This window comes from Streptomyces sp. NPDC088747, from assembly GCF_044751025.1.
Lineage (GTDB): Bacteria > Actinomycetota > Actinomycetes > Streptomycetales > Streptomycetaceae > Streptomyces.
The window spans coordinates 1-55,457 of record NZ_JBIVKZ010000016.1; the positions used below are offsets into that span (position 1 = coordinate 1).

52 protein-coding genes and 4 pseudogenes (1 of these 56 running past the window's edge) are annotated in these 55,457 nt (G+C 70.2%); 24 read left to right on the forward strand and 32 right to left on the reverse strand.

Features of this window, described 5'->3' with window-relative positions; translation table 11 throughout:
* Positions 1-299: TetR family transcriptional regulator (locus ACIP79_RS31100; RefSeq protein ID WP_401228475.1), on the reverse strand; the 299-nt coding region annotated here is incomplete at its 3' end.
* Positions 300-525: 226 nt separating this feature from the next.
* Here ACIP79_RS31100 and ACIP79_RS31105 point away from each other — a divergent pair.
* A complete protein-coding gene (locus tag ACIP79_RS31105) occupies positions 526-1,410 on the forward strand; it encodes an NAD(P)H-binding protein (protein WP_401228476.1) in 885 nt (294 codons plus the stop codon).
* 93 nt (positions 1,411-1,503) lie between these two features.
* Positions 1,504-2,124: an aldo/keto reductase gene (locus ACIP79_RS31110; protein ID WP_401228478.1), complete on the forward strand. Its 621-nt coding sequence runs from the start codon at positions 1,504-1,506 to the stop codon at positions 2,122-2,124.
* Positions 2,125-2,271: 147 nt separating this feature from the next.
* Here ACIP79_RS31110 and ACIP79_RS31115 read toward each other — a convergent pair whose 3' ends face one another.
* Positions 2,272-3,201, reverse strand: coding sequence for an NADP-dependent oxidoreductase (locus tag ACIP79_RS31115; protein ID WP_401228831.1), 930 nt, complete (start codon positions 3,199-3,201; stop codon positions 2,272-2,274).
* A gap of 139 nt (positions 3,202-3,340) precedes the next feature.
* The gene (locus ACIP79_RS31120; RefSeq protein WP_401228480.1) at positions 3,341-4,735 is read right to left on the reverse strand and encodes a DHA2 family efflux MFS transporter permease subunit; all 1,395 of its coding nucleotides are present in this window, start codon (positions 4,733-4,735) and stop codon (positions 3,341-3,343) included.
* Between the two features lie 148 nt (positions 4,736-4,883).
* On the opposite strand from ACIP79_RS31120, the gene ACIP79_RS31125 reads away from it, so the two are divergent.
* A complete protein-coding gene (locus tag ACIP79_RS31125) occupies positions 4,884-5,630 on the forward strand; it encodes a TetR/AcrR family transcriptional regulator (RefSeq protein WP_401228482.1) in 747 nt (248 codons plus the stop codon).
* 113 nt (positions 5,631-5,743) lie between these two features.
* Here ACIP79_RS31125 and ACIP79_RS31130 read toward each other — a convergent pair whose 3' ends face one another.
* Positions 5,744-6,514 carry a response regulator gene (locus ACIP79_RS31130; RefSeq protein WP_401228484.1) on the reverse strand — a complete coding sequence of 257 codons (771 nt, stop codon included), beginning with the start codon at positions 6,512-6,514 and terminating at the stop codon, positions 5,744-5,746.
* Between the two features lie 108 nt (positions 6,515-6,622).
* On the opposite strand from ACIP79_RS31130, the gene ACIP79_RS31135 reads away from it, so the two are divergent.
* The 3 genes from ACIP79_RS31135 to ACIP79_RS31145 all read left to right on the forward strand — a co-directional run bounded on the left by ACIP79_RS31135 (position 6,623) and on the right by ACIP79_RS31145 (position 10,695).
* The gene (locus ACIP79_RS31135; RefSeq protein WP_401228486.1) at positions 6,623-8,230 is read left to right on the forward strand and encodes an ATP-binding protein; all 1,608 of its coding nucleotides are present in this window, start codon (positions 6,623-6,625) and stop codon (positions 8,228-8,230) included.
* The gene (locus tag ACIP79_RS31140) at positions 8,227-9,432 is read left to right on the forward strand and encodes a PP2C family protein-serine/threonine phosphatase (protein ID WP_401228488.1); all 1,206 of its coding nucleotides are present in this window, start codon (positions 8,227-8,229) and stop codon (positions 9,430-9,432) included. Before ACIP79_RS31135 ends, ACIP79_RS31140 begins: the two co-directional genes overlap by 4 nt.
* Positions 9,433-9,648: 216 nt before the next feature.
* Positions 9,649-10,695, forward strand: coding sequence for a YncE family protein (locus ACIP79_RS31145; protein ID WP_401228490.1), 1,047 nt, complete (start codon positions 9,649-9,651; stop codon positions 10,693-10,695).
* Between the two features lie 29 nt (positions 10,696-10,724).
* Here ACIP79_RS31145 and ACIP79_RS31150 read toward each other — a convergent pair whose 3' ends face one another.
* Both ACIP79_RS31150 and ACIP79_RS31155 read right to left on the reverse strand, forming a co-directional pair.
* A complete protein-coding gene (locus ACIP79_RS31150) occupies positions 10,725-11,879 on the reverse strand; it encodes an RNA polymerase sigma factor (protein ID WP_401228492.1) in 1,155 nt (384 codons plus the stop codon).
* A gap of 8 nt (positions 11,880-11,887) precedes the next feature.
* Entirely contained in the window at positions 11,888-12,295 is a 408-nt protein-coding gene (locus ACIP79_RS31155; RefSeq protein WP_401228494.1) for a YciI family protein, read from the reverse strand.
* 235 nt (positions 12,296-12,530) lie between these two features.
* Here ACIP79_RS31155 and ACIP79_RS31160 point away from each other — a divergent pair, with 235 nt between their 5' ends.
* Positions 12,531-13,247, forward strand: a complete 717-nt coding sequence (locus ACIP79_RS31160; protein ID WP_401228495.1) for a hypothetical protein — start codon at positions 12,531-12,533, stop codon at positions 13,245-13,247.
* Between the two features lie 108 nt (positions 13,248-13,355).
* Complete coding sequence (locus tag ACIP79_RS31165) at positions 13,356-14,975, forward strand: serine/threonine-protein kinase (protein WP_401228497.1); 1,620 nt, start codon at positions 13,356-13,358, stop codon at positions 14,973-14,975.
* A 24-nt stretch (positions 14,976-14,999) separates the two neighbouring features.
* On the opposite strand, the gene ACIP79_RS31170 is transcribed toward ACIP79_RS31165, so the two are convergent.
* The 4 genes from ACIP79_RS31170 to ACIP79_RS31185 all read right to left on the reverse strand — a co-directional run bounded on the left by ACIP79_RS31170 (position 15,000) and on the right by ACIP79_RS31185 (position 23,346).
* Positions 15,000-19,325, reverse strand: a complete 4,326-nt coding sequence (locus tag ACIP79_RS31170; RefSeq protein ID WP_401228499.1) for a trypsin-like peptidase domain-containing protein — start codon at positions 19,323-19,325, stop codon at positions 15,000-15,002.
* A complete protein-coding gene (locus ACIP79_RS31175) occupies positions 19,309-19,620 on the reverse strand; it encodes a trypco2 family protein (protein ID WP_401228501.1) in 312 nt (103 codons plus the stop codon). The genes ACIP79_RS31170 and ACIP79_RS31175 overlap by 17 nt, the downstream gene beginning before the upstream one ends.
* A gap of 199 nt (positions 19,621-19,819) precedes the next feature.
* A complete protein-coding gene (locus ACIP79_RS31180; RefSeq protein WP_401228503.1) occupies positions 19,820-21,442 on the reverse strand; it encodes an alpha/beta hydrolase in 1,623 nt (540 codons plus the stop codon).
* A 203-nt stretch (positions 21,443-21,645) separates the two neighbouring features.
* A complete protein-coding gene (locus ACIP79_RS31185; RefSeq protein WP_401228833.1) occupies positions 21,646-23,346 on the reverse strand; it encodes an FAD-binding protein in 1,701 nt (566 codons plus the stop codon).
* Between the two features lie 474 nt (positions 23,347-23,820).
* Between ACIP79_RS31185 and ACIP79_RS31190 the strand changes: the two genes are divergently transcribed.
* A complete protein-coding gene (locus tag ACIP79_RS31190) occupies positions 23,821-24,660 on the forward strand; it encodes an alpha/beta fold hydrolase (protein ID WP_401228505.1) in 840 nt (279 codons plus the stop codon).
* A gap of 109 nt (positions 24,661-24,769) precedes the next feature.
* Here ACIP79_RS31190 and ACIP79_RS31195 read toward each other — a convergent pair whose 3' ends face one another.
* Both ACIP79_RS31195 and ACIP79_RS31200 read right to left on the reverse strand, forming a co-directional pair.
* Positions 24,770-25,666: an RNA polymerase sigma-70 factor gene (locus ACIP79_RS31195; protein WP_401228507.1), complete on the reverse strand. Its 897-nt coding sequence runs from the start codon at positions 25,664-25,666 to the stop codon at positions 24,770-24,772.
* 122 nt (positions 25,667-25,788) lie between these two features.
* Positions 25,789-26,553, reverse strand: a complete 765-nt coding sequence (locus ACIP79_RS31200; protein ID WP_401228509.1) for a class I SAM-dependent methyltransferase — start codon at positions 26,551-26,553, stop codon at positions 25,789-25,791.
* Between the two features lie 186 nt (positions 26,554-26,739).
* Between ACIP79_RS31200 and ACIP79_RS31205 the strand changes: the two genes are divergently transcribed.
* Complete coding sequence (locus ACIP79_RS31205) at positions 26,740-27,213, forward strand: carboxymuconolactone decarboxylase family protein (RefSeq protein ID WP_387179649.1); 474 nt, start codon at positions 26,740-26,742, stop codon at positions 27,211-27,213.
* Here ACIP79_RS31205 and ACIP79_RS31210 read toward each other — a convergent pair.
* From ACIP79_RS31210 to ACIP79_RS31240, 7 genes and pseudogenes are all read right to left on the reverse strand, one after another.
* Complete coding sequence (locus tag ACIP79_RS31210; protein WP_401228511.1) at positions 27,124-27,717, reverse strand: hypothetical protein; 594 nt, start codon at positions 27,715-27,717, stop codon at positions 27,124-27,126. The two genes, ACIP79_RS31205 and ACIP79_RS31210, sit on opposite strands and share 90 nt — an antisense overlap.
* A 113-nt stretch (positions 27,718-27,830) precedes the next feature.
* Positions 27,831-28,052, reverse strand: a pseudogene (locus ACIP79_RS31215) (helix-turn-helix domain-containing protein); the annotation flags it as partial.
* A 79-nt stretch (positions 28,053-28,131) separates the two neighbouring features.
* Complete coding sequence (locus ACIP79_RS31220; protein ID WP_401228513.1) at positions 28,132-29,064, reverse strand: hypothetical protein; 933 nt, start codon at positions 29,062-29,064, stop codon at positions 28,132-28,134.
* A complete protein-coding gene (locus ACIP79_RS31225) occupies positions 29,061-29,543 on the reverse strand; it encodes a hypothetical protein (RefSeq protein WP_401228515.1) in 483 nt (160 codons plus the stop codon). Before ACIP79_RS31225 ends, ACIP79_RS31220 begins: the two co-directional genes overlap by 4 nt.
* A 3-nt stretch (positions 29,544-29,546) precedes the next feature.
* Positions 29,547-30,770, reverse strand: coding sequence for a macrolide family glycosyltransferase (locus ACIP79_RS31230; protein ID WP_401228517.1), 1,224 nt, complete (start codon positions 30,768-30,770; stop codon positions 29,547-29,549).
* The gene (locus ACIP79_RS31235) at positions 30,767-31,825 is read right to left on the reverse strand and encodes a patatin-like phospholipase family protein (RefSeq protein WP_401228519.1); all 1,059 of its coding nucleotides are present in this window, start codon (positions 31,823-31,825) and stop codon (positions 30,767-30,769) included. Before ACIP79_RS31235 ends, ACIP79_RS31230 begins: the two co-directional genes overlap by 4 nt.
* Positions 31,826-32,108: 283 nt before the next feature.
* Positions 32,109-32,768, reverse strand: a pseudogene (locus tag ACIP79_RS31240) (nitroreductase); the annotation flags it as partial.
* 145 nt (positions 32,769-32,913) lie between these two features.
* On the opposite strand from ACIP79_RS31240, the gene ACIP79_RS31245 reads away from it, so the two are divergent.
* Positions 32,914-33,564, forward strand: coding sequence for an FMN-dependent NADH-azoreductase (locus tag ACIP79_RS31245; protein WP_401228521.1), 651 nt, complete (start codon positions 32,914-32,916; stop codon positions 33,562-33,564).
* Between the two features lie 105 nt (positions 33,565-33,669).
* On the opposite strand, the gene ACIP79_RS31250 is transcribed toward ACIP79_RS31245, so the two are convergent.
* Complete coding sequence (locus ACIP79_RS31250; protein ID WP_401228523.1) at positions 33,670-34,155, reverse strand: MarR family winged helix-turn-helix transcriptional regulator; 486 nt, start codon at positions 34,153-34,155, stop codon at positions 33,670-33,672.
* A gap of 239 nt (positions 34,156-34,394) precedes the next feature.
* Here ACIP79_RS31250 and ACIP79_RS31255 point away from each other — a divergent pair, with 239 nt between their 5' ends.
* Positions 34,395-35,114, forward strand: coding sequence for an alpha/beta fold hydrolase (locus ACIP79_RS31255; protein WP_401228525.1), 720 nt, complete (start codon positions 34,395-34,397; stop codon positions 35,112-35,114).
* A 129-nt stretch (positions 35,115-35,243) separates the two neighbouring features.
* Here the strand turns inward: ACIP79_RS31255 and ACIP79_RS31260 are convergent, their stop codons facing one another.
* The 3 genes from ACIP79_RS31260 to ACIP79_RS31270 form a co-directional block, all read right to left on the reverse strand.
* Positions 35,244-35,975 (reverse strand): SDR family oxidoreductase, encoded by a 732-nt coding sequence (locus ACIP79_RS31260; RefSeq protein WP_401228526.1) that lies wholly within the window; start codon positions 35,973-35,975, stop codon positions 35,244-35,246.
* A 222-nt stretch (positions 35,976-36,197) separates the two neighbouring features.
* Positions 36,198-37,376: a GDSL-type esterase/lipase family protein gene (locus tag ACIP79_RS31265; RefSeq protein ID WP_401228528.1), complete on the reverse strand. Its 1,179-nt coding sequence runs from the start codon at positions 37,374-37,376 to the stop codon at positions 36,198-36,200.
* A gap of 144 nt (positions 37,377-37,520) precedes the next feature.
* The gene (locus ACIP79_RS31270) at positions 37,521-38,093 is read right to left on the reverse strand and encodes a TetR/AcrR family transcriptional regulator (RefSeq protein WP_401228530.1); all 573 of its coding nucleotides are present in this window, start codon (positions 38,091-38,093) and stop codon (positions 37,521-37,523) included.
* A gap of 71 nt (positions 38,094-38,164) precedes the next feature.
* On the opposite strand from ACIP79_RS31270, the gene ACIP79_RS31275 reads away from it, so the two are divergent.
* A complete protein-coding gene (locus ACIP79_RS31275; RefSeq protein WP_401228532.1) occupies positions 38,165-38,656 on the forward strand; it encodes an FBP domain-containing protein in 492 nt (163 codons plus the stop codon).
* 33 nt (positions 38,657-38,689) lie between these two features.
* On the opposite strand, the pseudogene ACIP79_RS31280 reads toward ACIP79_RS31275, so the two are convergent.
* Positions 38,690-39,208 (reverse strand): annotated as a pseudogene (locus ACIP79_RS31280) (DNA glycosylase AlkZ-like family protein); the annotation flags it as partial.
* A gap of 1 nt (position 39,209) precedes the next feature.
* Here ACIP79_RS31280 and ACIP79_RS31285 point away from each other — a divergent pair.
* The 4 genes and pseudogenes from ACIP79_RS31285 to ACIP79_RS31300 all read left to right on the forward strand — a co-directional run.
* Positions 39,210-39,683 (forward strand): annotated as a pseudogene (locus ACIP79_RS31285) (helix-turn-helix transcriptional regulator); the annotation flags it as partial.
* 30 nt (positions 39,684-39,713) lie between these two features.
* Entirely contained in the window at positions 39,714-40,670 is a 957-nt protein-coding gene (locus ACIP79_RS31290; protein WP_401228534.1) for a GlxA family transcriptional regulator, read from the forward strand.
* Between the two features lie 222 nt (positions 40,671-40,892).
* Positions 40,893-41,891, forward strand: a complete 999-nt coding sequence (gene gap / locus ACIP79_RS31295; RefSeq protein WP_401228536.1) for a type I glyceraldehyde-3-phosphate dehydrogenase — start codon at positions 40,893-40,895, stop codon at positions 41,889-41,891.
* Positions 41,892-42,126: 235 nt separating this feature from the next.
* Complete coding sequence (locus tag ACIP79_RS31300) at positions 42,127-42,792, forward strand: GntR family transcriptional regulator (RefSeq protein WP_401228538.1); 666 nt, start codon at positions 42,127-42,129, stop codon at positions 42,790-42,792.
* A gap of 5 nt (positions 42,793-42,797) precedes the next feature.
* Here the strand turns inward: ACIP79_RS31300 and ACIP79_RS31305 are convergent, their stop codons facing one another.
* Positions 42,798-43,214, reverse strand: a complete 417-nt coding sequence (locus ACIP79_RS31305) for a winged helix-turn-helix transcriptional regulator (protein WP_401228539.1) — start codon at positions 43,212-43,214, stop codon at positions 42,798-42,800.
* A 68-nt stretch (positions 43,215-43,282) separates the two neighbouring features.
* Here ACIP79_RS31305 and ACIP79_RS31310 point away from each other — a divergent pair, with 68 nt between their 5' ends.
* Positions 43,283-43,936, forward strand: coding sequence for an NADPH-dependent F420 reductase (locus ACIP79_RS31310; RefSeq protein ID WP_401228541.1), 654 nt, complete (start codon positions 43,283-43,285; stop codon positions 43,934-43,936).
* 297 nt (positions 43,937-44,233) lie between these two features.
* A complete protein-coding gene (locus ACIP79_RS31315; RefSeq protein WP_401228543.1) occupies positions 44,234-45,169 on the forward strand; it encodes a phytoene/squalene synthase family protein in 936 nt (311 codons plus the stop codon).
* A 31-nt stretch (positions 45,170-45,200) separates the two neighbouring features.
* On the opposite strand, the gene ACIP79_RS31320 is transcribed toward ACIP79_RS31315, so the two are convergent.
* From ACIP79_RS31320 to ACIP79_RS31330, 3 genes are all read right to left on the reverse strand, one after another.
* Positions 45,201-45,587 carry a fic family toxin-antitoxin system, toxin component gene (locus ACIP79_RS31320; RefSeq protein WP_401228544.1) on the reverse strand — a complete coding sequence of 129 codons (387 nt, stop codon included), beginning with the start codon at positions 45,585-45,587 and terminating at the stop codon, positions 45,201-45,203.
* The gene (locus ACIP79_RS31325) at positions 45,584-45,880 is read right to left on the reverse strand and encodes a DUF1778 domain-containing protein (protein WP_401228546.1); all 297 of its coding nucleotides are present in this window, start codon (positions 45,878-45,880) and stop codon (positions 45,584-45,586) included. Before ACIP79_RS31325 ends, ACIP79_RS31320 begins: the two co-directional genes overlap by 4 nt.
* Before the next feature lie 67 nt (positions 45,881-45,947).
* Positions 45,948-46,517 (reverse strand): TetR/AcrR family transcriptional regulator, encoded by a 570-nt coding sequence (locus ACIP79_RS31330; RefSeq protein WP_401228548.1) that lies wholly within the window; start codon positions 46,515-46,517, stop codon positions 45,948-45,950.
* Positions 46,518-46,636: 119 nt separating this feature from the next.
* Between ACIP79_RS31330 and ACIP79_RS31335 the strand changes: the two genes are divergently transcribed.
* Positions 46,637-47,560: an alpha/beta hydrolase family protein gene (locus ACIP79_RS31335; RefSeq protein WP_401228550.1), complete on the forward strand. Its 924-nt coding sequence runs from the start codon at positions 46,637-46,639 to the stop codon at positions 47,558-47,560.
* A 90-nt stretch (positions 47,561-47,650) separates the two neighbouring features.
* Here the strand turns inward: ACIP79_RS31335 and ACIP79_RS31340 are convergent, their stop codons facing one another.
* The 3 genes from ACIP79_RS31340 to ACIP79_RS31350 all read right to left on the reverse strand — a co-directional run bounded on the left by ACIP79_RS31340 (position 47,651) and on the right by ACIP79_RS31350 (position 49,929).
* Positions 47,651-48,433: a thioesterase family protein gene (locus tag ACIP79_RS31340; protein ID WP_401228552.1), complete on the reverse strand. Its 783-nt coding sequence runs from the start codon at positions 48,431-48,433 to the stop codon at positions 47,651-47,653.
* A complete protein-coding gene (locus ACIP79_RS31345; RefSeq protein ID WP_401228554.1) occupies positions 48,430-49,125 on the reverse strand; it encodes a class I SAM-dependent DNA methyltransferase in 696 nt (231 codons plus the stop codon). The genes ACIP79_RS31340 and ACIP79_RS31345 overlap by 4 nt, the downstream gene beginning before the upstream one ends.
* A 198-nt stretch (positions 49,126-49,323) precedes the next feature.
* Positions 49,324-49,929, reverse strand: coding sequence for a TetR/AcrR family transcriptional regulator (locus ACIP79_RS31350; RefSeq protein ID WP_401228556.1), 606 nt, complete (start codon positions 49,927-49,929; stop codon positions 49,324-49,326).
* A gap of 142 nt (positions 49,930-50,071) precedes the next feature.
* Between ACIP79_RS31350 and ACIP79_RS31355 the strand changes: the two genes are divergently transcribed.
* From ACIP79_RS31355 to ACIP79_RS31365, 3 genes are all read left to right on the forward strand, one after another.
* A complete protein-coding gene (locus ACIP79_RS31355) occupies positions 50,072-51,217 on the forward strand; it encodes a sensor histidine kinase (protein WP_401228558.1) in 1,146 nt (381 codons plus the stop codon).
* Positions 51,214-51,897 carry a response regulator gene (locus ACIP79_RS31360; protein WP_401228560.1) on the forward strand — a complete coding sequence of 228 codons (684 nt, stop codon included), beginning with the start codon at positions 51,214-51,216 and terminating at the stop codon, positions 51,895-51,897. The genes ACIP79_RS31355 and ACIP79_RS31360 overlap by 4 nt, the downstream gene beginning before the upstream one ends.
* Positions 51,898-52,066: 169 nt before the next feature.
* Positions 52,067-54,328, forward strand: a complete 2,262-nt coding sequence (locus tag ACIP79_RS31365; protein WP_401228562.1) for an MMPL family transporter — start codon at positions 52,067-52,069, stop codon at positions 54,326-54,328.
* Between the two features lie 93 nt (positions 54,329-54,421).
* On the opposite strand, the gene ACIP79_RS31370 is transcribed toward ACIP79_RS31365, so the two are convergent.
* Positions 54,422-55,216 (reverse strand): anti-sigma factor antagonist, encoded by a 795-nt coding sequence (locus ACIP79_RS31370; protein ID WP_401228564.1) that lies wholly within the window; start codon positions 55,214-55,216, stop codon positions 54,422-54,424.
* Positions 55,217-55,349: 133 nt separating this feature from the next.
* Between ACIP79_RS31370 and ACIP79_RS31375 the strand changes: the two genes are divergently transcribed.
* Positions 55,350-55,457, forward strand: the 5' end (the start) of a protein-coding gene (locus ACIP79_RS31375; protein WP_383690416.1) for a helix-turn-helix transcriptional regulator. 264 nt of this gene lie beyond the right edge of the window; the window shows 108 of its 372 coding nt (coding positions 1-108); the start codon lies at positions 55,350-55,352; the stop codon falls past the right edge of the window.

Sequence of the window (55,457 nt, forward strand, 5' to 3'; positions counted from 1 at the left end):
CCGGCGCGGACGAGGGGGTCTGTCTGGAGGCGGTGGGCGTGGAGGTGCATGGTGTCGACGAGTTGCTGGACTTTGCAGGGGTGGTCGGGGAGGGCTGGTTGGTGGTCCTGTTCGCGGATGACGCCTTCGGCGAGGTCTTCCTTGGTGGGGAAGTGGAAGTAGAGGGCGCCTTTGGTGACGCCGGCGGCGGTGAGGATTTCGCTGATGGTGGCGGCTTGGTAGCCGCGTTCCTCGAAGATTTTGGCCGCGGCGGTGAGGATGGTGCGGCGGGTGCGGATGGCGCGGTCCTGTGTGGCCATGGGTTGGTCTCCCTCGGTCGGTGAGCCCGGAGACCCCGGAGACCCAATAAAAACCGTCCAGTTTGTATCTTAGTGGCTTGCATCTTGCACCACGGCCGTACTGGATTCAATGAGTCGCCGGGAAATGGCCGTAACAGGGCGGGATGGCGCGGGAACGGGGGGTGACGAAGGTGAGACGCGGGGTAGGGACCGGTGTCATGGTTTTGGGTTGTTCTGGGGGGTTGGGATGATTCTGGTAACGGGTGCGACGGGTGTGGTGGGGCGGGAGGTCGTGCGGCGGCTTCCCTCGGACCTGGGGGTCCGGGTCATGGTGCGGAAGCCGGCGCAGGTCGCCGCGTTCGCGGAGTCGGGCGTGGACGTGGTGGTGGGGGACTTCGGTGACGCGGCGTCGTTGGCGCGGGCTGTTGAGGGGGTGACCGCCGCGTTCGTCGTCACCGTGCGACTGGGCGCCGACGACGACGTGCGGTTCGTCCGAGCGGCACAGCGCGCCGGCGTGCAGCGGCTGGTGAAGCTGTCCGCCGCCGCGGTGCTGGACGAAGGCGCGGTTGATCTGGTCACGCGGTGGCAGCGGGCCAATGAGGAGCTGTTGCGGGTCTCGGGCGTGGAGTGGACGCTGTTGCGTCCGCGGGCGTTCATGTCGAACACGCTCGGGTGGGCCTCTTCGGTGCGGGGAGAAGGCGTGGTGCGGGCGCTGTACGGGGAGTCGGCGTGCGCGTGTGTGGATCCGCGGGATGTGGCCGAGGTCGCCGCGCGGGTGTTGGCGCAGCCGGGGCACGCGGGGCGTGCCTACACGTTGACGGGACCGGAGGCGTTGACAGCGGCCGACCAGACGCGGCAGCTGGCACGGCTGCTGCGGGTGCCGTTGCGTTTTGAGGAGCTGACCCGGGACGCGGCGCGCGAGGGCTGGTCGCGGCGCTATCCGCCGGCGGTGGCGCAAGCGCTAGTGGAGAGTGCGGAACGGCAGCGGGCCGGTGTCAAGGCTCAAGTGCTGGACACGGTACGGGTGCTGACGGGGCGACCGGCGGGGTCCTTCCTGCAGTGGGCCGGTGATCACCTGGAGGCGTTCGCCCCGGTGAGGCAGGTGTCCGGGGGCGTGCCCGCGGGGTCGTAGGACGTGGCAGTCCCGGTCGGGGCTCCTCGGATCAACCGGCGGCACGGCACTATGGTCCGGAATCACGGCGCTATAGTCCGGAATCCCGGCACTATGGTGCTGATCGTGACCAAGGTGGGCGCGCTGGTCGAGGGTTCCGACATCGCCCTGCCCGCGGGTGAGAAGACCGGCCTCACCCCCGACAACCTCCGTCGGGCCGTCGAGGCGAACCTGCGCTCGCTCGACGTGGACCGCCCGGACGTGGTCAACCTGCGGATGGGCGACCTCGACCGGAATGAGGCGCCCCTGGCCGCGCCCCTGGAAACCCTGCTCGCGCTGCGCGAGGAAGGACTCGTCCGCCACCTGGGCATCTCCAACGCCACGAGCGCCGAGTTCGCCGAGGCCCGCGGGATCGCGCCGATCGCCTGTGTCCAGAACCTCTACAACCTGTCCCCGCGCGAGGACGACCAGCTCGTGGACGCCTGTGCGGAGGCCGGTATCGCCTACGTCCCCTTCTTCCCGGTCGACGGATTCCAGCCGGTCACGGCCGAGCACCTGGACGCTGTCGCCGCCCGCCACGGCGTGACCGCGCCGCAGGTGGCCCTGGCCTGGCTGCTGGCCCGGTCGCCGAATATCCTGCTCATCCCCGGCACCGGCTCGCTTGACCACCTGGAGGAGAACATCGCCGCCGGCGCGCTCGAACTGAGCGCGGAGGACATCGCCGAACTCGGTTAGCGGGGACGGGGTTTGCGATCCGCGGTCCGATCGGGCATCGGGGACGCGATCCGCCCTTTCAACGGGGAAGCGGTCCGCTCTGGCCACGGGGAAGCGGTCCGCTCCGGCAACGGGGCCAGGGCTCCGCGGCCCCCCGGGCGAGCGGGATCACGCACGCTCGGCGTCGCTCCGTCCGTCGACCAGCAGGACGAGTTTCCCGCCTGTGTGGCCCTGTTCGCTCACCCGGTGTGCCTCGGCGGCCTCGGTGAGCGGGAAGGTTCGCGCGACCCGGAGCGAGAAGCGACCGGACTCGATCAAGTTGCCGATCTCGTCGAGCGCGTGGACCGCGCGGTCGGCGGTGTCGCCGCTGCTGAACGTCACCCCGTGCTCCTGGGCTCCCCCGAAGTCGGCGACGCTGACGACGTGTTCGGCGACCCCGGCGAGTTCGATGAGCTCGGGAAGCACTCCGCTCCCGGCGACGTCGAGCGCGACGTCGACCCCTTCGGGCGCCAGCGCGTGAACCCGCTCGACGAGGCCCGCGCCGTAGGTGACGGGCTCCGCTCCCAGTGAGCGAAGGTACTCGTGGTTCGCCCGACCGGCTGTTCCGATCACGCGCGCGCCACGCACCAGGGCGAGTTGAACCGCGGCGCTGCCTACGCTCCCGGAGGCACCGTTGACGAGCAGCGTGCTGCCGTTCCCCACGCCGAGCTGGTCGAGCGCGCGCGTAGCCGTCTCGATGGCGGCCGGCAGCGCGGCGGCGCCGGGAAAGTCGAGCGACGGCGGGATCGGCGCGTAGTAGGACAGCACCGCCAGTTCGGCCTGGGCCGACTCCTCCATGGTGAAGCCGAACACGCGGTCACCGAGGGCCACATCGGCGACACCCTGGCCCAGTTCGTCGACGACGCCTGCTGCCTCGTGGCCCAGGCTCTGCGGGAGTTCCCGGTCCATCAGGCCCCGGCGCTTCTTCCAGTCGCTCGGGTTGACGCCGGCCGCGCGCACCGCGATCCGGATCTGGCCGGGCCCAGGGTGCGGATCGGGGAGCTCCTCGATCCCGAGGACCTCGGGTCCCCCGAACCGGCTGTAGCGGACTGCCTTCATCATTCGCTCCGTTCTCGAACCCGGGGTGTCGCGCCCACGCCTGTTCGGCAGTGGACGCCGCTCGCGACGAGCACCGTACGTCCCGGTCGTCGTACTTCCTGGCAATTAATCCGGTGACCCGGCGGCCCGGTGAGCCCTGTCAGCCGTGCGCCTGCTGAGCGTGTCGGGGCAGAAAGCCCACCAGCAGCAGCGTCAGGAGGTTCAGGCCCGCGGCGATGGCGAAGACCAGTTCCGCGGCCGAGAAATAGGAATGGAGGGACGGGTGCCCGACCCGGGCGAAGAACACCGTGCCGAGGGCGGCGACGCCGACGGCGCCGGCGAACTGCTGGACGGCGTTGAGCAGACCTGCGCCAGTGCCGACCTCCTCGGCCGTGGCGTCGCCGATGATGAAATCGACCAGCGGGACGAACACCAGCCCGGAACCGAAGCCGGTGAGCAGCAGCGCCGGCGCCAGTCTCCAGATGGTGAGGTCGGCGCCCCAGTGGGCGACGGACCACCACAGGGCCAGCAGACCGACGACGGCGATGGACAGTCCCAGGTGCAGGGCGGCGCGCCCGAGCCTCTCGGCGAGCACGGCGCCCGCGAGCAGCACGGCGACGGCGGTGCCGAGGGCCCAGGGAATCAGTGCCATGCCCGTGTGCAGGGGCGTCCAGTGCATGCCCTGCTGCAACAGCAGGTTGATGACGAGGACGAACGCGCTCAGGGAGGCGTAGAAGCCGGCCACGACCATCAGGCCGACGACGAAACTGCGCCTGCGGAACAGCGACGGCGTGATGACCGGGTGCTCGCTGCGCCGCTGGGAGACGACGAACAGGGCGAGCAGGACGACCGCGGCGACGAGCATGGCGTAGGTCCAGGCGGGCCAGCCGAGTTCGCGCCCCTGGATGAGCGGGACGATCAGGAGCGCCGAGGCCGCGGTGAGCAGGCCGACGCCGGTGAGGTCGAGGCGGGCGGTCGCGTCCTCACCGCCGCGGTGGGGCAGGACACGCCGGGCGAGTACCAGGGCGGCGATCCCGAACGGGACGTTGATCAGGAAGATGGAGCGCCACTGGCTGCCGAACAGGTCCAGGTGGAGGAGCCAGCCCGCCAGGATGGGTCCGGCCACCATGGTAAGGCCCATCAGCGGGCCGACCGGGGTGAGTGCCTTGCGCAGATGCTGGGGCGGGAACACGACCTTCACCAGGGCCAGTCCCTGCGGGATCATGACCGACCCGCACAGGCCCTGGACCGTGCGGGCGACTATCAGGAAGAGCGCGTCGGGGGCGAGGCCGCAGGCCAGCGAGGCCAGGGTGAAGCCGGTCATGCCGAGCAGGAACAACCGCCGGCGCCCGAGCAGGTCCCCGAGCCTTCCTGAGGTGACCAGGCCGAGTGCGAAGGCCGCGGTGTAGGCGCTCAGCACCCACTGGACCGTCACCTCGCCGCCCCCGAGGTCGGCGCGGATGGACGGGCCGGCGAGGTTGGCGATGCTGGAGTCGATCAGATCCATGATGTCGGCCGTGACCACGACGGCCAGGACGAGCCACGCGGTGCGCATGGGGAGGGGTGTGTTCGCGTCGGATGCTTTGGATACGTGCTGGGTAGTGGACACGAACACCGTTCTACATCGGATCGGTGTTCTGAACAATACGAACACTGTTCTTTGTGGCTCGGAACACTGTTCGTCGCTTCGCTAGACTGCGGGTATGTCACCCACTCCCGAGCAGCGGCGCGCGGCGCGGCACCAGCTCGGCACCGACTCCACCGCCCCCGCGGCGCGGCGTGGCCCCTCCGGCGGACGTAAGAAGCCGATCACGGTCGACGCCATCATCAGCACCGCGTTCGGCCTCGTGGAGACTGAGGGATACGAAGCCCTGACGATGCGCCGCCTGGCCGCCGCGCTGGAGACGGGACCGTCCTCGCTCTACGCCCACGTGGTCAACAAAGAGGACCTGGACGAGCTGCTCATCGGCCGCCTGTGCGCCGAGATCGACTTGCCCGAGCCCGACCCGGCCGCCTGGCGGCAGCAGATCGTCAGCGTCTGCACGCGGCTGCGCGACCAGTATCTGCGTTACCCGGGCATCTCCCGGGCGGCCTTCGCGGCCGCCCCGTCCAATCTGGACACGCTGCGAGTCGCCGAGGGAATGCTCGCCATCCTGCTCGCCGGGGGCATCAACCCGCAGGCCGCCGCCTGGGCGGTCGACTCACTGTCCCTCTACGTCGGCGCGTACAGCCTCGAACTCTCCCTGGCGAACCGGCGGATCGGCCGCGGTGACGACGGCTGGGTCGTCGGCCGCGACGAGCTGCTGCGCCGGTTCGCCGCCCTGCCCGACACCTTCCCCCAGACCAAGCGCTACGCCGCCGAGCTCACCGCGGGAACCGTCCACGACCGGTTCGACTTCACGGTCGGTCTGATGATCGACGGACTTCCCGGATCACGGCGGGATTCGTGAACGGACCGGAGTCCGTGAGCGGACCGGAATCCGTGAACATGCCGCATCCCGCACCCGTCGCCGAGGTCGCCTGGGCCGCCGGGATCCCGCGTCCCGGAGGCCCGACCGGTGGGTCAGGGGCGGGGCCGGGTGGCGGTGTCGAGGTAGAAGGCGTCGATGCTCTGGACCGCCTGCTCGAACTCCTCCAGATTCACGGGCTTGGTCACGTAGGCGTTGGCGTGACTGCTGTACGCGCCGGTGACGTCGTCCGGAGCGGTCGACGTGGTGAGGACGACCACGGGGATCGTCTGGAGGTCGTCGTCGCTCTTGAGGACCTTGAGCAGGTCGCGGCCGTTCATCCGCGGCATGTTCAGGTCGAGGACGATGAGATCGGGACGCGGAGCGCCCGGGGTGCGCAGGTGTTCCAGAGCGGCGACTCCATCGGTGACCTGCACCAGGTTGCGGGCTCCGCGCTCGGAGAGGGCTTCCTCGATGAGCATCGCGTCGGCGATGTCGTCTTCGACGAGCAGGACGTCGAAGGGGCGGCTGGGCGTGGTCATTTTCGGATGCTCCGTGGGTTTCTCGTGGGAGTGGTGGAAAAGTCCCGGCCAGCGACGCCGGGCGCCTTGGCGGGTCATGCCGCAGGCGGCGCCGATCTGCGGGTACCCGGCACCCGCGCGGGCCGCGGTCACGGCCGCTTCCTGCTGAAGCCGCTCAGTGGCCTGCTTGAGGTGATCCAGCACGTGGAGCAGTGTCAGGGCCTGTGCCGGGTCGTCCGGTCTCGGATGCGACGGTGTTTCCCGAAGCCGCTGGGCGAGGCGCTGCGCAAGGCTGCCGACCGCCGCGTCCGCGAGGGCGGCTGTCTCCTGCGGGGTGATCTGCGATGCGAAGTCCTTGCCGGGCATACTCGGCACTTTAGATCCCGGAGCCGCCCCGCGACAACAAGGGTTGTCACCCTCTAAGGTGTGCTGCCCCAACTTTCCAGGCGAGTGTCACAGCGAGGAGCGCACAGAATGACCGGCGATGAGAAGCAATCGCGTAGGCGAGGGCTTTCCTCGTGGACGACCCGCCGGTGGCTTCGCGTGGGAGTGGCCGCGTCCCTGGCGGTCCTGGCCCTGCTCGGAGTGGCAGGAGCATGGGTCCTGGGGCGGACCCAGTCGATCAGCGATGACCTCGTCGACGTACGCTCTCCGGCACTGACCAGCGCCATCCGGCTGGAATCGGCCATGCTCAACCAGGAGACCGGCATCCGCGGCTACGGTCTCACCGGCACGCCGGACTTCCTCACCCCCTACCGCCAGGGACTCACCGAACAGAAGACGAACTTCGCGCAGCTGACCGAGCTGCTCCACGACGACCGCGCGGGGCTGGAGGACCTCAGGACCGTGCGGGACGCCGTGACGAAATGGCAGGAGAGGTTCGCCAGGCCCGTCGCCGCCCAGCCCTCCGGCTCGCCCTCACTGCTGGCCACCGAACGGGCTGCCGAGGGCAAGAGGGCCTTCGACGACGTACGCGCCGCCATGAGCAGCCAGCAGGAGCGGCTGCTCGCGGAGCGCCTGAACGCGAGGGACGACCTCATGGCCACGACGGCCTTGAGGAACTGGGTGTTCAGTGCCATCGCGGTGGTCATCGTCGTTCTCACGGCTCTGATCTTCGAGGGACTGCGCCGCGGCATCAACAGTCCGCTGGAGCGGCTCGGCGCGGACGCACGCGCCATCTCCGGTGGCGACTTCGACCACCCCATCACCCTCACCGGCCCGCTGGACCTGCGACGCCTCAGCGGTGAGATCGACTTCATGCGCCAGCGCCTCGTACGGGAACTGGCCTTCAGTGAGGAGACACGGCTGCGTCTGGACGCGCAGGCCGCCGACCTCCAGCGCTCCAACGCCGAACTGGAGCAGTTCGCGTACGTGGCCTCCCACGACCTTCAGGAGCCGCTGCGCAAGGTCTCCAGCTTCACCCAGCTCCTCCAGCGCCGCTACGGAGGGCAGCTCGACAGCCGGGCCGATCAGTACATCGACTTCGCGGTCGACGGCGCGAACCGCATGCAGACCCTCATCAACGACCTGCTCGACTTCTCCCGGGTCGGGCGGCTGCACAACGCCCACCAGAGCGTCGACCTGGAGAAGGTGCTGGAGAGGACCCTGTCCTCGCTGAGCGTCGCGATCGAGGAGTCCGGAGCGACGATCACCCACGATCCGCTGCCGACCCTGGTCGCCGACCCCACGCAACTGGGCATGCTCTGGCAGAACCTGATAGGCAACGCCGTCAAGTTCCGCCGCCCGGGAGAAGCACCGAAGATCCACATCACGGCGGCCCGGGAAGGCGAACTGTGGCGGTTCACCGTCACCGACAACGGCATCGGCATCGCACCGGAGTACGCCGACAAGATCTTCGTGATCTTCCAGCGGCTGCACACCAAGGACGCCTACAGCGGGAGCGGAATCGGCCTCGCGATGTGCAAGAAGATCGTCGAGTTCCACGGCGGCACCATCAGCGTCGACCCGGAGTACCACGACGGCGCGCGCATCGTCTTCACGCTCGCGCCCGAACCGCCGGAGAGCCCCGGCCCGTCCACCATGCCGGAAGCCATCCGTTCCGTCACGGAGCAGGCACGATGACGTCGACCACGACAGCCGTACCGGAGCCGGCTTCAGCCGAGCCGACGTACCGCATCCTCCTGATCGAGGACGATGAGGGCGACGCCCTGATCGTGGAAGAACTCCTCCACGACACAGGGCTGCGGTTCACGCTGACCACCCGGACCACGCTCGCCCAGGCCCGCGCCGAACTGGCCGGCAACCCGATCGACTGCATCCTCCTCGACCTGCACCTCCCCGACGTGTCGGGAGTCAACGCGGTCACCTCCGTGCGGGAGTTGGCCCCGCACACCGCGGTGATCGTCCTGACCGGGCTGTCCGAGGACCGGGCGGGCACCGACGCCATGGCCGCCGGAGCCCAGGACTACCTCGTCAAGGGCAAGGTCGAAGCGGACCTGCTGCAGAGGACACTGCGCTACGCCGTCTACCGCAGCCAGACCGAACGCGCGAGCGCCGAAGCACAGGCCGCCCGGCTGCGAGCCGAGGAGAACGCCCGCCTGGAACGCGGCCTGCTGCCCCAGCCCATGCTCGACACCTCCACGGTCAAAGTGACGTCCCGGTACCTGCCCGGCGCCGAAATGGCCCTGCTCGGCGGGGACTTCCTGGACGTGGTCGAAGGAGACGACGGGCTGCTGCACGCCGTCGTCGGTGACGTCAGCGGGCACGGGCCCGACGCCGCCGCGCTCGGTGTCTGTCTGCGGATCGCCTGGCGCTCCCTCGTCCTCGGCGGACACCGCGGGAACGACCTGCTGCACCTGATGGAACGCATCCTGATGGCCGAACGAGGCAGCCAGCAACTGTTCGCCACCTGCACCCTCCTCACCCTCGACCAGGACGCCGGCACCGCCACCCTCCACCTCGCAGGGCACCACGAACCCCTCCTCACCACAGAGGCGGGAACGCGGGAACTGACCGCGTCCCACGGCATCGCCCTGGGCATTGTTCCCGAGACCAGCAGCTGGCCCTCCACGGTCATCCCGCTTCCGGCAACCGGAGCCCTGACCCTCTACACGGACGGCCTCACCGAAGGGCACAACGGGACCAGGGCCGAGCGACTCGGCGTCGAAGGGCTGCTCGCGCTGATCGGCAGCCTGCCGCCGACCGACCCGGCCGCGCACATCGACCTCCTCATCAAGGAGACCCACGCGCTGAACGCCGGACGGCACTCGGACGACCTGGCCGTGCTCCGCCTCGACTGGGGCAGCCGGCCCACCGGTCTGTGAGAGCAGCGTCCTGAGGGCGTCCCGGACGGCAGGGACCGGCGGACGAGTCCCGCCCGAAGTGCCCCACGGAGACGGCCCCTTGAGTCCCGACCGGCTGATCCGAACGAACCTGTCCAGATGGGCATGGATCAGACGCTCAGGGGAATCTGTCGCTCGTGCCTCCCCCTGCTCACGCGCCCCGATGAGAGGCGCCCGACCGATGAGGACGACGATCCGATGAGAAGACCCCGCTTCAGAGCCGTGCTCGGCGTGCTGACCCTGCTCCTGTTGCCTCTGTTCGGCGCGGTCTCCACCGCCTCGGCCGCACCCCTGACGAGCCCGACCACCACCGCTCTGCCGATCTCGTACCACGCGGACATGGCCGTGGACGCCGTGCACCGAAGGCTCTACATCGCCGACATCGTCACGAGCTCCGTACTCGTGACGGACTTCGACGGCAAGCTTCTCAAGACGCTGAAGAACAAACCCGGCGCGGCCGACCTCGTACTGTCCCCGGACTCGCGCACGCTCTACGTCGCGCTGAGCGGCGGCGACGCGATAGCCGCCGTCGACACCGGCACCTATCGCGAGAAGGTCCGCTACGCCACGGGCGCCGGGACCGCGCCGATGCGCCTGGCACTGGCGGGCAACACCCTGTGGTTCAGCTACGGATCCGACTGGGACAGCAGCATCGGCTCCCTCACCCTGACCGGCACCAGGCCGACGGTACGACTGGGACTCGTACCGTGGGGAACCTGGGGCGGCCCGCCGATGCTCCTGTCGTCCCCTGCCGCACCCGGGCTGGTCATCGCCGCCGAGCAGTACGTCTCGTCGGCCACGGTGACGGTGTACGACGTCACCTCGGGCGAGCCCGTCGTACGGACGACGCAGGACAACCCCGGGGACATCGGCAGCATCTTCGACCTGGCCCTGTCACCCGACGCCGCCACCCTCTTCGTCGTCGGGGGCTACCCCTACGATCACCTGGCCTTCCGCCTGAGCGATCTCACCGTCGAGCACACGTATCCCACGACCAACTACCCGAACGCCGCCGCGGTTTCCGTCACGGGCGAGATCGCCGCGGGCATCGACAACTCCTACGGTCAGGACGTCTACCTGTTCCGGCCCGGCGCCGACGAACCCTCGCGGGTCATCGACCTGGAGCCGGGCACCGGGCGAGCCCTGCGCCCGCACGGTCTGATCTGGTCGCCGGACGGCACCCGGCTGTTCGCGCTGACCGGCGAGTACGGCTCGACCCTGGCACTGCACGTGATCCAGGCGTAGGGTCGGCCGGTCCGACCGTACGGGCGTCATCACGCCGGGCGGTGCGACATCGCGGTGTTCAGACGGGCGGCCTGGCGGGTCAGGTGGTCCCGTTCGGCGAGGGTCTGCGCGTGATGGGCGGCTTCGCCGTAGAGGCGGGCCGCCGCCGGCAGGTCGCCGTCGCGTTCGTGGAGGTAGGCGACGGCCGCGGTGTGGCGGGGGAGTGCGGGGTCCAGCGCGGCGAGAGCGGCCAGGCCCGCGCGCGGCCCGTCGGCCTCACCGAGGGCGACCGCGCGGTTGAGCCGGACGACGGGGTTGTCGGTCAGGCCGATGAGCTCGTCGTACCACTCCACGATCTGCACCCAGTCGGTCTCCTCCGTGCTGGGTGCGTCGGCGTGGAGGGCCGCGACGGCGGCCTGGGCCTGGTACTCGCCGAGCCGGTCGCGGCTGAGGGCCGCTTGCAGGATGCCGACGCCCTCGGTGATCGCGGCGGTGTCCCACAGGCCGCGGTCCTGTTCGGCGAGGGGCACCAGGCTGCCGTCCGGTGCGGTCCGGGCGGCACGGCGGGCGTGGTGGAGCAGCATGAGGGCGAGCAGCCCCGCCACCTCCGGGTGGTCGATCGCGGCGGCGAGCTGCCGGGTGAGCCGGATGGCCTCGGCGGCGAGGTCGATGTCGCCGGAGTAACCCTCGTTGAAGACCAGATAGAGGACACGCAGCACGGTGGCGACATCGCCGGGCCGGTCGAGGCGTACACCGGAGATGGTGCGCTTGGCCCGGCTGATGCGCTGCGCCATGGTCGCCTCGGGCACCAGGTAGGCCTCGGCGATCTGGCGGGTGGTCAGGCCGCCGACGGCTCGCAGCGTGAGCGCCACCGCGGACGACGGTGTCAGTGACGGGTGGGCGCACAGGAAGTAGAGCTGGAGCGTGTCGTCCACCGTGGGCGCGGGGCCGGGCGCCGGCTCCTCGTCGAGGCGGTCCTCACGCCGGCGGCGTGAGGTGTCCGCCCGGGTCGCGTCGAGGAACTTGCGCCAGGCCACGGTGACCAGCCAGCCCCTGGCGTCCCGTGGCGGGTCGGCCGGCCACACGCGGACCGCCTCGATCAGCGCCTCCTGCACGGCGTCCTCGGCCGCCGCGAAGTCGGCTCCGCGGCGGACGAGGATCCCGAGCACGTTCGGGGTGAGGCTGCGCAGCAGGGCCTCGTTCATCGACGCGGTCACTCCGTGATGCAGTTCGACGCGCCCATGAAGGGGCGCAGCTCCAGCCACTCGGCGATCGGCTTCCCGCCCGCTCCGGGGGCGGCCGACAGCTCCCCGGCCAGTTCCAGAGCGCGCTCGTGGCTGTCGACGTCGATCACCATCCAGCCGGCGATGAGGTCCTTGGTCTCGGCGAACGGCCCGTCGGTCACCGGCGGGCGTCCCTCGCCGTCGTACCGGACGAAGGTCCCCTCGGGCGCGAGCGCCTGTTCGTCGACGAGTTCACCGGTCCCCAGGAGCCGGGACGCGAAGTCACGCATGTACTCCACGTGCGCGGAGATCTCCTCCGGCGTCCACTGGGCCATGGGCACGTCGTTGGCCGGAGCCGGGGCACCCCGGTAGTGCTTGAGCAGCAGGTACTTGGCCATCGTGTTTCTCCTCGGTACTGGTGCGCCCCATTCTGGCCGCGTCCACCACTGAGACGAAGCAGGCCACGGGTTCTCGACATCATCGACCGGTCCTCTTCCGGGTGAAGGCACGTCGGCTTTCGCTTGCCTGCAGGGGACACGGCCGATTCGTCCGTGGTCCGGTGGCACCCAACAGGCTTGAGAGGATGGTCAGTTGGGCGAACCGTTGTCAGTGGGTTCTGTCAGGATGTGCCGCATGCTGAATCGCCAGGAGTTCACGGAAGCCGCGCGTGCGAGCGGTGTGTCCCAGGGTGCCGTAGACGAGATTCTGCGGTGTCTGCGGCCATGCCTGGTCATCAACAAGGACAAGGTGGGGGAGCCCGTCGGCAGATGGGAGGGGCAGTACGAGATGTCGGTCGTCCTGGACTGCGCCGCTCTGCCCAGCCGGCACCTGGACCTCGGGCTCGGGCTTCCCGAGAACGGCTCGCTGCTGGTGCCGGCGGAGGGTTCCCCCCAGTGGGCGCCCGACGCTCACGAACCCCGCGAGGGGGAGGCGAGCGGTGAACTCCACTGCTATGCCGCGTGGACACGCGCCGAGTGGTGGTCGCACTCCGCGGACAGCGGGCACCCCGCGGAGACGCATCCCGCTCTCGAGGAGGCGATGACGGAGTACCGGCGGTGCCACGGGCCGATGGAACTGCTCGACGACGACTACATCCCCTCCGACGGCTCCCTCCAGCTCGGTGGTTCGCTGCTCCGGGCACCCCAGGACCCGCCGGAACTCGCCCTGGTCGACCTCGGGGAGGACTGGAACTGGGACTTCGACGACGAGGTGCTGCGCAAGCTGTCCGTCTGGAGACTCTTCGCCCAAATGCACCACGACAGCGGCATCGAGTCCTTCTGGCTGATCCACCGGAACGACACCGCGGTGGAGCGCTACTCCGAGGTCGTCTGGATGGAGCAGGCCGACTGAGACCGCGGTGGGACTGCTTCGTGCCGGTGTCGGAGGCCTCCGCTAGAGTGCGCGTCCCCGGTCAGACGCTCTGCCGCGGGTGTGGGTGCGTGGGGGGATGACGGCACGATGGGGTTCGAACGGCTGGAACTGCCCGGTTACGAGATCCAAGGGGTCCTGGGACAGGGCGGTTTCGCCACGGTCTACCGGGCGTCCCAGCTCGCGGTGGGCCGCGAGGTGGCGCTCAAGGTGGACAGCAGGGTGCTGGCCTCGACACGGGACCGGCAGCGTTTCCTACGGGAGGTCACCGCCGCCGGCCAGCTGTCCGGGCACCCGCATGTGGTATCCGTGTACGACGCGGGCGTGCTCGGCGACAACCGCCCCTACATGGTCCTGGAGCTGTGCCCCGACGGCTCGTTGGGTGACCGTCTGCACCACGACGGACCGCTGCCCGTCGAGTCGGTGCGCGACATCGGCGTGGGGATAGCCGACGCGGTGGCCGCGGCCCATGCCGCCGGGGTACTCCATCGCGACATCAAGCCGGGCAACATCATGGTCAACAGGTACGGCGGTGTCGCTCTCACCGACTTCGGACTGGCCGCCATGCCCCGGCCGGGCCGCGAACTCTCGGTCACCCGGGACGCGTTGACCCCGGCGTACGCGCCGCCCGAGGCCTTCCACATGGTCGAACCGGCCCCGGCCGGCGACGTGTACTCACTGGCCGCGACGCTCTACGCACTCCTGCTGGGCCGCCCGCCGCACTTCCCCGCGGACGGCGGCCAGCTCAGCATCGCGGAACTGATCGTGCGGCACGCCTGGCCCTACCCCGACCTGCCGGGCGTACCCGCGGGCCTCAACGAGGTCCTCGGACATGCCATGGCCGCTGACCCGCGGTACCGGATATCCGACGCGGGCGTACTGCGAGACGCCCTCGCCGCCGTGGACACCGGCGCCGTCCACCGGGGCGGCTTCGGGCGGACGCCCCCGACGAACGCCACGGTTCCCGCGGAATGGGACGCCACGCCGCCGCGGCACACGGTTCAGGACTACCGGGCCCCGACGACGGCCCCCGCGCCATCGGACCGGCCGGACGCGGCGGAACCGGCAGCCACCGTCACGGGATCGGGATCGGGCGACCGGCCACCCAACAGAAGGCACCCCCGGCTGATCGCCGTCCTGGCGGCGGTGGCGGTCTCGGTGAGCGTGTCGGTCACGGTCGTCACCTACCAGAACCGGGCGTCGGACTCCCCTGGGACCGGCTCGACCCCCACCCCCACCGCGTCCACCGGCCCGAGCACCGCCGCGAACGCCGGGTTCGGCGGGGTGCCGACCAGCACGCGCGACTGCCCCGCCGTCGCGGTCGAGGGCCTGGGCGGCAGATGCGTCACGACGCCCGAGTGCTGGAGCGGCATCACCGACATCTCCGGGACCGTCACCGTCAGCCGCGCGGACTGCCAGGTGAAACACGTCTGGGAGACCTTCGCCATCGCCCCGCTGCCCGAGGACGGCATGACGAACAACGCCCGGGACCTGATCAAGCACCCCGACGTCCGTTCCCTGTGCTCGCGGAAGGTCATGCTCAGGTCCAGGTCGGCGGCGGGCCGGGAAGTGACCGCGGGGTGGAACACCGACATCCTTCCGCCGACCGCCCAGCAGTGGGCCGACGGCCTGCGGGTCTTCCGCTGCGTCGCCGCGGCGACCACGGAGGACGGAGAGATCACCGGCGGCCGCTTCGGCGCGGGAGGCTGAATCCCCGCAGGTCGCCGTCTCCGGTCAGGCGTCCGTAGTCGCCCGGTCGTCGAGGCCCAGGTACGCGAAGACGACGTCACGCATGGGAAGGAGGGCGTCCGGGTCGATGACGGCGAGCACGTGGGCGGCGTGGTACCACCCGTCCGGGGTGAGCGCCTCCGCCAGGAGTTCCCTCGCGAGGGCGCTGTCAGGACCGGAAGGCTGCGGGAACAGGAGCGCGGTGAGCCGTCTGGCGGTCACCTCGCAGGACTCGTCGCCGGCGTGCATCGGAGTGGTCAGGCACGCGTGCGGCGCCCGGGCGACGTACGCCGCGAGAGCCGTGAGCGTCGCCGCGCGCCCCTCCTCCGTCTCCCGGCCCCGCGCGATCTCACGGGCCGTCCCGAGGTCGCCGAGGGCGGCGTACACCAGGGCGTCCACGGTCCCCGGCCGGAAGCCGGGAATCTCGCGCGCGCACTCGGCCAGCAGCCGGTCCATACGGCGACGTCCGTCGGCCGGGTCGGTGGTCCCGGCCAGGAGAGCGAGCAACGCGTCCTCCTGCTCGGGTCGCGGGCTCCCGGAGACGACTTCGGACCACAGGACCGACAGGACCTGGTGACCGCGCTCGGGGTCATGGGCACCCGCGGTGGCGAGCAGATACGCGTCGTCGCGGACGGTTTGCGAGCGGTGGCGGGGGCGTCGGCGCATGCCGTGGAGCAGGTCGTCGAACATGCGGCCCGCGCGCCGCGGGTCATGGGACCAGAGACCGGCCGCGGCCTCAGCGCTCGCGGCCCTGCTGAAGTAACCGCCCAGCCGACGGTCCCAGTCCTCCGCCGAGAGCCGCGCCACGACCTCCTCGGCGACGTCGGCGGCACCCGAACGGGCCGTGGCCTGGGCGACGTTCACCAGGGCGTTGACGCGCACCGTCCTGTCGTCGACCGCGGCGATGGCGTCAAGTGCCCGCGCGGCCAGTCGCGACGCCCGGTCGGGTTCGTGGTGCGCGCTCGCCACGGCCACGGCGGAGAGCCCCCAGGCGTGCGCCTTGGGTTCATCGAGCCGTAGGACGAGACGCTCGGCCTCGTCGGAGCGTCCGGCGCCGGCGAGCGCGCCCGCGAAGGACGCGAACGCACTGCTCTCGTCCGTGTTGATGCCGCCGGCCGTCTTCCGCTGCTCTCGCTGGGCCCGCTGAAGGACGCGCAGCGCCCGCGCCGGATCGGTGGCGGCGAGCGCGCCCGCGAGAGCGGCGACCGCTTCGGTCACGCCCGGGTTCCAGACCGTCGCCCCGCCCAACAGCAGCGCCTCGAGTCGGTCGGCGGCCCCGGCCTCCACGAGCAGCGCGGCGACGCGGGCGCCGGAGCGGTCATACACGTCGAGGTCCTGGTGCCGCCATCCGTTCTCCAGGGCCGTCCACGCTTCCACGGGCCGGCCCTCGCGGGCAAGCCCCTCGGCGACCATCTGCCACATGAGGCCCAGGTCGTCGGACGCGGCTCGCGACGGGAACTCCGTGAGCCGCCGCGCCTCGTCCACCCGGCCCTCCACGACGAGGGCGAGCACGGTGGCCGAGAGGTCCTGGCCGGTGCCACTCCGGTTCGGCCGCGTGGCATCTCCCCGGGCCAGGATCGTGCGGGCCAGGACCGCCAGGGCCTCCGCCACACGGTCCCTGTTCTCCGGCGCGGCCGGCCGCATCCGGTACAACGCCCTTGCCGCGAGCGCGAGTTCGTCCGCAGGGGGTACGAACTCTCCGGGCCACGGGCGCTGACCCCGGCCGAGGCCGCCGCCGTGATCCCCCATGCCACCGGCCGCCGTACCGGCGTCGGCGCACTGCCGGGCCAGCACGACCAGAGCGTCGTACAGCCCGGCCGCGCGCCCGGCGTCGGCACCCGCCGCCCAGGCCTCGGCCACCTGGGCGAGCGCCTGGAAACGGAGCGGCAGGAGCGTGATCCGCTCGGCGAGACGTTCCAACCGCGGCAACAGCTCGGCGCTGTCACCCGGTTCCGGCACCGCCGTGACGGTCGTCGTGAACGCCTCGACCAGGACCGCGACCCTCTCGGCGTCCTCGCCGTCCCAGTCGTCGCCCACGGAAGAGGCCCACTTGTCGAGCAGACGGCGCGCCTTCCTCCCGTTGCCCGTGGCCGCCAGGACGGCCACCAGCGTCCCCGTCGCTGTCAGAGAGAAGGGGGGATCGTCCAGGTACTCGACGGCCGCCGGCATCGCGTGGGCCGTACGCAGTGCCTCCTCCGCCACCTCCACGGCCCGCCCGTCCTTCGCGGCGGCCATCGCGCGGGCGACCCCTGTCAGCGCGGGACCGCGCAGAAGCGGGTGGAAGACGCTGTGCGCCTGGTCGATGCCCTGGTGGCCGCGGCCGAGACGGACGTACACCGCAGGGAGGTCCGGATGCGACCGGCCCTGCCGGAACACGAGGTCCTCCGCGATCGCGAGCGCCGCGAGCGCCCCCAGGTCGTCAGGGGCGGCCTGCCGGACGGTGTCCTGTGCGGCCGTGATCTCGGCGACGCACGCGGCGTCACCGCCGGTCGCCTCACGCAGCCGGTCCCACCGTCGGGCGTCGGTGGCGAGCGTGGTGGTGCGGCGGGTGTCCCCGAGTGCGGCGAGCAGGCGACGGTAGGGCTGGAGAAGGTACGACGGGGTGTCCGCGTGCCAGCCCCGCCGGGCGTAGTGGTCCGCCCACGCGTGCAGCCGGTCCAGATGTACGCCCAGATCCCGCCCGAGTTCCTCCTCCGCGGCGGTGAGGAGCGTCTCGTGGGCGAACAGGTGGCCGCGTGCGGGGACGTACGGCTCCAGGGCGTCGCCGTACGCCTCGGGGCCACCGCCTCCTCCCGCGCCCAGGACGTCACCTCCCAGCCGCAGAATCCGTCCGAACGCGCTGTCCAGCCGCTGACGCAGCTCGTGTCCCGGCTCTCCGGTGAGTTCGCGCAGGTCGTCGAGGCTGAGGGGGCCGCGGGCAGCGGTCAGGAGACCGATGAGTTCGCGTTGGAGGCGGTCGCCGGAGAGGGCTCGGCGGAGTTCGTGGGTGGCCTCGTGCTGGGTGTGGCGGGAGGCCGCCGTGGCCGACAGCGGCACGACTCGGCACTTGCGCAGCGGATGGCCGCCCTTAACGTCGGCCGGGAGGCCGGGCGCAGTGCGGCTGGTGACCAGGACACGGACGCCCGGCGGGGGACGCTCGGGCAGCAGGGAGGCGATGCTGGTGCCGGTGCCGCCGGGCGCGAGGGACTGGTCCTCGTCCAGGCCGTCCACCACCAGGAGCAGCGTGCCGCCCTCCCGCGTCACCCGCTCCGCGGCCTCCCGCAGCAGCAGCCGCCGTTCACCGTCGCGCACACTCGGCGAGCCGTCCGTGGTCGGTTCGCGGCCCGCGACGACGGCGAGTTGGTCGATGAGGGCCGCGGTGTACGCGTCGCTGTCGGACCGGCTCGCGGAGGTGACGAAGCACCAGACGGGGACGACTCCGCGCGGCGGATGGAGGGTGAACCATGACGCCAGCGCCGTCTTGCCCACCCAGGGCGGCCCCTGGAGCCAGAGGTAGGGTTTCCGCGCCCCGCAGAAGGAGACCAGGTCCGCGAGTTCCCTCTCCCGCTCATCCAGGAACTCCGGCGCCAGGTCGATGAGTTGACTCCGGTAACGCTCACGGACTAGCTCCGGGCCGGTGGGCGGTACCGCCGAAGGCAGCGTCGAGGTGTGCAGGTCGTGCGCCAGGAGCCTTTCCAGCGCGGCCAGTTCGGACGGGTCGGTAAGGCCCTCCGACCAGCGGTCCACCCGGCTCGCGGCGATCCGGCCCAGACCGTCCCCACTGTGGTGGCGGGTGACGACTCCGACCAGCCGTCCGCCACTGAAGACCGCCGCGCCGGACATGCCCTCCCACGGGTCCCGCGCCGGATCGGGGTCCGGCGCCGGCGCCGGCGCGACCCCCAGGTCGAGCGTCCCCTCACGCCGGTTGGACAGCACCGAGCAGGTCGCGTGGACGTGCTCGGCGTCCCGGAACCGTGAACCGTCCACGTCGGTACGGAGTTTGAAGCGCGGGAACCCCAGAGCGGTACACCGCGCCGTCACGTCCCGCTCGTCCAGGCGGCCGTACGAAACCGGGAGTACGTCGCCGAAGTCGCCCTCGGGAACCCGCAGTACGGCCACGTCCAGCCCCGGATGCGCCCACGCGACCCTCGCGTCGGCGGTCATCTCACCCGGCCGGTCCGCCTCGAAGCGCACCCGGATGTCCGCCGCGCCCTCGACGACGTGGGCGGCCGTCAGGACCCGTCCCGGCGCGACGAGATAGCCCGAGCCACGACGACCGCGCTCACCGGCCGGCCCCACGATGATCTCCGCGGCCCGCTCCGGCCGCAGGCCCCGGTCAGCGCTCGCCGTCAACCTCGCCACCCGTGATCAACACCGTGCGGGGCGAACCTCCGTCCGCCGGCACCGCCTTGGGCGTGAGAGTGAGTGTGATCCGCTGGGTCTCGGCGTGCGCGTACTTGCCGTTCGCCCCGGCGTCCACGACCCACAGCCGCACCCTCGCGTCCCCGCCTGCCTCCCGCGTGACGGCGACGGACGCCTCGACCTCCACGGGCCCCAACTCGAATCGGACGGCCTCCCCGTCCCCGTCGGCCAGCGCGGTGGTCAACTGCTTCCGCAACTCCCTGATCATGTCGGCCAGTTCGATCACGGTTCCCCCTCGTGCGGTGGTGATCAGATGCTACAAGTCGCACGGCGGTACCGGGTGCGCGGTCACGCACCCCGCACGGGGTGCTCGGTGACTCACCACGAGGGCCGCGGGCCGCGCCCGTGAGGACGACGGCCCGCGTCCCGACAGCGGACCGCCGTCCGTCGTCCGTCGTCCTTCGTCCTTCGTCCTTCGTCCTTCGTCAGGGTTGTACCGCGCAGGCCAGGTCGTGCGCGGGGAGCCGCCCCGTACGCAGGTACGCGTTGACGCGCCCGTCGACGCAGGCGTTGCCGTACTCGCCGTACAGGCCGTGCTGGCGGGCGCCCTTCAGGGTGAGCAGCCGGGAGCTCGGCCACTTCTCCCGCATGGCCTGGGCGCCGGCGTAGACGGTGCGCGGGTCGCCGGTGGCGGCGACGAGCAGGGCTGGGACGTCGTTGTCGAGCACGGTCGGCGCCTCGGCGGGCCGGTCCCAGAACTCGCAGGGGGTGATGTTGTTGGCCAGCGGCCCGGCGAGGGGGAACCGCTCGCGGGACCGTTCGACCTCCCGCCAGTAACTGCCGACGCCCCGCCGGTCGGCCACGTCGCCGCAGATGATCGCGGTCATCTGACTGGTGGCGGCCGAACCCGCCCCGGTCAGCAGGAACTCGAGCTGTCCGGCGAGCGCCGCGGTCGGCTCGACCGGCTTCCGGTCCGCGGCGCGCGCCAGGAGGCGTACGGTCCCGGCCAGATCGGCGCGCCGCTCGGCGAGGTCGCTGCCGAGCCCCCCGATGAAGAGAGCGGGGAGCACGTGCTCGTCCAGCCGGTAGGCGTCCCCGATCCTCAGCGGCTTCTCCGCCGCGGCGTCGAGGATGTGCTCGACCGTCGCCAGGACCTGGCCGCGCGTGTCGCCCAGCCCGTAGGTGCCGTGCCGTGCGGCGGCCCACCCCGCCCACGCGCGCAGGGCCGCCTCGTTGGCCGCCTCGGCGCCCCGCAACAGGGTGTGGCTGTAGCGCTCCGGCGGATTGACGCTGTCGAGCACCACGCGGTCGGTGCGGCCGGGGAAGAGCTGGGTGTAGACCTCGCCGAGGTAACTGCCGTAGGAGTAGCCGAGATAGGAGAGGGTGTCCTCACCGAGGGCGGCACGGACGACGTCCATGTCGCGGGCGGTGTTGCGGGTGGTGACGTACGGCAGCACGCCGCCGTGGGCGCGCTCGCACCGCTCGGCCAGGTCGCGCGCGATGGCGACCTCCTCGCGGTACCCCGCCAGGTCGGCGCCCGCAGACCGGACGAGGGCCGAGCCGAGGTCCCAGCCGCAGTCCAGCGGGGTGCTGCGACCGACGAAGCGCGGATCCATGCCGATCAGGTCGTAGCGGCCGGCGACCTCACCCATCACCTTCGACTTGGTCACCGGCATGTGGAGACTGGGGCCCGCGGGTCCGCCGTCGTTGAGCAGCAGCGGTCCGACCCGGTGGACGGTGTCGGTGGCCTTCAGCCGGGAGATGGCGACGGTGATGGTGCGGCCGCCGGGATCGCTGTAGTCGAGCGGCACGGTGATGCCGGCGCAGTCGGCGCCGGCGACGTCCAGCGCCCGGCCGGTCTCGTCGTCGGGGCCGAGGGCGCAGGTGTGCCAGTGGATTCGCTGGTTGTGTAAGCGGGCGAGTGGGTTCGATTCGGTGGTGGCGGTGGCGGTGGCGGTGGCGGTGGTAGGGGCAGGGGTGGTGTCGGTCGCGGAGGCGGAGGCGTTGGCGGGGGCGGCGGTGGTTGCCGTCGCGGTGGCGGCGAGCACCGCCGTGAACGACGCGACCGCCGTGAACGCCTTGCTACGTCGGGTAGTTGAGGCTGACATGCCCGAACGCTAGGGCGGCGGCAGACCGTGCACACTCCGGCAAGGCCCCGGAACCGGGTGGGGATATCCCCCGATGTATCCCTCGGCCCACCGGCCCGCCCACGCCTTCGACCAGGTCGCGCGGACTGGTCCTGGAGGGCCTCTCCGCGTCCGACCGACACTCGGAGCCGCCCGGACGCGACGAACGGCCGACAGCTGGCGAGTCACTCCACGAGCTTCCCTTCGGTGGACACTTCCTCCATGGCGGCGGTGATGTCCTCCGGTACAGGGGCGATGCCTTCGTGGGTGATACCCGTCGTCGCGGACCAGACGAGGTTCACCCGCAGGGCGGGATCCATGTCCGGGTAGTCGCTCCGGTTGTGGCAGCCACGGGTCTCCCGGCGCTCGATCGCCGCTTCGAGCGTGGCCCGGGCGGCGAGGGCGGCGGACTTCAGGTCGAAGGCGTGGGCGAGATCCTGGAAACCGGCGATGTCGGGGTGGACCCCGACGTTCGCCATGCGCTCGTCGATCTCGGCCAGCTCCGCCAGACCGGCGCGCAGTCCTTCCTCGTGGCGGACGACGCCCGCGTGCTCGGTCATGGTGTTGCGGACGGCGCGCTGAAGGGCACGCACGTTCTCCGGGCCGTCCGCGGCCAGCAGGCCGTCGATCTCGATCCTCGCCTCGTCCAGCGCCGCGGCCGAGCGCGGCTGCGAGGTCAGTCCCTGGGAGTACGCGGCTGCCGCCTGGCCCGTGATACGGCCGTAGACCAGCAGTTCGATGAGGCTGTTGCCGCCGAGTCGGTTGGCGCCGTGCAGACCGCTGGAGGCCTCGCCGATGGCGAACAGGCCGCGCACGTCGGTGCTGTGGTCCTCCGGCCTGACCCACACACCGCCCATCGAGTAGTGCGCGGTCGGCGCGATCTCGATCGGTTCACGGGTGATGTCCAGCATCTGGAGGTCCAGAAGCGTCTGATAGACCCTGGGCAGCCGGCTCATGATCGTCTGTCGCGGCAGGTGGGAGACGTCGAGCCACACGCCACCCTTGGGCGTGCCACGGCCTTCCTTGATCTCCGTGTAGGAGGCGAGGGCCACGCGGTCACGCGTGGACAGTTCCATGCGCTCGGGGTCGTAGCGGTTCATGAACCGCTCCCCGAGCGCGTTGCGCAGGATGCCGCCCTCGCCACGGGCCGCCTCACTGACGAGGGTGCCGGCGGCGTTCTCGGGCTCGATGATTCCGGAGGGGTGGAACTGCACCAGTTCCGGATCACGCAAGCGGGCTCCGGCCTCCACCGCCAACCGGAACGAGTCCCCGGTGTTCTCGTCGCGCCGCGAGGACGTCCGCCGCCAGATTCGGGTATGGCCGCCCGCCGCGAGAATGACTGCGTCGGCGTGGATGAGGTAGCGCGTTCCGTCATCGAGATCGAATCCGTAGGCCCCGAAAATCGCACCGTCGTGGACCAGCAGTCGCGTTATGTAGATGCTGTCGAGAACCGGGATGCGCAACTGGCTCGCCCGTCTGACAAGCGTGCGCTGGATTTCCAGACCGGTGTAGTCACCTGCGAAAGCGGTGCGCCGGAACTTGTGCGCGCCGAAAAAACGCTGGGATATGCGGCCGTCCTCCTCCCGGGCGAAGGCCATGCCGTAGCGCTCCAGGTCGTCGATGCCCAGAGCGGCGCCCTGGGTGACGATCTCGACGGTGCGCGGGTCGGCGAGGAGGTAGCTCTCCTTGAGAGTGTCCGCGGCGTGCTGTTGCCAGCTGTCCTCGGGGTCCATGGTGGCCAGGGCCGCGTTGATGCCTCCGGCCGCCAGGGCGGTGTGCGCGTCGTCCTTGGGGCGCTTGCCGACGGCAAGAACGTCCATGCCTGCCTCGGCCAGTTCGATTGCCGCCCGTAGTCCCGCTCCGCCCGTGCCGATCACCAACACCATGGTGGACAGACGTCGTTCGGTGATAGCCACGTTCGCTCCGATCAGTTGAGTCGTCATCGGTACGACCGGTTGATCTTGCTGTTTGTGACACCAGGCCAATGGCTTCCATTGTCTCAGCGTGTCCATTCCCACGCAGTTCCGGCGCCGCGGACGGCCGACCGCACAGCGGCCTGTCGCCGTAATTGTCTTCCGCTTCCGGAAAGTATTCGTGACCCACCGCACATTCACGCTTCCCCTGTGAGTCCGCCGCTCTTCCGCAATGGGCCGCCGAATTCTCCGTACGACGAAGATTTGTCTCCGGGGAGTGTCACATTCGCGACGGGTCGCCTGTCAGATGGCCTGGAGCGAGCGTTCATTCGCCGCGAGCCGAACGATCGGCCCGGTCACCCCGCCAATGTGGGGGTGAGCGCCGCGCCCCCTCATCGTCGATCCGTCATCGGACCTGGTCGACCCATCGCCTCGAAAGGCGCAGTCATGAACACACGCATCTACAACCGTCGTTCCCGCACCCCGCTCGCCCTCCTGGCCGCCGGTGGCGTCGCCGCCGCTCTCATGGCCACCTCGGCAGCCCCGGCGAGCGCCGACCAGCGCACGACCTCGCACGCCAAACCCACCGTCGTCCTTGTCCACGGAGCGTTCGCCGACTCCAGCGGTTGGAACGGTGTCGTCAAGAAGCTCAAGCACGAGGGGTATCCGGTGGTGGCCGCGGCCAACCCGCTGCGCGGCCTGAGCAGCGACTCCGCCTACCTCAAGGACGTCCTGGCCGGCATCAAGGGTCCCGTCGTTCTCGCCGGACACTCCTACGGCGGCGCGGTCATCAGTAACGCCGCGACCGGCAACAAGAACGTCAAGGCACTTGTCTACGTCGCCGCCTTCGTCCCGGAGAAGGGTGAGAGCGCGCTCGACCTGGCGGCCAGGTTCCCCGGCAGCACTCTCGGCCAGGCTCTGCACCCGGTCCCGGTGACCAACCCCGATGGCAGCAGGGGTGCCGATCTCTACATCCAGGAGGGTAAGTTCGGGAGCCAGTTCGCGGCGGACGTCTCCCGCGACACGGCCGAGCTCATGGCGGTCGCCCAACGGCCGGTGACCGAAGCCGCCTTGGCGGAGAAGTCCTCCGAGCCGGCCTGGAAGACCATCCCGACCTGGGACCTGGTGGCCACCCAGGACCTCAACATCCCCCCGAAGGCTCAGGCCTTCATGGCCGAGCGGGCCGGTGCCCACACGGTCGAGGTGAAGGCCTCACACGCCGTGCACGTCTCCCGGCCGGACAAGGTCACCGAGATCATCGTGGACGCGGCCCGAACGGTCCGCTGAGACCACGATTCCCCCGCGGACGCCGGGGCGGTGTGACGTCCCCGCCCCGCCGTCCGCACCCCTGTGCGCAGTCAACTGTCCTGCCGACTGCCTCTCACCGAGGGGGAGTTCACGCGGCCAGTGAGGTGACGTAGGGAGCCAGCTTGACCGGGTTCATCACCCACATGATCCGCTCGACGCCCTGTGGTGACACGTCGAGACACAGCAGAGCGGCCGCGTCGCCGCCGAAGGTGACCAATACGGCGGGGCGACCATTCGCCTCGACCCAGCTGATGTCAGACCCGGGCCAGAATCGCGGGGCGAACGCTTTGAGATAGTGGGCCACGTGCTGACGTCCCACGACCGGGATTTTCGAGGCCCCGCGTACGCCGCCGCCGTCGGAGTAGCTGATGACGTCCTCGGCGAGAACTTTCTCGAGCGTGGCCAGATCACCCGTCCTTGCCGCGGTGAGGAACACCTCCAGCAGGCGCCGGTGTTCAGCCCGGCTGACGGACTCCTTGCGTTCGGCGGCCAGGTGTTTGCGTGAGCGGCTCACCAGCTGGCGGGCGTTGGCCTCACTGGTGTCCAGAATCTGTGCGATCTGCGGGTAGGGATAGTCGAACGCCTCGCGCAGGACGTAGGCGGCCCGCTCCACCGGGTTGAGTTTCTCCAGAACAAGGAGAACCGCCAGCTCGACAGCTTCGGCCCGTTCGGCGCCCACGTTCGGGTCCCGGCTGGTATCCACGGGCTCGGGCAGCCATGAGCCCACGTAGGCCTCCCGCCGCACCCGGGCTGACTTTGCCACGTTGATCGCGAGCCGGGTGGCGACCGTCGTCAGGAAGGCCGTGGGCTCGACGATGCCCTGCCGGTCGGTGTCCTGCCACCGCAGCCAGGCTTCCTGGACAATGTCCTCGGCCTCCGCGGAACTGCCGAGCACGCGATAGGCGACACCGAAGAGTTGTGGACGCGCGTCCATGAACTCCCGCGTCGCGATCGCGAGCGAACCGGTGTCGTCCTCAGCGCGCATGGTCATCCCTCTCAGCACGGCCAATATTACAACCGTTCCGGTGAGCACGCTTCTGCGGCCCAAGCTCCCACACGGTCCCCGGCCTGGTGTTTGTACGCGCGATCCGCTGTCGCGGGACCGATCTACCGGGCGGTCAGGGTCATCGCCAGGACCGCCGGGTCGTCGCGGCCGGGCATCGGCGCGAACCCGTGCTCCGCGAGGGCGCCCGTCAGCTCGGCCCGGCTCGCCGGCCACATCCAGAACGTCTCCGTGTGCTCCCGCAGCACCCGCTGCCTCTCCCGCACCCAGTACTCGAAACGGGCCCGGATCCGCGACCTGTCGGCTGCCATGATCAGACGCCCTCCGTACACGTGCGCTCCGACGCGCTGCTCGGGATAGAACCGGACGATCTCCCTCCTGGGGAGCCGGGCGGGCGGGAGATCCAGGAGCAGGGAGCCGCCGGGAACGAGTGCGCGGGCGACAGCCGGCCACAGAGCACGCCGGTCGGCGGGTGCGAGGCAGGCGATCATGTTGTGGCAGACGGCCACGTCCGCGACCTTCCGCAGTTCCGCCTCGTCGAGGGGCCGAGGGTGCACGGTGACCCGTGCCAGCCGGGCGGCAGGCAGTGCCGACAGGCGGGTCATCAGCGGCGCGCGCATCGCCCGTGCGGGCTCGACCGCGTGTACGCGTACGCCGGACCGGGCCAGGCTCATCATCGTGACGCGTCCGGTGCCGGCGCCGATGTCGAGAACCCCCAGGCACGCGCCGGCGACATCGCGGCCGTAGAGGTCACGGACCCGCGTCTCGTCCTGCCGGGCCTGGAGGATGTCGTAGAACTCGGCGCTGACCGTGTAGCCGTCGTCGCTCTGTGCCCGATCGAGCCGTGCTCTCGATATGACTGGTTGCATAGGGACCATCACAGTCGATAAGTAACCTTTGTTCCCGATGTCAGCATCAGGATCCCACTCGGTGCCCGCCGGGGCACGGGGGAACCGGAGGGGGGAGAGACGGAGGTCACGGTCCGCTGTTGTCACGGCAGCCGGATGTCCCTGGTCAGTACGGTGTAACTGTCCTTACACCGAGGAGATCCCCTCATGGATTCCCGCGTCAATTACTTCGGCAACGCTCTGGCCGGCAAGGTCATGAAGCACCTCAACTCCGCCAACAAGGTGGTGGCCGACTCGACCCTGCCGCTCGCGACCCAGGAACTGGTGAAGATCCGCGCCAGTCAGATCAACGGCTGCGGTTTCTGCACGGACATGCACACCAAGGACGCCACCGCCGCGGGTGAGACGCAGGATCGTCTGAATCTGGTGGCGGTCTGGCGCGAGGCCAAGGTCTTCACCGACGCGGAGCGCGCCGCCCTGGAGATAGCCGAGCAGGGCACCCGCATCGCGGACGCGGCGGGCGGTGTCCCGGACGACGTCTGGGCGAACGCCGCGAAGCACTTCGACGAGGACCAGCTCGCCGCACTGATCTCACTGGTCGCGATCATCAACGCGTACAACCGCATCAACGTCATCAACCAGCAGCCCGCGGGTGATTACAAGCCGGGCATGTTCGGCTGAGCCGACGTCCCGGCATGTTCGGTTGAGACGACCCGGCATGTTCAGCTGAGCCGACGTCCGCCCTCGCCGGACATCGCCCGGCCTTCGCCGACAGCGCCGACCAGGCCGAATCGCGGCCCCCAGAGGTGACATCGCCTCTGGGGGCCGCGGCGTGACCGGACGCCCGGTCCTGAGTGCCCGCGTCTGGTCCGGCGGCCGGTCGAGGAGGCAATCGACGGCGAGGGCGACCGACTTCAGCAGTTCCCCGAAGTCCTGGGAGGCGAGTGGCTCCACGGGGAGGACGTAGCGCAGCAGGACGAGGCCGGTCAGCTGTGCGCGGACCAGGGAGGCGAACTCGGGTGTCCGTTCGGTCTCCGTGGGGACGATCCGGCTCAGGCAGGAGACGAAGGAAGCCTGGATGTGGTCGCGGGACACGTGGGCGTCCGCCTCGTCCGCCAGGCCGGCCCTGAAGGCGGCGACGAGTGCCGGTCGGGTCGACTCGTCCTCCCAGCGGGAGAGGAACACGTCCGGACGATTTTCTCGCCCCGGCTCATCAGTACGCCGTTCGCCGCCTCCTCCTCGGTGAGGGAGTCGAAGATGCTGGATATCTCGACCCGCGAGGAGACGGCCGCCTGAAAGAGACCGTCCTTGCTGTCGAAGAAGTGGTGGATCAACGCCGGGTCCACTTCCGCCTGTTCGGCGACCTTGCGCATGGTGGCGCCCGAGTAGCCCTTGGCGGCGAAGAGTTGCAGCGCGGCCGCGAGGATCCGGGTTCTCGTCCCACCCTCCCCGGGTCGACGGCCTCTGCCCCGTGCGGGCCGACTCCCGTCAGCGGCCGGGTTCTCGACGTGATTGCTCATCCTGCCTCCGGAATGCCCGAGTCGGCGACGTTGTGGTGAAGGCCCCGGCACGAGACATCGTGAACCGAGCCCTTGACGGTTACGGGCGATCCGGCGCGACGCCGGCCTCGTGGCGGGCTCGGATGATCGCGACGACGGTGTCGGCGGTGCGGTCGAGATGACTACGGCCGTCGGGCAACCGAGCCGTCGTACTGATGTAACTGCGCGGCCCGACGTGGGTGGCCGGGTCGAGCCGGTGCACCGTGACCTTTCCGGCGCGCTCGGCCCGGTTCCACGCGCTGCCTCTGAAGAGCGGCCAGCGTTGCGGAAAGAGCCAGGTGCCGACACGTTCGATCCGGTCGCCCGCACTGGTCAGTCGATGCAGGTGCTCGGCACGGGTGAGGTCGTTGGCGCCGTTGTGGAACCCGCCGAGCGTGATCAGCAGGAGAGGGGCGGGCAGTTGGGCGTGCAGTTCGTCGACAGCGCCGCCGGCCACCTGGGCGCCGCCGCTGTAGCTGAGCAGCACCACCGGGATACCGCTGCCCGGTTGATAGCCGGCTAGCTGGAGTTGCGTGGAAATCTGGGAGCCGACGGCCCGGTTGTACAAGGGGCGGTACCGGTGGTCGGCGGCGACGAAGATCTGCATGACGTTGTGCAGGAACAGCAGCAGCGCGATGCGGCGGCGCAGCCACGCCCACACGGGGCGGTCGGCGAGCGGGTCGGCAAGCGGTGAGTAGGGCTGTACCTGGCCCAGCACCCGCAGTTCGGGCGCTCGCGAGATCAGTGCCTTGACCAGCTGGCCGCCGTCCCGACTGTCGCGCACACGGCGTTTGCCGATGCCGTCCAGGTAGACGAGGTAGGCGTCCGGGGGTGTGCCAGGGCTCGCACCCCGGGCGTAGGGCACGCCCTCCGGGAGCTCGTCGACCGGGCGGCGCCAGCCGGCGCCGTAGGCCAACACCTCGTAGCGGGCCAGCAGCGCTTCGGCGAGGAGGGCCGGTCCGATGGCGAAGACCCAGAGCACGAAGTCGTTCATGGGCTCGGCTCCCGTGCCTCGACAGCGCTGATCCGTACGACCAGACGCCGAACGGCCTCCACGGTCACGCCGAGTCCGGCCCCGGCGAGGGCGACGCACCCGGCGGCGCCCCACCAGCCCAGGTCGGTCGCCGCGGCGAGCGGGCCGACCAGACCGGCGCCGACTCCGACGAAGAGCAGGAGGTGCAGGAGGGGCCCGAGCAGCGGGAAAGCGAGGACGGCGGAGAGCAGGAGCGGGGCGAGCAGCTCCGGTGTCCACACCAACCCCGGCCCCCTGGGTGGAGAGGACAGGATGAGCTCGGCCAAGGTCCACGCGGTCAGCGGCCACAACGCGAACACGGCGCCCTCGACGAGGCCACCGGCACAGAGCAACCCGGCCACCCGAGTCCGGGACATACCGGGGCGGCGTACCGCCAGAGGCAGGATGCGACCGGCGGCCTCCGACACTCCCGCGAGCAGCAGCAGGACGACGAGTGCCATCGCTCAACCCCGCCGCGAGTGATCGGCGGGCGATGCCCGACGGACCGAGCCGGCCATCTGTAGGTACCGTTCGCATTCGTCGGCGGCGCGCCGATAACCACCTGCCTCGACCTGCGCGACCCGCAGGGCCGACACCGCCGTCCGGAACCGGGGGTCGTCGAGCAGCCGCCTGGCGAGGACTCGGACGGAGTTCCCGGTGACGTCCTGGGTGCGGATCGACAGGCCGGCGCCGAGTTCCACGACGCGACGGGCAACCATCGGCTGGTCGGCGCCCTGGGGGACCACCAGCATCGGGACCCCGGCGTACATGGCCTCGTTGACGCTGTTCATTCCGCCGTGGGTGATGAACAGCGCCGCGCGTGCCAGCACTTCCGGTTGCGGGACGAAACGGCGGGCCACCACGTTGGCGGGCAACGCACCCAGCGCGTCGGGATCGGTCTGCCCGGTGGAGATGACGACAGAGCCGCCCAGCGGGGCGAGCCCGGAGGCGAAACCGCGCAGCAACCGGGGGTTGGCGTTGAACACCGTGCCCAAGGACGCGTAGAGCACCGGGTCCTTCAGCCGGTCGGCCCGGAACGACGGGTCGGCGGGCCGGGCGCCGATGCTCGGTCCCACGAATCGGTAGGAGTGACCGAAGCTCTCGACGGCAGGCTGGAATTCCCGCGAGGTGTAGACCAGGTTGAGCGGCTGGCGGATGTTCCCCAGGTCGAACAAGGGCAGCCCGTTCGTGTCGAAGCGCCGGCGAAGCTCCCGACGCGACCGTAGGTAGCCCTTAAGACTGCCCGGTCGAGTCGCTGCCGCGGCCAGTAGGTCCCACGAGCCGCGAGTGGGGCTGGGCACCTGCCGGTTGAAGGCGAAGGTGGTGAAGGACGACGCCGCCGGCACCTTGAGTTCGCGGGCGGCGACCGCGCCCCACAGGCAGGCGTTGTCGTGAACGATCAGATCGGGCCGGATGCCGCTCAGGTCGGCGAGCACCGGAGGCAGCAGGCGTACGGCTGTACTCGCGAGCCCTTCCAGCAGCGTGACCGGCGTCGGCGGATCGGGGAGCGGTTGATCGCCCCCGGGATACAGCCAGACCCTCGCGCCGGCAGCCGCGACTTCCTCGCGGAACGCGGGCGACGTGTGGTAGCTGACGGAGTGCCCGCGCCGGACAAGCTCGGCGACGAGCGGCAGCGTCGGGTTGACGCGCCCGTGCATGGCGATGTTGAGGAACGCGACGGTACTCACAGGGCGACTCCCGGTACTGAGGGTTGCGAGGTCGCGCCCGGGCCGGTCAGGGTCACCGCCGGATCGTCGGCCCGGTACAGCCCCGGGCCGCTGACACCCAGCCCGTTGAGAAAGCTCCCGGCGGTACGGCAGGCGGTACTGATCAGCCGCTGGGAGTGGCCGAAGTCCCACGGCGCGGGCCAGGCGTCGACACCTGTGGGCAGTACGACGGTCGGAATGTGCCGGGCGGCCTCCTGCAGGTCACGCTCGATCTGGTGGCGTACAAACAGCAGCCCGGCCCTGGCGGCGATCGCGCCGGCCCGGCGGCGCGGGACGTCCGGGCTCAAAGGCGAGCCCTCCGGACCGGTCGACAGCACCACCACGCTGGCTGCCCCGGCCTGCAGAGCGGCCAGCACGGGAACGTAGGCGATCACCCCGCCGTCGACGAGCGTCCTGCCCTCCCTGTCCACCGGAGGGAGGATCCCGGGAACGGCGGCACTGGCCAGTAGCGCGGACTCGAGGTCTCCGTGGTCGAGCAGTGCCGGAGCGCCGGTCACCAGGTCCATGGCCACCGCGGTGAACGGGACCGCCAACTGTTCGATCCGGGAGGGCAGCCAGGCTCGGCTGATCAGGCGGCGCAGACCACGGTCGGTGAAGATACTGGCCCGGGAGGACAGGTAACCCAGTGGATACACCTCGCGACGACTCAAGCGGGTCCACAGGTCGTCCAGCCATGGCGCGGCCCTGTCCGGATGCGCGGCCGCGATGGCCCCGGTGAGGGCACCCACCGAAGTGCCGATGATCATGTCCGGTACGAAGCCGCGCTGTTCCAGCGCGCGTCCGACACCGACATGGGCTGCTCCGAGCACGCCACCGGCGCCCACCACCGCGGCCACGGGACGGGGGAGACCGCGCAGTCCGGACGTGGGGTCCTCGGGCGGTCCGCTCGCTGAGAGGGGAGGGACGCCCCGATGACCCGCGAGGGCCCGGTGCATGTCCGGACCGCTCGTCGGACCGCCCCTGCTGATGTCCGGGCGAACCCACGCGGCCGGTCTCCGGCCGTCGGCAAACTTCATGATCAACGTCCTCACCACCCGTGGAAATCGGATCGGCTTCCTAAAAGCGTCCGGGTGGCAGCCCGATCTGTGACATCAGCCGATGGACGTGTTTCACCAGTCGGTGGACACGACGATCGAAGGCGTCCCCGAGTCTCGCGACGATGCCTCGCCCGAGCCGGTCCGGAGGTGTGCGGCGCCCGGCGGGACAGGCCGTGCCGATTGCCGCGCCGCGAAGCCGCGGGGCGGGGGAGGCTGTCGCCGAGCCCGTGGTGGCGTGAACTCGGCCTGCGGCGTCGACCCGGTCGACGAAGGTGACCGTCTCTTCGAGCGGCGCCCGGCCGGTGCGGGTGTGACCCACCGTGACGTCTTCGAATCCGATGGACATGCCGCAGAAGAGGAGGAGCTCGGCCGGGGGCGACACGACCTCCGCGACGGACCGGTGGTACTTCGCCCAAGCCATCTGCGTGCAACTGTGCAGCCCTTCGGCTCGGAGCAGCAGCATGACCGTCTGCAGATACATGCCGACGTCGGACCACTGGGCCGGGCCCAGGTCGCGGTCGATGTAGCAGAACAGGGCGGCGGGTGCGCCGAAGCAGTCCCAGTTCCCGGAAGCGGCCCGCTGCCGCGCCTCCACGTCCTCACGCGGAATGCCGAGCGTGCCGTAGAGCCGCTCTCCGAAGTCGGATCGGCGCTCCCGGTAGGGGGACTTGAGCTCGCGCGGGTACTGCTCGTACTCCGGCTCGTCCCACGGCTCGCCCGCGGCCAGGCGCTCACCGGCGCGCTTCTTGAGTGCGGCCAGCGGGGCGCCGGTCAGCACGTAGACGTGCCACGGCTGGAGGTTCGAGGCGGACGGTGAGCGGGCCGCGGCGGACAGCACGCGTTCCAGTACCTCCGTCGGGACCTGCTGCCCGGTGAATCCGCGCACTGCCCGCCGGCCGGCGACCGCCTCATAGGCGTCCAAGATCGCCTACCTCCCATCTGTTCGACGACTCAGCTTTAGTTGCGTTCGCGATAGTCTCGTTCAATACTATCGCGCAGCGCAACTACCCCTGACGCATATTCCAGCCCCCGGCCCCCGTCCCGGGGGCGCCTCTTGGAGGAAGTCCATGGCCACACTGCTGCACATCGACTCGTCCGTGTTCCCCGGCGAAATGTCCTCGTCCCGGTCGGTCGCGGACGCCTTCCGCAGGGCATGGGAGGAACAGCACCCGGAGGGCGTGGTGATCTACCGCGACCTCGCCGCCGACCCGGTCCCGCACATCACCGCCGACGCCCACACCGGCGGTTTCGCCGCCCCGTCCGAGCGCACGCCGGAACAGTCCGCAGCGTTCGCGGTACGGGTACGGCTCATCGAGGAACTGGAGCGGGCGGACGCCATTCTGATCGGCGCCCCGATGTACAACTACGGGATCCCGTCGACCCTCAAGGCGTGGCTGGACAACGTGATCCTGCCCGGCCGCACCACCGGCGGCACCCCCTCCGTCCAGGGTGCGCCGGTCACGGTCGTCGCCAGCCGGGGCGGTTCCTACGCGCCGGGTGCTCCCCGCGAGGGCTACGAGTTCGTACAGAACTACCTGACTGCGGTCCTGAATGGCTCCCTCGGCCTGGACCCGCATTTCATCGTTCCGGAATTCACCATGGCCCCCCGAAACCCGGCCATGTCCGAACTGATCCCCCTGTTCGAGGCCTCTCGTGAGCGCGCCTTCGCGGATGCGATCACCAGGGCCAAGGAACTCGCCGAGCGCCTCGCCGCGTAGTCCGGGGCCGGAGACGCCGTGTGCCGCCCAGAGGGGACGTCACGCGGCGTCCTGCCGACCGTGCCTTCTCGGGGTTGCTCGCGGAGGGCTGGTTCGCGGGTGCGCTTACCCTTCGCCGTCGGTGGAGTCGGCGAATCGCGTCAGCAGATCCGTCAGCTTCTCGGTCTCGTCGGACCCCAGTCGGGCGACCAGGCGTTCGGCCATCGGGGTCGCCGCCACATGGGCCGCGTCGAAGAGCTCGATGCCCTCGGGAGTGATCTCCACGGCCTTCGCCCGGCGGTCCCCAGGAACGGCCTTGCGTACGGCCAGTCCCTTGCGTTCGAGGTCGTCGACCACCCGCATCACGCCGGCCTTGTCCGTTCCTGTCGCCACTGCCAGGTCCCGCTGCATCGTGGCGCCGCGGTCGGCCAGCACGATCAGCACCGCGAAATGCCGCAGCTCGATACCGAGTGGCCGCAAGGCCTCCGTCATCACCGCGGCCGCGCGCCAGTGGGCCCGGCGCAGCAGCAGACCCACAGCGAACGGCGAGGTGTCCCCGGGGCGATCGGTCGCACGCGAGGTTGCGACTGGGTTCGGTACGTCGGAGGGCATGAGGGAAGATTATCAGCCACCTTCTCATTCGATACGGTATCGCTTGAAATCAGTGGACCGGGTGACGCGTCGCGTCGGCCATCCCGCCTGCGGGGCCTCGGCCCCGAAAGTCGACGCGCGGGCTCCTCCCGTCTCTTGTCACAACCAGCCGCCCGGCTCGGTCATAGTGACAAAACGGCTCAATAGGGCTGATATCGCCGGATGCGTAGCCATACGCGGTCCAATGAAAGGTTCTCGACATGAGTGGACAGAAGCCGACCGTCGTCCTCGTGCACGGCGCGTTCGCCGACTCCTCCAGCTGGAACGGCGTCGTGGAAAGGCTCCAGTCGTACGACTATCCCGTGCTGGCGGCAGCCAATCCGCTGCGCGGACTGACGAGCGACTCCGAGTACGTCAAGCAGGTCGTGGCCTCCGTCGAGGGCCCCGTCGTCCTCGTCGGCCATTCCTACGGGGGTGCCGTCGTCAGCAACGCCGCGAAGGGGCTCGACAACGTCAAGGCCCTCGTCTTCGTCGCCGCGTTCATGCCGGACGAGGGCGAGAGCGCGCTGGATCTCGCGGGCAGGTTCCCCGGCAGCACCCTCGGCGAGGCGCTCCGGCCGGTGCCGGTGACCCTGTCCGACGGAAGCCGGACCGTGGACCTCTACATCGAGAAGAGCAGGTTCCACCACCAGTTCGCCGCCGACGTTCCCGAGGAGACGGCGACGGTCATGGCCGCGACCCAGCGTCCCGTGACCAACGCCGCCCTCGCCGAAGCCGCCTCCGCCGCGGCGTGGAAAGAGATCCCGTCCTGGGTTCTCGTGGCTACGGAGGACCTGAACATCCCGCCGCGGACGCAGACCTTCATGGCCGAGCGCGCCAAGGCGACCTCGATCGCGGTCGCCGCTTCCCATGCGGTCGGCGTCTCTCACCCCGTGGACGTCGCGCGCCTGATCAACGAGGCGGCACAGGCCACCGCCTGAACGCCGAACCGATGGGCCGCGCTGCCGAGCGCGGCTCATCGGGCGGACCCTCCGAGCGGGGCGGCCGGTCGCCCGCGCCATCGCCGCCTCGTCGGGACGAAGGGCTCCGCACTCGATGGTCGCGCAGAGTCAGGAGAGCCAGTCGGTGTACCGGACGGGGGCGATGCGGGCGTTCTCGGGGGCGGTGAGGACGTCGCCAGGAACCGCGGCGAACATGCCCGCGGCGTCGTCGGTGATGACCGACCGCTGGTCACCCTTGGCGGACAGCGTGAGCCGGCCGATCTCGTCCAGGGGATAGACGTCAGGACCCGCGATGTTGAGGATCCCGTTCAGAGGGCTGCCGACGGCGACCTCGGCGACGATCCGGGCCACCTCCGCGGCGGCGATCGGCTGGATCGGCGTGCGCGGCAGGCGGATGGTGTCACCGTCCGTGGTCATCGCGAGGGTCCTGTCCATGAACTCCATGAACTGCGTGGCGCGAACGATCGAGTACGGGATCGGCCCGGCGCTGAGGATGTTCTCCTGGAGCACCTTCGCCCGGTAGTAGTCCAGATCGGGAACTTCGTCCACGCCCACGATCGAGAGGACGACGAAGTGTCCGACGCCGCCTTTCTCGCTCGCGGCGACAAGGTTGTCCATCGAAGTCTGGAAGAAGGCGATCGAAGCGGCGTCGAAAGTCGGCGAGTTCGCCAGGTTGATGACGACGTCGGTGCCGGTGACGGCCGCGTCCAGTCCCTGGCCCGTGATGATGTCCACGCCTGAGGACGGGGAGTGGGGTACCGCCTGATGGCCGGCCGCGTTGAGGTTCGCCACGACCTGTGACCCGATCAGCCCGGTGCCGCCGATGACTGCGCACTTCATGGGGTTCGCCTTCCTTCGAATGGCGGTATCCAATAATTCTATTTAGTTCCTTTTGTGTGCTATGGCAACTCTAGGCCAGATCTGTGCCGGCCGTTACCTGCGAGGTCGGGCCGGGGGTGGATGCCTGCCGACGGGTGTTCGCCGGCGACGCCCGGTGGACGGTGGTACGCGGAAGCAACCTGGGTTCAAGGGGCCCAACGAGCAGGCGTAACCGCCCTGTCCTCAGCCCGACTTGGTGGCGAACGCGCCGCCCTCGCCGAACACGAGCCGTCCGAAGTTCTCGCCGATGCGGCGATGCCCCGCGGGATCGGGGTGGACCTCGTCGGGCAGCGGCAGTTCCGCGTAGTCCTCCTCGCCGTACAGGTCACGGCCGTCGAGGTAGTGCAGGTTCTTGTCGTCGGCCGTCCGCTGTCCGACGATCCGGGCCAGTTCCTCGCGGATGACGTTGAGCGTCAGGCGCCCGGCGGCGACCTCGGCGGGGTCGCCCGTGGCCTTGAACCGCAGGGCTCCCTCGGCGAGGTCGGGCGCGAGGGGGCCGGGGGTGTCCTCCTGGACCGGACACAGGATGGGGGAGACGACCAGCAGTGGTGTGGTCGGGTGTCCCTCACGGATGGTGTCCAGGAAGCCGTGGACGGCGGGGGAGAAGGCGCGCAGGCGCATCACGTCGCCGTTGACGACATTGATGCCGATCTTGACGCTGATCAGGTCCGCTCGGGCGTCCCTCATCGCGCGCGCGGTGAACGGGTCGAGCAGCGCGCTGCCGCCGAACCCGAGGTTGACCAGCTCCACCCCGCCGAGGGCCGCGGCCAGCGCCGGCCAAATGGCGGTCGGGTGCGTGGCGTTCGAGCCGTGACTGATGGAACTGCCGTGATGCAGCCACACCTTGCGCCCGTTGTCCGGCGCCGGCTCCACCGGGGCGTCGGTGCGCAGGGCGATCAACTCGGTGATCTCCATGTGCGGCAGCCAGATCTCGACGTCCTTGTCGCCCGCCGGCAGATCGCTGAACCGGGCGGTGCCCGCCGGGCCTTCACGCAGTTCGGAGGCCTGCGTGACCAGGTCGGTAATCGTGCGGACGTTACCGCCGGAGACAGTGGCCTGGGCCGTCAGTCTGCCGTCGACCAGCAGGTCGTACACGCCGTCCGCCGGGGCCGGGAAGCCTTGGTACACCCGCTTGGTGGGCAGCGCGTCCAGTTCGATCACGGTGGCCCGGGTGCGGAACGCGAGGCGTACGCCTGAGGGTTGGGTCTCGGTCAGGGCCAGTTGGCCGTCGGGGAACTGCTGGCGAGCGCGAAGGGGCAGGCGGTGCGGCAGCAGGCCGTGCGCGGTCGGTTCGAGGTCGAGGAAGCCGCGCAGGAGGCTCGCGGTGACAGGTGTGGTGATCCAGCCGTGCTGAGTGTTCATCGTCCCAGTTCGTCGTCGATCGTGAATCGCGGATGGTTCGGGGGGCGGCCGCGCGGAGTGCCGGGTGCGATGCCGTGTGGGGCGTGATGGATGGCGCGCGTGGTGCGGTGGACCGCCGTCGGGCGATGCGGTCGCGGCCGTGCGTCAGGACGTCGTCGCCCGGTTGCGCAGCAGGACGTCGAGGGACTCCACGGTCCAGGCCCAGGATTCCTGCGAGTCGACGGCGGTGTGGCTGAAGCCTCCGGCCATCTCCAGGCTGACGTAGCCGTGGAAGACGCTGCCCAGCATCCGGACCGCGTGCGTCTGGTCCGGCTCTGTCAGGTCGTAGCCGCGCAGGATCGCCCGCGTCATCTGTGAGTGCCGCACCCCGGCGCTCGCGGCAGCCGTCTCGGGGTCGAGTCTGAGTCGGGCGGCGTCGTAGCGGCCGGGGTGCTCGTGGGCGTAGTCGCGGTAGGCGTCCGCGAAGGCGGTCAGCGCGTCCTTGCCGGCTCGCCCGGCCAGGGCGGCAGCGACCCGGTCGGCCAGCTCCTCCAAGGCGAACAGGGCGATCCTGGTCTTGAGGTCCTGGGAGTTCTTCAGGTGCGAGTACAGACTCGCGACCTTGACGTCGAACCGCCGGGCGAGTGCCGAGACGGTCACCTGGTCGAAACCGACCTCGTCGGCCAGTTCGGCCCCCGCCCGGGTCAGACGCTCGGGGGTCAGCCCTGCTCGAACCATAACGTTCCTCCTGTACGGCGATAGCTATTATGCATTTGCCTAATGGCTTTAGGCAAATTAGCCTGCCGCTCATGGAACCACTGACCGAGCAAGAGATCCGCAGCGCGTTCGTCAACTGCACCAAGGGCGAGGCGAAGCGTCTGTCCGTCCCCCGTGACCTGGCCGAACGGCCCTGGGACGACCTGGACTTCCTCGGCTGGCGAGACCCGCAGGCCCCCAGCCGCGCCTACCTCGCCACCGAGCTCGACGGCCGCACCGTCGCGCTCGCGATGCGCTGCCCCGACGCCAGTTCCTGGCAGACGCGACGCAGCATGTGCTCGATGTGCACGACCACCCACACCGGGGGCGTCTCCCTGATGGTCGCCGCGAAGGCGGGCAAGGCCGGGCAGCAGGGCAACTCCGTGGGCGCCTACATATGCAGCGACCTCGCCTGCCCGCTGTACGTCCGGGGCAAGAAGGACGCGGGCGCCGGCGCGCGGCTCCACGAGTCGCTCACCCTGGAGGAGAAGATCCGACGGACCGTCGTGAACCTGGCCGCGTTCATCGCCAAGGTCACCGCGTGAACCATCCGCCCACGCGCGGGGCTCCCTGGACGCTCAATTGGGAAACGCGCTGATCCGTACGCGGTCGCTGTCGCGGTCGCCGGCGCGGCCGTTGTTGCTGCCGCTCTCGTCATCGGAGAGGAAGCACGCCAGTCCGTGACCCTCCTCGGTGACGGCGTCGCGCTCGGCTCGGGAGAGGCCGCGCAGCGGGGTGACGAGCACGGTGCCCGCGTCGACGCTCCACATCGCGCCGACCCGGCCGTCCACCAGCACGACGCGGGCACCCGCGACGGACAGGCCGCGATGGGCGTCGTCGATGATTCTGCCGCGGTCGTGGTAGCCAAGGATCACGTTGTCGAACGCAGGCAGGAACCGAACCGGGGCGGGCGTGGCGGGGTCGGGGCGTGGCGCGTCGGGCAGGTCGAGCAGTTCACGGCCGCGCGAGTCGCGAAAGGTGACCAGCTCACCGCGTACGGCGGAGACCGCGGCCGGCAACCCGGCGAGGCCGCACCAGGCGCGCAGGTCGGCCGAGGCCGCGGGGCCGAACGCGGCCAGATAGCGGCGTACCAGCGACCTCCTCGCCTGGGACCTCGACCGCGAGGACTGGCGCACCTTCCGATCCGACCGGACAGTCCCGCGCGTCCCGACAAGGCCCCGATTCACCCCGCGCGAGCTGCCCGGAGGCGATGTGGCCGCCTTCGTCGCCGCCAGATTCCGCGGTTCCGACGGTTCCGACGGCTCCGGCGACTGGCCCTGCCGCGGCGAGGTGATCCTCGGCCTGCCCGCCTCCACCGTCCTGCGCCACACCCGCGACGGTATCGTCGAGGAACTCGGCCCGGACCGTTGTCGGCTCATCCTGGGCTCGTGGTCATGGCACGGACTGGCAGCCACCATCGGCAGGTACGACGCCGACATCGAAGTCGTCGGCCCACCCGAACTCAAGGACGCCTTCGCCCACCTCGCACGCCGCTACGCGAAGGCCGCGACCGACGCGCTGCCGCCCTACCAGCCCCGGGCAGGGAACGAACCGCCGATGTCCCGGCCCTGACCTGGTGCGCCGTCTGCGTACCCTGTCCCGGTGTCAGCTTCCCGCCTGCGCCGCGTCGCCGTTCTCGTGCTCGAGGGTGCCAAGCCGCTCGACGTCGGAATTCCCGCGCAGGTGTTCACCACGCGCGGGAGCATGCCGTACGAGGTGCGACTGTGCGGCGCGGCGCCCGGACTCGTCACCGGTGGCGACGGGCTTTCGTACCACGTCGCCCATGGTCTCGACACGCTCGCGTGGGCCGACATCGTCTTCATCCCCGGTTTTCGGCTGCCGGACCGTGAGGATCCGCCGCGGGCCGTCGTCGACGCGCTGATCGCCGCCCACGACCGGGGCGCGCGGCTCGCCGCCATCTCGACGGGAGCCTTCGCGCTCGCCGCGACGGGGCTGCTCGACGGCAGGCGTGCCACGACGCACTGGCACTACACGCGGTCGCTGATGGCGAAGCATCCGCTCGTCCAGGTCGACGAGAACGTTCTGTTCGTCGACGAGGGCAGCGTGCTCACGTCGGCCGGAGCAGCCTCGGGCATCGACCTGTGCCTGCACATTCTGCGCGGCGACCTCGGGGTGGCCGCGTCGAACCACGCGGCCCGGCGGCTGGTCGCCGCCCCCTACCGCAGCGGCGGTCAGGCGCAGTACGTGCCGCGCAGCGTGCCCGAGCCGCTCGGCGAGCGTTTCGCCGACACCCGGGAGTGGGCGCTGCACCGGCTCGACGAGCCCCTCACCCTCGACATACTCGCCCGGCAGGCGGCGGTCTCGCCGCGCACCTTCTCGCGGCGCTTCGTCGAGGAGACCGGGTACACGCCCATGCAGTGGGTCATGCGAGCCCGTATCGACATGGCCCGCGAGCTGCTCGAACGCTCACAGCGCGCCGTCGAACAGATCGCCACCGACGTGGGCCTGGGCACCGGGGCGAATCTGCGGCTGCACTTCCAGCGCATCCTCGGCACCACGCCCAGCGAGTACCGGCGCACCTTCGCGCCCGGCGAGTAGGCCCGCGGCGGTTCCGTGTCGAGGGAGCACCGGCGTACCTTCGCCCGCGCGCGAGTTGGCCAGGGGAAACCACGCCGCCCCAGTGCTGGCGCACCTTCACACTCATCCCGAGTAACCCCGCCGCCGCACCTGGCGCGATCCTTTCGAACCGTGGCGATCCCGCCACTGTCACCGGCTCGGTGTGCGAGCGAGCCTTGGTGGCGAACCGAAGGGACACCACTTATGACTCGCATCGCCATCAATGGATTCGGCCGCATCGGACGCAACGTGCTGCGCGCACTGCTCGAACGCGACAGCGGCCTTGAGGTAGTCGCCGTCAACGACCTCACGGAGCCCGCCGCCCTCGCGCGCCTGCTCGCCTTCGACACGACGGCCGGCCGGCTCGGTCGCCCGGTGACCGCGGACGAGGACGCCCTGGTCGTCGACGGCCACCGCATCAAGGTGCTCGCCGAGCGCGAACCGGCACGGTTGCCGTGGGCCGAGCTCGGTGTCGACATCGTCCTCGAATCGACCGGCCGCTTCACGTCGGCCAAGGCCGCCCGCGCGCACCTCGACGCGGGCGCGAAGAGGGTACTGGTCAGCGCCCCGTCGGACGGCGCCGACGTCACGCTGGCGTTCGGGGTCAACAGCGACACGTACGACCCGGCGCTGCACACGATCGTCTCGAACGCCTCCTGCACGACCAACGCGCTCGCTCCGCTTGCCGCGGTGCTCGACGAACTCGCCGGGATCGAGCACGGCTTCATGACGACCGTGCACGCCTACACGCAGGAGCAGAACCTGCTGGACGGTCCGCACCGCGACGCTCGGCGCGCGCGTGCCGCCGCCGTCAATATCGTTCCGACCACGACGGGCGCCGCCAAGGCGATCGGCCTCGTGCTGCCGAACCTGGCCGGCAAACTGTCGGGCGACTCGATCCGCGTGCCGGTTCCGGTGGGCTCCATCGTCGAGCTCAACACGACCGTCGCCCGTGACGTGACGCGCGACGAGGTGCTGGCGGCTTACAAGGCGGCGGCGGATGGGCCGCTCGCCGGCGTCCTCGAGTACTCCGACTTCCCGCTCGTGTCCTCCGACATCACCGGCAACCCGGCCTCATCGATCTTCGACTCGGCCCTCACCCGGGTCGACGGCCGGCACGTCAAGGTGGTCGCCTGGTACGACAACGAGTGGGGCTTCTCGAACCGCGTGATCGACACGCTGGAACTCCTCGCGGCCCGTTGAACCGGAGTCTGCCCACCTGTTGAGGACCAGGAGTGCGCCGCGTGTCCGACCGGTCGCGACGCACTCCGCGGGCGGACCCGTGCGGGCAGCGCTCACCCCCGATCGGGGAGCACACATCGGTCAGCTCGGTCAGCTCGGTCGACGTGAACAGCTCGCTCGGTACTCTCCCGACTCTCCCGAACTCCGCACGAGGCCCATAGATTGAGGAAGTCGACAGAGGCAATCGGAGGGCGAGATGCTGTTCAACGAGCTGCCGCACGGATCCGTACCCCGGCTGGAGCGCCCGGGATCGCTGCGTGAGCAGGTGTACGACGCCCTGCTGGAGCTGATCAGTTCACGCGCGCTGCACCCGGGCCAGCACCTGGTGGAGAGCGAACTCGCGAGCAATCTCGGGGTTTCCCGGCAGCCCGTACGAGAAGCGCTGCAACGGCTGAACACCGAAGGGTGGGTGGACCTCCGCCCCGCCCAAGGCGCCTTCATCCATGAGCCGACCGGCGACGAGACCGATCAACTCTTCGTCGTCCGGGTCCTGTTGGAGACCGAGGCGGCTCGGCTGGCCGCAACCGGATCCTCGGCCGAGGGACTTGAGCGGCTGGACGAGCTGTGCGAGAGGGGCGAGGCCGCGGTCGCCGCCGACGACGTGGACGCGGTGGTGATCGCCAATGCCACGTTCCACGCCTGCGTCATGGAGCTGGCGGGGAACGCGGTCCTCGCGGAGCTGGCCGCCCATGTCGAGCAGCGGGTCCGCCGTTACTACACCCCCATCGTCCGGCAGGCCTGGGTGGAGCATCGCGAGCTGATCGACGCCATCGCCGACCGCGACGACGCACGCGCCCAGCAGGTCATGCGCGCCCACACGACGGACGCCAGGAAGAGGTTCCCCCCGAGGCGGAGCCGCTGAAATGTTCAGGCTGACGGTGGGGCCTGTACGGAGCGTTCCTGAGCGTCGAGGAGTTCGTCGCCGTGCTCCACGGCCCAGCGCCCGAGCTCTGTCATGGGGCCGTCGACGAGGCTCTGTCCCAGGCTGGTGAGGCTGTACTCGACACGGGGCGGTGCCTGGGCGAGTACGTGACGGTCTATCAGGCCCTTGGCGTGCAGGCGGTGGAGGGTGTCGGTGAGGACTTTGTCGCTGATGACGCCGATGGCGGTACGCAGGGCGTGACGGCGGCGGGGTCCGGTCCGCAGGGCGGCGAGCACGACGGGGTCCCAGGTATGGGTGAACAGGTCGGTGGCCGCGCGGAGTCGGCAGTCGGCGACCAGTTCGTAGCAGTGGGTCTCGTGGTCGGTCATCTCGACGCCCATCATCGCGCACACGGCACGCACCTGTTGGTGCGTGACGACTTCCTTACCGTGGCTGCCTGAATCTGACTGCGGCTTGAGAGGCGGCGACGATGCGCATCGGTATCCTGGGAACGGGAACGTTGGCGGCGGCCCTGGGTGAGGGCTGGGCACGAGCGGGGCACGAGGTGGCGATCGGCGGGCGTTCGCAGGCCAACGCCGAGAAGCTCGCTGAGCGGCTGGGGCACGAAGTGCTCGCCGTCACCCCGCGGGAGGCGGCCGCCGGACGTGACGCGGTACTGCTGGCCGTGTCGTGGGACGGCGTCGGTGACATGCTGGCCCTGGCAGGGGCGTCCGGCGGCACGCTGGAGGGGACGCCGTTGATCGATCCCACGAACGCCGTCGCGCACGGTGTGGGTGTTCTGCTCACCGGAGAGAGCGAGTCAATGGCGGGGTGCATCGCGGGACTTGCTCCGGGCGCTCGTGTCGTGAAGGCGTTCCATCTCTTTCCCGCCGCGCAGTGGACGAGTCCGCCCGCCGGTGACACGGACCCGGTGACAGTGGCGATGTGCGGTGACGACCGGGCGGCCCTGGAGGTGGTCAGCGCCCTGGTACGCGATGTCGGGGGGACACCTGCGGTGATCGGCGGCATGGACCGGGCCCGGCAGTTGGAGGAGGCCGCGGGATTCGTCATCGGGCTGGCCTTCGCGGGCTTCGACCCCAACTCGGCGGTCCCACGCGTCCCTTCACCGACGGCGGCGAACTGACCCGCTTCCCGCACGAACCGGAGACTCGGGCCGGGGTTCTTTCTCCCCGCGGTCTCTCCCAGGGCCGGTTGGCGAGCGATGCCGTTCGCCAACCGGCCCTTGTGCCGTCGTGACCTGGAGGCCGGTGCCGCGGCGCGCCGATCCACTTGCGCACGTTGCGGGTTCAGACTGATCCTTTACGCACCCGCCGAACAGTCGGACAGCAGTCACGCACCCGCACCCGCACACGTACGTGAACCTCCACCCGCACCCGTACGCGCATACGTACGCACACGCGCCACCGCCGCAAGGAGAACCGTGACCAAATGGTCCGCCGCCCTGGACCAGGCCGGTGTCGATGACGCACATCTGCGCCGGGACTACGACACCCGGCGCAGACTCGTCAGGCGATTCGCGCGCGAAGAGTACGTGGCCACCCGGCTGTTGCTCCCCGCACGCCTGCACCCGGCAGTCATCGCGGCGGTCGCGTTCATGCACGAGACCGACGAACGGATCGACGCAGGCGACCCACTTACTCGCCAGGAGGCCTTGCGTTCCTGGAACCGTGATGTCACGGCAGCCCTGGAGGGTGACCACGTCTCGCCTCAGCCCACGCTCAGAGCACTCGCCGACGCCGCACGCCGCCATCCACAACTCCGGTCGCGGATACGTGCTTTCCTCGACGGAGCGCCCACCGAGGCCAACTGGAACGGGTTCGACACCGAGGCCGACTTCCAGGACTACATCGACGACTACTCGCTGCCCGCCCTGATGCTCACCGCCGCACTGATCGCCCCGCCCTCCAAGGCCGGTCAGGACGAGGCATTCCAACGAGGTTGCCGGAGCCTGATCGAGGCCTGGCAGCGAACGGACTTCCTCGCGGACCTGCCCGAGGACATCGAGCAGGGCAGGATCGGCATTCCGGACAACGAACTGTCCCGCCACGGACTGAAGTTGGATGACCTGCGCGGCGGACCGGAGTCACGTACCGAGGCCGCACACCTGGTCAGTTCACAAGTCGCCCTCGCGGAAGCCGCATTCGCACAGTGCCGCTCACTGCCGGACCTCGTTGACGCGGAGAACAGACCATTCCTGCGTGCCCTGATCAGTGTTCAGGAACTCCGCCTGGACGACGTAAGGCGCAGGGGCGGCACCATCATCAGAACGGGGGCCCGACCGTCCGTCCCGGCCACCTTGCGCGTCCTGGCCCGCGAGTACCGCGCCGCACGAAACCAACAACGCCGACCGGAGTAGCTCCGCGGAGCGGGCGTCCCGTGCCGCGGAGTCAGGCCACGGTCCAGTCGCGCAGTTGGCGGGCGGTCCGGCCGATGCCGGTCGTCCCGGAGGCGGCGTCTCGTACGAGGGCGACGGCCATCTTGGGTGGGTACTCGATCCGGTGGTCGTTGAGGGCGAGATAGGCCTCGGTCGCGTGCCAGGCGAACGCCTCGTTCGAGTGCTCCAGACAGGGAAGTCTCGCCAGGGTCTGCAGCAACGCGGCAGCCCTGAGGTGCACGGACCCGTAGATGTCACGCTCCATGGCCCGGGCGTTGACCCGGGCGACGGCGGCGTAGAGCGGCCCGAGGTCATCGACCTGGGGATCACCGTCGAGCAGCTCGGCCGCGTGCAGCAGGAACGTGACGTCGAGCGGGTGGAGCGGTTCCGGATGCGTCACGCGGCGTGGCCCCGCTCCTGACGATCGACGTCCTGACGTGCCTGCTCCTCGGCCGTACGGTCCTCGGCACTGAGGTCCGCGGCGCTCGGCTCGGCCGCGAAGGCCGCGCCACTGCGGGCCATCGACGTCCTGAAGCCGTCCAGGAACCGCTGCTCGACCGCCGTCGCGCGGTCGTACGCGGCCGAGAGGATGTACTCCTGCATGCTGACCCCCTCCTGCTTCGCCGCCGCCGCGATGGCGGCCCGCTTCTGGGGGTCGGAGAAGCGCAGGTTCATCGCCTTGGGTTCGGACATGACCCCTACGGTACCAGCGGTACCAGTCCGCGAACCGGTCTTAGGAGGAGGTGAGCCGGGGCTGTCGCTATGTCCTGGGGCGGCAGCCCGCCAGGAGCAGGGTGACCATGTGCTGGGCGTCGGCCTGGTCATAGTCGGGGCCGGTGATGCAGAGGTTCCCGATGGCACGCATGAGCGTGTAGGCGGCGATGTCGGGGCTGATTTCGCCGGCTGCGGTGCAGGCGTCGAGCAGCGTCGCGCAGGCCGGGACCAGGGTGTCGAGCATGAGGATGTGGAGATTCTCCAGCCCCGGATCCTCCGAGCCCAGAGCGGCGCCGAGACCGTGCTTGGTCACCAGGAACTCCACGAACGCGTCCACCCAGCGGTTCAGTGCGGTGAACGGTGAGGGCGACTCCTCCAGGAGCCGGGGCGCGAGTGCGGCGCAGGTGTCGATCTGGTGCCGGTAGACGGCGGTGACCAGGTCCGCCCGGGTCGGGAAGTTCCGATAGATCGTGCCGACGCCGACGCCGGCCCGTTCGGCGATGTCGCGGATGGGGGCCTGGACGCCCTGATCCACGAAGACCGCCGCCGCGGCCGCCAGCACGCCGCTGCGGGTGCGTTGCGCCTGGGCTTGGCGTACTCCGGTCACTTCCGGCACTGGGGCTCCCTTTGCTCGCGGAACAATGTTCCGCTAAGTTGGCGGAACGGCGCTCCGCCAAATTATGGCAGAGCGATCTCATGAGAAAGCGCAGGTCCTCCATGTCCGCCTCTGCCTCCGTGTCCGCATCCAAGCCTCCCCGCAACCCCGACCAGCGGATCGTCGCGGTCAAGCCCATCACCGTTCCCGCGCCGGGACGCAGCCCCGACCTTCAGGTGAAGGTCACCGCCCCTCTGTCGGGGGAGAACCTGCCGGTGATCGTGTTCTCGCACGGCAACGCATGGTCCCTGGACGGATACGCGCCTCTCGTCGACCGGTGGGCCGCAGCCGGATTCGTCGTCGTGCAGCCCACCCACCTGGACTCCCGCCGCAACGGCATCGGGTGGGACGACCCGCGCTTCGCCACCATCTGGCGCGTCCGGATCTCCGACCTGCATGCGGTCCTCGACGGCCTCGACGACATCCTCGTCCAGGCCGGCGGCGGCCTGCCGGCGCGCGTCGACCGGGAGCGCGTCGCGGTCGTCGGCCACTCCTGGGGCGCCCAGACCGTCGGCGCGCTCCTCGCGGCGCGTGTGCTCGACGCCGACGGCGTGCCCGGCGAGGACTTCACCCACCCCGCGGTCTCGGCAGGCGCGCTGATCGCCGCGACCGGAACCGGCGACACTCTCACCCCGTTCGCCGCCGAACATCTTCCGTTCATGAGGCCGGACTACTCCACCATGACCACCCCGGCCCTGATCATCGCGGGCGGCAAGGACCAGTCCCAGCTCTCCACCCGAGGGCCGGAGTGGTTCACGGACGCCTACCACCTCAGCCCGTCCCCGAAGAGCCTGCTCGCCATCTCCGAGGGCGAGCACACCCTCGGCGGCCTCGCTGGTGAACTGGTCACCGAGACCACCGACGAATCCCCCGCCCGCGTCGCCCTCGTCGCCGACGCGATCGCCGCCTATCTCCTCGACGCCCTCGAACTGAGTGGCACCGAGTGGACGGACCTCGGCGCTGGGGCCGCCGCCGACGGCGCGTGGAGCCTTTCCAGCAAGTGAATCCAGCCAGCCGGCGATGGCTCATCGCCGGCTCGCCGTCCCCTCGTACAGGACGTGCCGTGACATGAGACGTCGGTGGGCCGGTGTGTCCTACGAGGGTCGGACGGTGAGGATCTGTTGGGCGTGGCCGATGGGTCCGGTGACGTCGTGCAGGACGGTGCTGGTGACGCCCTGGCCTGTCGGGCCGAAGACGACAGTGGTGTCGAGCCCGGTCCAGCGGCCTTCGGGCCGGCGGTGGAGGTGGATGGTCAGGTCGACGTTGGGGAACATCCAGGCGGTGGGCGGCTGGCGTACGGCGATGCCGTTGGCGGTGTCGACGAGTGCGACGTAGGACGCGAGAGGGCTGACCTGCTCGCCCGCTACCAGGTCGAGGTCGGTCGAGATCCACGCGGTCGTACGGCCCGGTTGGGGCGTCGTGACCGGACGTACGTCGAGGGAGGCGATGTAGCCGCCGGGCCAGACGGAACTCAGCGGCCAGGGGGCGAGTGTCTCGGGCGGCGTGAGCCGGTCGGCGGCACCTCCGGCGACCGCGGAGGTGTCCGAGGAGGCGAGGAGCCAGGCTCGGGCACGTACGACGGGGCGGTCCGAGACGAGGGCCACGGCTTCGATCAGTTCGATGGTGCGGCCGGGCCGGATGGTCTCGACCCGGACCTCGCACTCGTCGAGGGCGAGGCGTCCGAGGATGTCGAAGCTGATCCTGGACATGACCAGGCCGTTCTCCGGGCGCGCGGCCAGACGGCGCTCGATGGCGTGGACGATGAGTCCGCCGAGTGGGCTGAAGTGCAGCTCGTCGATGTCCCATGCGCCGCCCGCGTGAACGGTCGGCTTGTAGCGGTCTTCGTCGATGGGCTCGTAGTAGCTGCCGGTGTTCACGGGGCGTACTTCCTCTCGGACTCCCGGACTCGGATTTCAGGGCTCTCGGACTGTTCCTGAGCCCGCATCAGCAGGTGGCCGCGGCGGAACCGTTCTTCCGCGAGGGGTTCACGTAGCATCCGGCCGACCTCCACGAACCCGGCCTCGCGGGCGAGCCGTGCGAGGTCGTCGACGGGCCATCGGTAGGCCGTGGTCACCTTGTGGTCGAACGGCGTCACCGGACCGCCCTCGGCCTCGAAGAAGGCGAGGGCGAGGATGCCGCCCGGGGCCAGAACGCGGCGGAACTCGGCGAAGTACGACGGGATTTCGTGCGGTGGAGTGTGGATGACCGAGTACCAGGACACGATGCCGCCCAACTCGCCGTCGGCCAGGTCCAGCGCGTCCATCGAACCGACCTCGAACCGCAGGTCGGGGTGTGCCTCCCGGGCAAGACCGATCATCACCGGTGAGAGGTCGACGCCGAAGACGTCCAGTTCCAGGTCTCGCAGGTGCGCCGTCACATATCCGGGACCACACCCCAGCTCGGCGACGGGTCCGGCGCCGGCGGCTCGTGTCAGGTCGGCGAACGCGGCGAGAACCGAACGGTCCAGCGGAAGAGCGGCGAGCGAGTCACGGACGAGATCCGCGTAGAGAACGGCGACGCCGTCGTAGGCCTCTGAGGTCACGCGGAGGTGCGAGGGGAGATCGGTCACGGGGGACGAGGGTAGGGCCTGGGCGGCCGGGTCCTGCTACCGCCCCCTCGAACATCCGCCGGGCGATAGCGGATCCGGGGCTCTGAGGGCGAGGACCCGAACGGTCGGCCCGCGCGACGGCGCCGATCGGACCGGAGACGCGGTCAACGTCAGCTCGCGCTTGAGGATCTTCCCCGCGCGGGTTCGTACGTTCCAGCTCTAGCGCAGCCCGCGGATGAGCAGATCGACCAGCTGTCCATAGCTGTCGTGCGGGCCGGACACCTGCCCGATCCCTCCCAGTTCCAGGTGGACCGCACCGTGAATGGCCGTCCAGACCAACTGCGCGGCCTCGCCCGAGTTGGCGAACCGCTTGAGGGAGTCGCGACCGACGAGGCCTTCGACGAGTTCGATCAGGACCTCGAACGCGGCATGGCCGTGCACCGACGCCTCGGAGCCCGTGAGGGCGACCGGTCCGCCGCCTCCGAAGACGAGCGCGTACCGCTGGGGGTGCGCCAGGGCGAACCGCCGGTATGCCACGCATGCCTGGCGGAACCGCACTTCGGGGTCCAGCGACGGATCGACCGCGACCGCGTTCCAGAGGTCTTCGAGGGCTCGAACCGCCAGGGCGAGGAGGAGCCCTTCCTTGCTGCCGAACCGGTTGTACACGCCCATGGGTGCGACGTCGGCCTCACGAGCGACGGCCCGAACGGTGACGTTGGCCAGCTCTTCGCGGTCGAGCACGCTCTGTGCCGCTTCGAGGAGGGCCGCCTGAACCTGATCACTCGCCGTGCGGCGCCTGGGCGCCGACTCTCCGCTGGCACCCATCTGTCCCGCGCCTCCTGCCGGTCGATCACATTTCTATAGAACAGCGTGCCATAATGTTCGGCGAAGCTGGCGACCGTCGGCTCTCGACCCGCCTCCTCCGCCTGCCGTCTGTCATCTGAGCATGAACACGGAGTGATCAGTGGTGCGTTCGGATCGATGGGCGTTCGCGGGCATGCTCACGGTGGTGGTGGCGTTGGCCGTGGGCGGCGTGTCCGCGGTGGTCGGCGACCATGCCGGTTCCGCGACGCTGTGGGCCATCCTCGGCCTTGGCGCGGTGGGCGCGGGACTCGCCGTGCGGGCATCGAACCTCGCAGTCGTCGTCGCCGCGCTGCTGGCCGGGCTGGAGCTGCGCGACCCCGCACCCTGGGGCACCTGGGCCGTCGCCGGGGGACTGCTGTTCCTGTTCGCGCTGCGCCGCCCCCGCTTCGACGCGGTCACCGCCGGTGCGGTCGTCTCGGGGAGCGTCATGTTCGCCACGTACGTCCCGTTGTGGGGCACCGGCAGCGGCGGGGCGTTCGGACTTGTCGCCCTCGCGGCCGCGACGGTCGGGGTGGGCCAGTGGGTGCAGGCCCAGCGGCGTTACGTGATCGCCGAGGTGGGGCGGCGCCGCCAGGAGGCCGAGCGCAGACGGGAGGAGGTCGCCCGGCACGTCGCGGAGGAACGACTGCGGATCGCCCGTGAACTCCACGACAGCGTCGCCCATCACCTCGCGGTCGTCAGTGTCCACACCAACGTCGCCAGAGCGAACCTCGCACGCTCGCCGCAGGTCACCGAGCGCGCACTCGACGACGTCCTGGCCGCGACCCAGTCGGTGATGGAGGAACTGGGAGTCGTCCTCAGCGTGCTGCGCGCCTCGGAATCCGAACCCGTCCCCTCCACCCCGGTCGATGCCGCCATGATCGACGACCTGCTGCTGAGCTTCGAGGGCATCGGACTGAGTATCGAGACCGACGGACTGGACCACCTGCTCGCGCTCGCGCCGGTCGCCCGTACCGCCGCCCAGCGTCTCCTCCAGGAGTCGCTGACCAACGCGCAACGGTACGGCGACGGCGCCGCCACGGTGGTCGTCGCCGCCCCCGTCAACGGCTACGTCACGCTGTCGGTCCGCAACGCGTGGGTGCCGCGCGAGACGACGTCCGCCGGGAGCGGTCTTGGCCTGGTGGGCATGGAAGAACGGGTCCATCTGCTGGGTGGCACCTTTTTCGCAGGGCCGGACACGGACGGGTTCCTGGTGACCGCCCAGCTCCCGGCGACCGCGCCCCGAACCTCGAAGGAGACGCCCGTATGAGCGTCGTGCGCGTGCTCATCGTCGACGACCAGATGATGATCCGCTCAGGGATACGTGCCCTGTTGGAGACCGGTGAGGGCGTCGACGTCGTCGGGGAGGCGGGCGACGGACGTCGAGCCGTCGACATGGCGCGGGCCCTGGCGCCCGACGTCATCCTGATGGACCTTCGGATGCCGGTGCTCGACGGAGTGGGGGCGATCCTCCAACTGCGCGACGACGCCACCACCGCGGACATCGGCATCCTGGTGCTGACCACCTTCGACACCGACCAGAACGTGCTCGCCGCCCTCCAGGCCGGGGCCAACGGCTTCCTCGGGAAGTCGGCGGACCACGAGGAACTGACCCGGGCGGTCAGACGGGTCGCCGCCGGGGGTACCTCTTTGTCCGCCGACGCGACCGACACCGTCGTCGGGCATCTCGCCGACACGGCGCGCCGGCAATGGCCGCACCAGGTGGCCTCCCCGGAGGACCTGCGCAGGGCCGCGTCCCTGACCTCCCGGGAACGGGAGGTCGCGACCCTGGTCGCCCAGGGCCTGGGCAACGACGCCATCGCGGAGCGGCTGTTCATATCACCGCTGACGGCGAAGACCCACGTCAACCGGGCCATGAGCAAGATGCAGGTCCGGGACCGGGCGCAGCTCGTCGTCGCCGCGATCCGTGCGGGCCTGCTCGACGACTGACCCCTGCGGCCGTGGGTGATCCACCGGCTGATCCACCGGCCGGTAATTACGACGGATGCGGTACGCCCCTACCGCGGATGCGCGACGCCCAGGAGGCACCCCGCGCCGGAAGGTAAGGCATCGGGTCCGCACCAGCGGCCCCCGTACTGCCTTCCCGCAGGAGTTCTTCATGTCTCGATTGCTGTCCAGGGTCGGTGCCTTCAGCGCCGGCCACCGCCTCGTCGTCGCCGGCGCGTGGATCGTGTTGACCGTGGTCTTCACGGTTCTGACGATCAGCGGAGCGAAGTTCTCCGACGCCGAGTTCAGCATCGCTGGTGCCGAGTCGACCACCGCGCTGGCCACGATGGACAAGGCGTTCCCCGCGGCGGCGGGCCCCGAGTCCGGCGAACTGATGCTGGTCGTGGAGGCGCCCGACGGCACCTCGTTCGCGGATCCGGTCGGCAGGGAGCAGGTCACGGCCCTCGTGTCGCGCGCCGCCGACATCCCTGACGTCCTGTCGGCCTCGGATCCCTACGACGAGAGCCGTCCCTTCGTGTCGGAGGACGGCTCGGTCGCCGTCTCGACGCTCCTGGTCGACCTGGAGGCCGATCAGGCCGTTGTCGAAGCCGATGTCCGCGAGGCCGCGACGGACCTGACGAGCGGGGGATACACGGTCGAGCTCGGTGGAGCCCTCGACGACGGGCCGCCCGAGATCGCCAGTGTCACCGAAGCCGTCGGTGTCGTGGTCGCCTTCGTCGTGCTGTTGCTGACCTTCGGTTCGCTGGCCGCGGCCGGCGCGAACATGCTGACCGCTCTGGGCGGTGTCGTGGTCGGCATCGTGGGCGTTCTCGCCTGGTCCTCGACCGGCGAAGGCATCCAGTCCACCACGCTGATCCTCGCGCTGATGCTGGGCCTGGCGGTCGGCATCGACTACGCCCTGCTGATCCTCTCGCGGTTCCGCGACGAACTCCGCCGCGGAGCCGACGTCGACTCCGCGGTGGCACGTGCCTCCGGCACCGCCGGGACCTCCGTGGTCGTGGCCGGAACCACCGTCGTCATCGCCCTGGCGGGGCTGTCGATCGTACAGATCGCGTTCATCACCGAGATGGGGATGGGCGCGGCGTTCGCCGTGATCGTGGCGGTCGCGGCGTCGCTCACCGTCGTCCCTGCCGTGCTGAAGACCCTGGGCCGCAAGGCGCTGCCGCGCAGGGAACGCCAGGCCGCCGACAGTGCTGCCTCGGGTGCGACAGCGAGTGCGGCAGCGACCGCCTCGGCATCCGAGGCCCATCTCGACGCGCCGTCCCGGCCGCGCCTGCTGGGCCGTTGGGCCCTGCTGGTCGTCAACCGGCCCGTCCTCACCATCCTCGGTGCCACGGTCGCCGTCGTCCTGCTCGCTCTGCCGGCCCTCTCGCTCAAGACCGAACTCGACCCTCCGGGCGGCTCCGACCCGGCCAGCTCCCAGCGTGCCGCGTACACCACCGTGAGCGACGCGTTCGGTGCCGGCGAACAGAACCCTCTGATCGTGCTCTTCGAGGGTGCGGACGCGGCGGACACCGCGGCCGGCGCGACGGAGAAGATCAGCGCGGTGGACGGTGTGGTCGACGTCAGCCCCGTCCAGCCCGCCGAGAACGCGGACGTCGCCTTCGTGGCGGTCACCCCCGAACACGGCCCGGCGGACGCCCGTACCAGCGACCTGGTGTCCTCCATGCGCACGGCGATGAACGACGTGAAGGGGGCGCGGGTCTCCGTCACCGGACAGACAGCGGTGGACGTCGACGTCAACAAGCAGCTCTCCACCGGCCTCATCACCTATCTGATCTGCGTGGTCGGCCTCTCGCTGCTCCTGCTCACCCTGGTGTTCCGTTCCCTCGCGGTTCCGTTGCTGGCCACCGTCGGATTCCTGATGTCGTTCGCCGCGGGCCTCGGGGTGACGGTGGCGGTCTTCCAGTGGGGCTGGGCAGGCAGCCTGGTCGGCCTCGACGAGGCCCGGCCGCTGGCCAGCCTGATGCCGCTCATCGTGGTCGGCGTCCTGTTCGGACTCGCCATGGACTACCAGGTGTTCCTCGTCTCCCGCATACACGAGGCCCACAAGAAGGGACTGCACACCCGGGCGGCGGTGCTCCAGGGCTTCGGGCAGGCCTCTCCCGTCGTCGTGGCCGCGGCCTCCATCATGGCGGCGGTGTTCGCGGGCTTCGCCTTCAGCGGCGGTGACCCGATGGTGGCGTCGATCGGACTGGCGCTGACCGTCGGAGTCCTGGTCGACGCACTCGTGGTCCGCATGGTCCTGGTGCCCGCCGCTCTGCAACTCCTCGGCGAAGCCGGCTGGTGGATGCCCCGTTGGCTCGACCGGATACTTCCCGACGTCGACACCGAGGGTGCGGCTCTGGAGCACGAAGAACTCCTTCAGCCGCATGACAAGCAGGAACAACTCGCCGGTTCCCCCCAGGCGTAGTTGCTTCCTGGTCGGGCTGTCCCCGGACCCCGGGGGCAGCCCGGCCCATGTGTGAGGCGTACCCGGCCCGCCGGGGCGTTCGACCGAGCCGCCTCACTCCTTCCGGTCGCAGGCAACCGGCGTTGGCGCGGGAGCTGTCCGGAGCCTGGTGACCGTTTCGGCGACCTCCAGTCGGAACTGCTCGGAGAGCGCGTCGCCCGTGACGGCGCCGACCAGGTCTTCGGCCACCTGCCGAAGCTTGGTGTTGGTGTTCTGCGAGACGGTCACCAGAACCTTCCAGGCATCGTCGGCGCTCAGGCGGAAGGACGCCATGAGCACCCCGCGCGCGAGGTCGATGACAGGCCGCGTCCGCAGGGCGCGCCGGAGCTGGACCAGTTCGATCCGCAGATCCTCGTTCGCTTCGCCGAGTGATTCGACTGACTCGATGTTCCCGCCGGATGGCCGTTCCGTGTCCGGGTGCGCGCCGGTGATCCGTTCGGCGTCCTCGGTTTCGTCGTCCATGGTGAACAGGGGCAGGGTGCCGGTGACGGAGAAGAGCCGGTGCACCGCGGCGCAGACCGCCTGGATGGCGACGGTCTTGTCCTCGGCGAGCGCGCGTTGCCGCAGGAACAGCAGCACGTTGAGTCCGGAACAGTCGCAGAAGTCGACTCCGCTCAGATCGAGATCGATCCCTCGTGCCGAGCGGGCCAGGGCCGCCTGCAACCCGTCCCGCAGAGCCTGCTGCGTGACCAGGTCGATCGCACCGGTCAGCACGACGAGCGTACGGTCGCCCGCAGGGCGTGTTTCGATCTCCAGCCGGGGCCTCTCGTGACCGGTGGACGGACGGACAGGCGCCGTGGGGGCGCCGCCCCCCATCGGGTGCTGCGTCGGAAGCGCGCGTTCTGGCATGACGGTCACTCCATGGGCATCCGTGTTTCTCTGCCGCGAACAGCGTCGGTCCGAAGACCCACGTACGTCAAGAGATACATGAAATGAAGTTCACCCTTTTGAATACGTGAATCACATGTCCTATCCTGACGGCATGCGCGGAGCACCGGAATCACACAGTGGCTGGACCTTCCTCACCAACCACGCCCGTGTACTGACGGCCATCGCGGAGGATCCCACCACCCGCATTCGCGACATCGCG

What these genes read in the sequence shown, in the direction of transcription:
- ACIP79_RS31105 (WP_401228476.1), top strand. Translation starts at nt 526, where the DNA reads ATGATTCTGGTAACGGGTGCGACGGGTGTGGTGGGGCGGGAGGTCGTG.
- ACIP79_RS31110 (WP_401228478.1), top strand. Translation starts at nt 1,504, where the DNA reads ATGGTGCTGATCGTGACCAAGGTGGGCGCGCTGGTCGAGGGTTCCGAC.
- ACIP79_RS31115 (WP_401228831.1), bottom strand. Translation starts at nt 3,201, where the DNA reads ATGAAGGCAGTCCGCTACAGCCGGTTCGGGGGACCCGAGGTCCTCGGG.
- ACIP79_RS31120 (WP_401228480.1), bottom strand. Translation starts at nt 4,735, where the DNA reads ATGCGCACCGCGTGGCTCGTCCTGGCCGTCGTGGTCACGGCCGACATC.
- ACIP79_RS31125 (WP_401228482.1), top strand. Translation starts at nt 4,884, where the DNA reads ATGTCACCCACTCCCGAGCAGCGGCGCGCGGCGCGGCACCAGCTCGGC.
- ACIP79_RS31130 (WP_401228484.1), bottom strand. Translation starts at nt 6,514, where the DNA reads ATGCCCGGCAAGGACTTCGCATCGCAGATCACCCCGCAGGAGACAGCC.
- ACIP79_RS31135 (WP_401228486.1), top strand. Translation starts at nt 6,623, where the DNA reads ATGACCGGCGATGAGAAGCAATCGCGTAGGCGAGGGCTTTCCTCGTGG.
- ACIP79_RS31140 (WP_401228488.1), top strand. Translation starts at nt 8,227, where the DNA reads ATGACGTCGACCACGACAGCCGTACCGGAGCCGGCTTCAGCCGAGCCG.
- ACIP79_RS31145 (WP_401228490.1), top strand. Translation starts at nt 9,649, where the DNA reads ATGAGAAGACCCCGCTTCAGAGCCGTGCTCGGCGTGCTGACCCTGCTC.
- ACIP79_RS31150 (WP_401228492.1), bottom strand. Translation starts at nt 11,879, where the DNA reads ATGAACGAGGCCCTGCTGCGCAGCCTCACCCCGAACGTGCTCGGGATC.
- ACIP79_RS31155 (WP_401228494.1), bottom strand. Translation starts at nt 12,295, where the DNA reads ATGGCCAAGTACCTGCTGCTCAAGCACTACCGGGGTGCCCCGGCTCCG.
- ACIP79_RS31160 (WP_401228495.1), top strand. Translation starts at nt 12,531, where the DNA reads ATGCTGAATCGCCAGGAGTTCACGGAAGCCGCGCGTGCGAGCGGTGTG.
- ACIP79_RS31165 (WP_401228497.1), top strand. Translation starts at nt 13,356, where the DNA reads ATGGGGTTCGAACGGCTGGAACTGCCCGGTTACGAGATCCAAGGGGTC.
- ACIP79_RS31180 (WP_401228503.1), bottom strand. Translation starts at nt 21,442, where the DNA reads ATGTCAGCCTCAACTACCCGACGTAGCAAGGCGTTCACGGCGGTCGCG.
- ACIP79_RS31185 (WP_401228833.1), bottom strand. Translation starts at nt 23,346, where the DNA reads ATGGTGTTGGTGATCGGCACGGGCGGAGCGGGACTACGGGCGGCAATC.
- ACIP79_RS31190 (WP_401228505.1), top strand. Translation starts at nt 23,821, where the DNA reads ATGAACACACGCATCTACAACCGTCGTTCCCGCACCCCGCTCGCCCTC.
- ACIP79_RS31195 (WP_401228507.1), bottom strand. Translation starts at nt 25,666, where the DNA reads ATGCGCGCTGAGGACGACACCGGTTCGCTCGCGATCGCGACGCGGGAG.
- ACIP79_RS31200 (WP_401228509.1), bottom strand. Translation starts at nt 26,553, where the DNA reads ATGCAACCAGTCATATCGAGAGCACGGCTCGATCGGGCACAGAGCGAC.
- ACIP79_RS31205 (WP_387179649.1), top strand. Translation starts at nt 26,740, where the DNA reads ATGGATTCCCGCGTCAATTACTTCGGCAACGCTCTGGCCGGCAAGGTC.
- ACIP79_RS31220 (WP_401228513.1), bottom strand. Translation starts at nt 29,064, where the DNA reads ATGAACGACTTCGTGCTCTGGGTCTTCGCCATCGGACCGGCCCTCCTC.
- ACIP79_RS31225 (WP_401228515.1), bottom strand. Translation starts at nt 29,543, where the DNA reads ATGGCACTCGTCGTCCTGCTGCTGCTCGCGGGAGTGTCGGAGGCCGCC.
- ACIP79_RS31235 (WP_401228519.1), bottom strand. Translation starts at nt 31,825, where the DNA reads ATGAAGTTTGCCGACGGCCGGAGACCGGCCGCGTGGGTTCGCCCGGAC.
- ACIP79_RS31245 (WP_401228521.1), top strand. Translation starts at nt 32,914, where the DNA reads ATGGCCACACTGCTGCACATCGACTCGTCCGTGTTCCCCGGCGAAATG.
- ACIP79_RS31250 (WP_401228523.1), bottom strand. Translation starts at nt 34,155, where the DNA reads ATGCCCTCCGACGTACCGAACCCAGTCGCAACCTCGCGTGCGACCGAT.
- ACIP79_RS31255 (WP_401228525.1), top strand. Translation starts at nt 34,395, where the DNA reads ATGAGTGGACAGAAGCCGACCGTCGTCCTCGTGCACGGCGCGTTCGCC.
- ACIP79_RS31260 (WP_401228526.1), bottom strand. Translation starts at nt 35,975, where the DNA reads ATGAAGTGCGCAGTCATCGGCGGCACCGGGCTGATCGGGTCACAGGTC.
- ACIP79_RS31265 (WP_401228528.1), bottom strand. Translation starts at nt 37,376, where the DNA reads ATGAACACTCAGCACGGCTGGATCACCACACCTGTCACCGCGAGCCTC.
- ACIP79_RS31270 (WP_401228530.1), bottom strand. Translation starts at nt 38,093, where the DNA reads ATGGTTCGAGCAGGGCTGACCCCCGAGCGTCTGACCCGGGCGGGGGCC.
- ACIP79_RS31275 (WP_401228532.1), top strand. Translation starts at nt 38,165, where the DNA reads ATGGAACCACTGACCGAGCAAGAGATCCGCAGCGCGTTCGTCAACTGC.
- gap (WP_401228536.1), top strand. Translation starts at nt 40,893, where the DNA reads ATGACTCGCATCGCCATCAATGGATTCGGCCGCATCGGACGCAACGTG.
- ACIP79_RS31300 (WP_401228538.1), top strand. Translation starts at nt 42,127, where the DNA reads ATGCTGTTCAACGAGCTGCCGCACGGATCCGTACCCCGGCTGGAGCGC.
- ACIP79_RS31310 (WP_401228541.1), top strand. Translation starts at nt 43,283, where the DNA reads ATGCGCATCGGTATCCTGGGAACGGGAACGTTGGCGGCGGCCCTGGGT.
- ACIP79_RS31325 (WP_401228546.1), bottom strand. Translation starts at nt 45,880, where the DNA reads ATGTCCGAACCCAAGGCGATGAACCTGCGCTTCTCCGACCCCCAGAAG.
- ACIP79_RS31350 (WP_401228556.1), bottom strand. Translation starts at nt 49,929, where the DNA reads ATGGGTGCCAGCGGAGAGTCGGCGCCCAGGCGCCGCACGGCGAGTGAT.
- ACIP79_RS31360 (WP_401228560.1), top strand. Translation starts at nt 51,214, where the DNA reads ATGAGCGTCGTGCGCGTGCTCATCGTCGACGACCAGATGATGATCCGC.
- ACIP79_RS31365 (WP_401228562.1), top strand. Translation starts at nt 52,067, where the DNA reads ATGTCTCGATTGCTGTCCAGGGTCGGTGCCTTCAGCGCCGGCCACCGC.
- ACIP79_RS31370 (WP_401228564.1), bottom strand. Translation starts at nt 55,216, where the DNA reads ATGCCAGAACGCGCGCTTCCGACGCAGCACCCGATGGGGGGCGGCGCC.